At 71.4% G+C, this 56,925-nt stretch carries 49 protein-coding genes (2 of these 49 running past the window's edge); 25 read left to right on the top strand and 24 right to left on the bottom strand.

Annotation, left to right across the window (positions count from 1 at the left end):
- A protein-coding gene (locus AB0I81_RS39080) for a hypothetical protein (RefSeq protein WP_360667937.1) crosses the window boundary here: on the bottom strand, positions 1 to 125 show its beginning. Its footprint begins 886 nt before the window's first position; only the first 125 of its 1,011 coding nucleotides appear in the window; it begins with the start codon at positions 123 to 125; its stop codon lies beyond the left edge, outside the window.
- Positions 126 to 259: 134 nt separating this feature from the next.
- On the opposite strand from AB0I81_RS39080, the gene AB0I81_RS39085 reads away from it, so the two are divergent.
- Together AB0I81_RS39085 and AB0I81_RS39090 are read left to right on the top strand one after the other, a co-directional pair.
- Positions 260 to 883, top strand: a complete 624-nt coding sequence (locus AB0I81_RS39085) for a TetR/AcrR family transcriptional regulator (protein WP_360667940.1) — start codon at positions 260 to 262, stop codon at positions 881 to 883.
- A 342-nt stretch (positions 884 to 1,225) separates the two neighbouring features.
- Positions 1,226 to 1,804 (top strand): erythromycin esterase family protein, encoded by a 579-nt coding sequence (locus AB0I81_RS39090; protein ID WP_360667942.1) that lies wholly within the window; start codon positions 1,226 to 1,228, stop codon positions 1,802 to 1,804.
- A gap of 141 nt (positions 1,805 to 1,945) precedes the next feature.
- Here AB0I81_RS39090 and AB0I81_RS39095 read toward each other — a convergent pair whose 3' ends face one another.
- Positions 1,946 to 2,761 carry an NAD(P)H-binding protein gene (locus tag AB0I81_RS39095; RefSeq protein WP_360667945.1) on the bottom strand — a complete coding sequence of 272 codons (816 nt, stop codon included), beginning with the start codon at positions 2,759 to 2,761 and terminating at the stop codon, positions 1,946 to 1,948.
- Positions 2,762 to 2,994: 233 nt separating this feature from the next.
- On the opposite strand from AB0I81_RS39095, the gene AB0I81_RS39100 reads away from it, so the two are divergent.
- Positions 2,995 to 5,601: a LuxR family transcriptional regulator gene (locus tag AB0I81_RS39100; protein WP_360667948.1), complete on the top strand. Its 2,607-nt coding sequence runs from the start codon at positions 2,995 to 2,997 to the stop codon at positions 5,599 to 5,601.
- A gap of 9 nt (positions 5,602 to 5,610) precedes the next feature.
- On the opposite strand, the gene AB0I81_RS39105 is transcribed toward AB0I81_RS39100, so the two are convergent.
- On the bottom strand, positions 5,611 to 6,594 hold the full coding sequence (locus tag AB0I81_RS39105) for an NAD(P)-dependent alcohol dehydrogenase (RefSeq protein WP_360667950.1): 984 nt from the start codon (positions 6,592 to 6,594) through the stop codon (positions 5,611 to 5,613).
- A gap of 101 nt (positions 6,595 to 6,695) precedes the next feature.
- Here AB0I81_RS39105 and AB0I81_RS39110 point away from each other — a divergent pair, with 101 nt between their 5' ends.
- The 6 genes from AB0I81_RS39110 (at position 6,696) to AB0I81_RS39135 (ending at position 14,086) form a co-directional block, all read left to right on the top strand.
- The gene (locus AB0I81_RS39110; protein WP_360667952.1) at positions 6,696 to 9,116 is read left to right on the top strand and encodes a LuxR C-terminal-related transcriptional regulator; all 2,421 of its coding nucleotides are present in this window, start codon (positions 6,696 to 6,698) and stop codon (positions 9,114 to 9,116) included.
- Between the two features lie 63 nt (positions 9,117 to 9,179).
- The gene (locus AB0I81_RS39115; RefSeq protein ID WP_360667955.1) at positions 9,180 to 9,584 is read left to right on the top strand and encodes a GntR family transcriptional regulator; all 405 of its coding nucleotides are present in this window, start codon (positions 9,180 to 9,182) and stop codon (positions 9,582 to 9,584) included.
- The gene (locus tag AB0I81_RS39120) at positions 9,581 to 10,471 is read left to right on the top strand and encodes an ABC transporter ATP-binding protein (RefSeq protein ID WP_360667957.1); all 891 of its coding nucleotides are present in this window, start codon (positions 9,581 to 9,583) and stop codon (positions 10,469 to 10,471) included. Before AB0I81_RS39115 ends, AB0I81_RS39120 begins: the two co-directional genes overlap by 4 nt.
- The gene (locus AB0I81_RS39125) at positions 10,468 to 11,514 is read left to right on the top strand and encodes an ABC transporter permease (protein WP_360667960.1); all 1,047 of its coding nucleotides are present in this window, start codon (positions 10,468 to 10,470) and stop codon (positions 11,512 to 11,514) included. Before AB0I81_RS39120 ends, AB0I81_RS39125 begins: the two co-directional genes overlap by 4 nt.
- A complete protein-coding gene (locus tag AB0I81_RS39130) occupies positions 11,511 to 12,938 on the top strand; it encodes a S41 family peptidase (RefSeq protein ID WP_360667963.1) in 1,428 nt (475 codons plus the stop codon). The genes AB0I81_RS39125 and AB0I81_RS39130 overlap by 4 nt, the downstream gene beginning before the upstream one ends.
- Positions 12,935 to 14,086: an alpha/beta hydrolase gene (locus AB0I81_RS39135; protein WP_360667966.1), complete on the top strand. Its 1,152-nt coding sequence runs from the start codon at positions 12,935 to 12,937 to the stop codon at positions 14,084 to 14,086. Before AB0I81_RS39130 ends, AB0I81_RS39135 begins: the two co-directional genes overlap by 4 nt.
- Here the strand turns inward: AB0I81_RS39135 and AB0I81_RS39140 are convergent.
- Together AB0I81_RS39140 and AB0I81_RS39145 are read right to left on the bottom strand one after the other, a co-directional pair.
- Positions 14,044 to 15,300, bottom strand: a complete 1,257-nt coding sequence (locus AB0I81_RS39140; RefSeq protein WP_360667969.1) for an MFS transporter — start codon at positions 15,298 to 15,300, stop codon at positions 14,044 to 14,046. The genes AB0I81_RS39135 and AB0I81_RS39140 overlap by 43 nt on opposite strands.
- A gap of 27 nt (positions 15,301 to 15,327) precedes the next feature.
- On the bottom strand, positions 15,328 to 16,305 hold the full coding sequence (locus tag AB0I81_RS39145) for a threo-3-hydroxy-L-aspartate ammonia-lyase (RefSeq protein ID WP_360667972.1): 978 nt from the start codon (positions 16,303 to 16,305) through the stop codon (positions 15,328 to 15,330).
- 167 nt (positions 16,306 to 16,472) lie between these two features.
- On the opposite strand from AB0I81_RS39145, the gene AB0I81_RS39150 reads away from it, so the two are divergent.
- The 3 genes from AB0I81_RS39150 to AB0I81_RS39160 all read left to right on the top strand — a co-directional run bounded on the left by AB0I81_RS39150 (position 16,473) and on the right by AB0I81_RS39160 (position 19,697).
- Positions 16,473 to 17,291, top strand: a complete 819-nt coding sequence (locus tag AB0I81_RS39150) for an SAM-dependent methyltransferase (protein WP_360667975.1) — start codon at positions 16,473 to 16,475, stop codon at positions 17,289 to 17,291.
- A gap of 166 nt (positions 17,292 to 17,457) precedes the next feature.
- A complete protein-coding gene (locus AB0I81_RS39155) occupies positions 17,458 to 18,426 on the top strand; it encodes an alpha/beta hydrolase (RefSeq protein WP_360667978.1) in 969 nt (322 codons plus the stop codon).
- 176 nt (positions 18,427 to 18,602) lie between these two features.
- Positions 18,603 to 19,697 carry a serine hydrolase domain-containing protein gene (locus AB0I81_RS39160; RefSeq protein ID WP_360667980.1) on the top strand — a complete coding sequence of 365 codons (1,095 nt, stop codon included), beginning with the start codon at positions 18,603 to 18,605 and terminating at the stop codon, positions 19,695 to 19,697.
- A 378-nt stretch (positions 19,698 to 20,075) separates the two neighbouring features.
- Here AB0I81_RS39160 and AB0I81_RS39165 read toward each other — a convergent pair whose 3' ends face one another.
- The 7 genes from AB0I81_RS39165 to AB0I81_RS39195 form a co-directional block, all read right to left on the bottom strand.
- Positions 20,076 to 20,870, bottom strand: coding sequence for a hypothetical protein (locus AB0I81_RS39165; RefSeq protein ID WP_360667983.1), 795 nt, complete (start codon positions 20,868 to 20,870; stop codon positions 20,076 to 20,078).
- 637 nt (positions 20,871 to 21,507) lie between these two features.
- Positions 21,508 to 22,368, bottom strand: coding sequence for a hypothetical protein (locus AB0I81_RS39170; RefSeq protein WP_360667986.1), 861 nt, complete (start codon positions 22,366 to 22,368; stop codon positions 21,508 to 21,510).
- Between the two features lie 307 nt (positions 22,369 to 22,675).
- Positions 22,676 to 23,659: a hypothetical protein gene (locus tag AB0I81_RS39175; RefSeq protein WP_360667989.1), complete on the bottom strand. Its 984-nt coding sequence runs from the start codon at positions 23,657 to 23,659 to the stop codon at positions 22,676 to 22,678.
- A 558-nt stretch (positions 23,660 to 24,217) separates the two neighbouring features.
- Positions 24,218 to 25,354, bottom strand: a complete 1,137-nt coding sequence (locus AB0I81_RS39180; RefSeq protein ID WP_360667991.1) for a hypothetical protein — start codon at positions 25,352 to 25,354, stop codon at positions 24,218 to 24,220.
- 222 nt (positions 25,355 to 25,576) lie between these two features.
- Positions 25,577 to 25,924, bottom strand: coding sequence for a hypothetical protein (locus AB0I81_RS39185; protein ID WP_360667994.1), 348 nt, complete (start codon positions 25,922 to 25,924; stop codon positions 25,577 to 25,579).
- Positions 25,925 to 25,945: 21 nt separating this feature from the next.
- Positions 25,946 to 28,084 (bottom strand): hypothetical protein, encoded by a 2,139-nt coding sequence (locus AB0I81_RS39190; RefSeq protein WP_360667997.1) that lies wholly within the window; start codon positions 28,082 to 28,084, stop codon positions 25,946 to 25,948.
- A 69-nt stretch (positions 28,085 to 28,153) separates the two neighbouring features.
- Positions 28,154 to 28,705: an NAD(P)H-dependent oxidoreductase gene (locus AB0I81_RS39195; RefSeq protein ID WP_360668000.1), complete on the bottom strand. Its 552-nt coding sequence runs from the start codon at positions 28,703 to 28,705 to the stop codon at positions 28,154 to 28,156.
- A gap of 114 nt (positions 28,706 to 28,819) precedes the next feature.
- On the opposite strand from AB0I81_RS39195, the gene AB0I81_RS39200 reads away from it, so the two are divergent.
- Entirely contained in the window at positions 28,820 to 29,746 is a 927-nt protein-coding gene (locus AB0I81_RS39200) for an AraC family transcriptional regulator (protein WP_360668002.1), read from the top strand.
- Here AB0I81_RS39200 and AB0I81_RS39205 read toward each other — a convergent pair.
- Entirely contained in the window at positions 29,743 to 30,891 is a 1,149-nt protein-coding gene (locus AB0I81_RS39205; protein ID WP_360668005.1) for a DUF418 domain-containing protein, read from the bottom strand. The two genes, AB0I81_RS39200 and AB0I81_RS39205, sit on opposite strands and share 4 nt — an antisense overlap.
- Before the next feature lie 573 nt (positions 30,892 to 31,464).
- On the opposite strand from AB0I81_RS39205, the gene AB0I81_RS39210 reads away from it, so the two are divergent.
- Positions 31,465 to 32,154 (top strand): hypothetical protein, encoded by a 690-nt coding sequence (locus AB0I81_RS39210; protein WP_360668008.1) that lies wholly within the window; start codon positions 31,465 to 31,467, stop codon positions 32,152 to 32,154.
- A gap of 142 nt (positions 32,155 to 32,296) precedes the next feature.
- Here the strand turns inward: AB0I81_RS39210 and AB0I81_RS39215 are convergent, their stop codons facing one another.
- The gene (locus AB0I81_RS39215; protein WP_360668010.1) at positions 32,297 to 35,089 is read right to left on the bottom strand and encodes an AAA family ATPase; all 2,793 of its coding nucleotides are present in this window, start codon (positions 35,087 to 35,089) and stop codon (positions 32,297 to 32,299) included.
- 135 nt (positions 35,090 to 35,224) lie between these two features.
- On the opposite strand from AB0I81_RS39215, the gene AB0I81_RS39220 reads away from it, so the two are divergent.
- The gene (locus AB0I81_RS39220; RefSeq protein ID WP_360668013.1) at positions 35,225 to 35,812 is read left to right on the top strand and encodes a LysE family translocator; all 588 of its coding nucleotides are present in this window, start codon (positions 35,225 to 35,227) and stop codon (positions 35,810 to 35,812) included.
- Between the two features lie 116 nt (positions 35,813 to 35,928).
- Positions 35,929 to 36,774, top strand: a complete 846-nt coding sequence (locus AB0I81_RS39225) for an alpha/beta hydrolase (RefSeq protein WP_360668016.1) — start codon at positions 35,929 to 35,931, stop codon at positions 36,772 to 36,774.
- 5 nt (positions 36,775 to 36,779) lie between these two features.
- On the opposite strand, the gene AB0I81_RS39230 is transcribed toward AB0I81_RS39225, so the two are convergent.
- Genes AB0I81_RS39230 through AB0I81_RS39255 form a run of 6 tightly spaced genes read right to left on the bottom strand, consistent with a single transcriptional unit; the run spans position 36,780 to position 44,841 of the window.
- A complete protein-coding gene (locus tag AB0I81_RS39230) occupies positions 36,780 to 37,970 on the bottom strand; it encodes a hypothetical protein (RefSeq protein WP_360668019.1) in 1,191 nt (396 codons plus the stop codon).
- Between the two features lie 9 nt (positions 37,971 to 37,979).
- Positions 37,980 to 38,360, bottom strand: coding sequence for a Rid family detoxifying hydrolase (locus AB0I81_RS39235; RefSeq protein WP_360668022.1), 381 nt, complete (start codon positions 38,358 to 38,360; stop codon positions 37,980 to 37,982).
- A 9-nt stretch (positions 38,361 to 38,369) separates the two neighbouring features.
- The gene (locus tag AB0I81_RS39240) at positions 38,370 to 39,446 is read right to left on the bottom strand and encodes an alanine racemase (protein WP_360668025.1); all 1,077 of its coding nucleotides are present in this window, start codon (positions 39,444 to 39,446) and stop codon (positions 38,370 to 38,372) included.
- Positions 39,447 to 39,478: 32 nt separating this feature from the next.
- Positions 39,479 to 41,008, bottom strand: a complete 1,530-nt coding sequence (locus tag AB0I81_RS39245; protein WP_360668028.1) for an amidohydrolase family protein — start codon at positions 41,006 to 41,008, stop codon at positions 39,479 to 39,481.
- Between the two features lie 9 nt (positions 41,009 to 41,017).
- A complete protein-coding gene (locus tag AB0I81_RS39250) occupies positions 41,018 to 44,161 on the bottom strand; it encodes a DUF4153 domain-containing protein (protein WP_360668031.1) in 3,144 nt (1,047 codons plus the stop codon).
- Positions 44,158 to 44,841 (bottom strand): response regulator transcription factor, encoded by a 684-nt coding sequence (locus tag AB0I81_RS39255; RefSeq protein ID WP_360668034.1) that lies wholly within the window; start codon positions 44,839 to 44,841, stop codon positions 44,158 to 44,160. Before AB0I81_RS39255 ends, AB0I81_RS39250 begins: the two co-directional genes overlap by 4 nt.
- A 72-nt stretch (positions 44,842 to 44,913) precedes the next feature.
- Here AB0I81_RS39255 and AB0I81_RS39260 point away from each other — a divergent pair, with 72 nt between their 5' ends.
- From AB0I81_RS39260 to AB0I81_RS39270, 3 genes are all read left to right on the top strand, one after another.
- Complete coding sequence (locus AB0I81_RS39260; RefSeq protein ID WP_360668037.1) at positions 44,914 to 45,768, top strand: arylamine N-acetyltransferase; 855 nt, start codon at positions 44,914 to 44,916, stop codon at positions 45,766 to 45,768.
- Between the two features lie 39 nt (positions 45,769 to 45,807).
- Positions 45,808 to 46,869 carry a protein kinase gene (locus AB0I81_RS39265; protein ID WP_360668040.1) on the top strand — a complete coding sequence of 354 codons (1,062 nt, stop codon included), beginning with the start codon at positions 45,808 to 45,810 and terminating at the stop codon, positions 46,867 to 46,869.
- A gap of 121 nt (positions 46,870 to 46,990) precedes the next feature.
- Positions 46,991 to 47,185 carry a hypothetical protein gene (locus AB0I81_RS39270; protein ID WP_360668043.1) on the top strand — a complete coding sequence of 65 codons (195 nt, stop codon included), beginning with the start codon at positions 46,991 to 46,993 and terminating at the stop codon, positions 47,183 to 47,185.
- A gap of 30 nt (positions 47,186 to 47,215) precedes the next feature.
- Here the strand turns inward: AB0I81_RS39270 and AB0I81_RS39275 are convergent, their stop codons facing one another.
- Both AB0I81_RS39275 and AB0I81_RS39280 read right to left on the bottom strand, forming a co-directional pair.
- Positions 47,216 to 47,527 carry a DUF3817 domain-containing protein gene (locus AB0I81_RS39275; protein ID WP_360668045.1) on the bottom strand — a complete coding sequence of 104 codons (312 nt, stop codon included), beginning with the start codon at positions 47,525 to 47,527 and terminating at the stop codon, positions 47,216 to 47,218.
- 2 nt (positions 47,528 to 47,529) lie between these two features.
- A complete protein-coding gene (locus tag AB0I81_RS39280) occupies positions 47,530 to 48,318 on the bottom strand; it encodes an SURF1 family protein (protein WP_360668048.1) in 789 nt (262 codons plus the stop codon).
- A 105-nt stretch (positions 48,319 to 48,423) separates the two neighbouring features.
- Here AB0I81_RS39280 and AB0I81_RS39285 point away from each other — a divergent pair, with 105 nt between their 5' ends.
- Together AB0I81_RS39285 and AB0I81_RS39290 are read left to right on the top strand one after the other, a co-directional pair.
- Positions 48,424 to 48,603 (top strand): hypothetical protein, encoded by a 180-nt coding sequence (locus AB0I81_RS39285; protein ID WP_360668051.1) that lies wholly within the window; start codon positions 48,424 to 48,426, stop codon positions 48,601 to 48,603.
- A gap of 129 nt (positions 48,604 to 48,732) precedes the next feature.
- Positions 48,733 to 50,187, top strand: coding sequence for an NAD(P)/FAD-dependent oxidoreductase (locus AB0I81_RS39290; protein WP_360668054.1), 1,455 nt, complete (start codon positions 48,733 to 48,735; stop codon positions 50,185 to 50,187).
- Here AB0I81_RS39290 and ggt read toward each other — a convergent pair.
- Positions 50,177 to 51,904 carry a gamma-glutamyltransferase gene (ggt, locus tag AB0I81_RS39295; protein WP_360668057.1) on the bottom strand — a complete coding sequence of 576 codons (1,728 nt, stop codon included), beginning with the start codon at positions 51,902 to 51,904 and terminating at the stop codon, positions 50,177 to 50,179. The two genes, AB0I81_RS39290 and ggt, sit on opposite strands and share 11 nt — an antisense overlap.
- Before the next feature lie 95 nt (positions 51,905 to 51,999).
- Between ggt and AB0I81_RS39300 the strand changes: the two genes are divergently transcribed.
- Genes AB0I81_RS39300 through AB0I81_RS39310 form a run of 3 tightly spaced genes read left to right on the top strand, consistent with a single transcriptional unit; the run spans position 52,000 to position 55,280 of the window.
- Positions 52,000 to 53,106 (top strand): histidine kinase, encoded by a 1,107-nt coding sequence (locus tag AB0I81_RS39300; RefSeq protein ID WP_360668060.1) that lies wholly within the window; start codon positions 52,000 to 52,002, stop codon positions 53,104 to 53,106.
- Complete coding sequence (locus AB0I81_RS39305; RefSeq protein WP_360668063.1) at positions 53,103 to 53,750, top strand: response regulator transcription factor; 648 nt, start codon at positions 53,103 to 53,105, stop codon at positions 53,748 to 53,750. The genes AB0I81_RS39300 and AB0I81_RS39305 overlap by 4 nt, the downstream gene beginning before the upstream one ends.
- 51 nt (positions 53,751 to 53,801) lie before the next feature.
- Positions 53,802 to 55,280 carry an AAA family ATPase gene (locus AB0I81_RS39310; protein WP_360668066.1) on the top strand — a complete coding sequence of 493 codons (1,479 nt, stop codon included), beginning with the start codon at positions 53,802 to 53,804 and terminating at the stop codon, positions 55,278 to 55,280.
- Between the two features lie 8 nt (positions 55,281 to 55,288).
- Here the strand turns inward: AB0I81_RS39310 and AB0I81_RS39315 are convergent, their stop codons facing one another.
- Complete coding sequence (locus AB0I81_RS39315) at positions 55,289 to 56,803, bottom strand: FAD-dependent monooxygenase (RefSeq protein WP_360668069.1); 1,515 nt, start codon at positions 56,801 to 56,803, stop codon at positions 55,289 to 55,291.
- Between the two features lie 99 nt (positions 56,804 to 56,902).
- Between AB0I81_RS39315 and AB0I81_RS39320 the strand changes: the two genes are divergently transcribed.
- Positions 56,903 to 56,925, top strand: partial view of a helix-turn-helix domain-containing protein gene (locus AB0I81_RS39320; RefSeq protein WP_091081925.1) — the 5' end (the start) only. It continues 133 nt past the right edge of the window; only the first 23 of its 156 coding nucleotides appear in the window; its start codon is at positions 56,903 to 56,905; its stop codon lies off the right edge, out of view.

Raw genomic sequence — 56,925 nt, forward strand, 5'->3', positions numbered from 1 at the left:
AGCACGAACCACGCCATGTGCAGCGGTATCGCGCCGAAACTCAGCTCGGCGCACGCGGGCACCACCAGGGCCAGGGTCAGCGCGGCACGCCGCCGGCCTTTCAGCGGTGTCGTGGTGTCGATCATGCGGGTCCCCCTTGAGTCTTACTTAGCGAAGTAAAAATTACCTAGAGCAAGTAAAAAGCGCAACGTCACGACGGGGTGACCGACCGCCATTGACGGTGATTGCGTGTCCCCGACCAGCCTCGATACGATTACCTGTGCGAGTAAATCCAGAGGTTCAGCACACCTTCACGGCGAACGCCCGGCGCGCGCAGATCATCGCCGCCACCATCGACACGATCGTCGACCTCGGCTACGGTCAGGCCACGTTCGCCCGGATCGCCGAGCGCGCCGGCCTGAGCAGCACCCGCCTGATCTCCTACCATTTCGCGGGCAAGGCCGAGTTGATGCGGGCCGTCGTGGGCGAGGTCTACGGGCTGCTCGGCCGGTTCGCCGCCGAACGGCTGACCGACCGGCCTGACGCGCGCAGCGAGCTCAGGGCGTACATCACGGGTGTGGTCGAGTTCATCGCGGAGCACCGCGTCCAGATGCAGGCGCTGATGTCGATCTTCCTGAACTTCCGTGACGCCGACGCCGAGGCCGGCAGCACCTACGGCCCCGGCGACGACCGCGCCGCCCTCGGCCCCGTCGAGGTCATCCTGCGCAAGGGCCAGGCCAGCGGGGAGTTCCGCGACTTCGACACCTTCGTGATGGCCGCGACCATCCAGCGCAGCGTCGATGGCCTGCCCTTCCTGCTGCAGACCGCGCCCGACCTCGACCTGGACGGCTACGCCCGCGAGCTGACGACCCTGTTCGACCTGGCCACCCGCGCCCGGGGGTAGCCGCGCCAGGTGATGACGAGGTGAGAGCGATCTGGGAGCGGCCTCTGGTGTGCTCTGTGATGACACGCCACAGAATGTGCGCATCCGAGAGGAGAAAGATCGTGCTGCAGACATCCGGGGAACAGCTCAGCTGCGGAACCCGCGTGACGGCACCGACTGCCGGCACCCGCGTGACGTGACCACGGTAGCGCCCCACCCCGCCTGACAGTTGTGGCGGCGGCAGTGCTTGGACGGCCCGCGTGGCGACAGGAGAGCCGCCGGCGCGGAGTCGGGAGGGGCATCGAGTGGTCACTTGACCGTGCGAGCATGGGCAGGTGACCACTCGATGGCGGGGACGCGCCGATGCCGGATGAGGTGGCCGAGTGGCTGCAGCACGCCGATCTCGGGCAGACCATGATCGCCGCCCGGGACCGCCACATGGCCGAGAACACCGGCCTGCTCGCGGCGGAGCCCGGTGCGCGGATCGTCCTGTGGGCGCACAACGGCCATGTCATGAAAAGTCACTACACCGGCAGTACGGTCCCCGCGACGGGCCGCCACCTGGCCGACACGTACGGGGACGCCTACTACGCGATGGGGCTGCTGTTCGGGGCGGGCGAGTTCCGCGCCCGCCCGTCACGGTTCGGCAGGATCCTGCGAGGACGGTCACCCGTGCGCATCCGCGTCCCGGCCGCCTCCGCGCCGCGCATCGTGGAGGCGCGCCTGGCCGCCGCCCACCCCGGGGACTACGTGGTGGACCTCCGGGGCGGCGGGCGGCCCGAGGCCGTGGCCGCCTGGCTGGGCGAGCGCACCTTCACCCGCGGCTTCGGGGCGGTGGCCGGGCGGTTCATCGCGAAGACCGCCTTCTCGCCCGCGGTGCTCGGGGAGATGTACGACGGGCTCACGTTCGTGCCCCGCACAACCTGCTCCACACCGCTATAGCACCGCCCCTCCACAGCACCCCTTCGACAGCACCGCCCTTCCACAGCACCGCCCTTCCACAGCACCGCGCCTTCACAGCGCCGCCTTCACAGCGCCGCCCTTTAGCCCTTCATGGCGGCGCCCTTCTTGTCCGGTGCGGGCTCAGGACCACGCTCCGGTCGCGGCGACCCGGGCCGCGTAGTCCGCGAAGGCGATCGGGTCGCGTCCCAGGGCCCGGCGCACCCCATCGGCCGGATCGGCGCTGATCCCGGCCCGATGCAGCTCGAACTGGGCGTTCAACGCCTCCACGGCGGCCTCCGGATAACCCTCCGCGAGCAGTTCGTCCCGATACTGCTCAGGAGTCAGCTCCACGTACTCGATCGAGCGGCCCGCCGCCCTGGCCATGACCTCGACGGCCGAGGCGAAGGTCAGCCGGTCGGGACCGGCCAGGTCGTACACGTGGCCCGCGTGCCCGTCCCGCGCCAGCGCGGCGGCGGCGACCGCGGCCACGTCGTCGGCGTCCACGAACGGCTCGGGCACCTGCCCGATCGGCAGGGCCAGCCGTCCCGCCCGCAGGGGCGCGTGCCACAGGCCCTCGTCGAAGTTCTGGTTGAAGTTGTTCGGCCGCAGAATCGTCCACTCCGCGCCAGAATCGCGTACGGCCTTTTCCGCGGACGCCATTCCGGCCCCGAAGCCGTTGTCGACCAGGTCCATGCCCCTCCCGGACAACACCACGAAACGCCGCACACCGGTCGCGTCCTGGACGAACTTCCGCACGGGGGCGGGGTCGTCGGGCGCCACGAGGTAGACGGCTTCGGCGGCGCCCACCGCCTCCCGCCAGGTCTCCGGGGCCGTCCAGTCGAAGCGCAGGCGGCTGGAGCGGGAAGCGGGCCGTACCCGCTCGCCCTGGGCCTGCAGCAGACTCACCACACGGCGGCCGGTCTTGCCGGTCGCGCCCAAAACAAGGATCTCGTTCATGTGGTCCAGCCAACCGTGACAACAGCGGGACGGACATGGGTGAGCGTACGCGGCACCTGTGCGATCGTCCGCCGGGATGGCCGTGCACTGTCCGAGCCGGAGAGGAGCACGCCATGAGACCCTTGCCGATCACCCAGATCAGCCGGACCATCTGCCCGAAGGCGTGGCAAGCCCCCGTCATCCGCCCGCCGATGAGCGGCGAAGGACACATGAGGCGAGCGAAGGGGGCTGCCATGGGAGGGTGGCCGTTCGTCGGACGGGAAGCCGAGCTGGATCGCGTCCGTTCAGGTCTGTCCGCGGGAGAGGCGATCGGGGTGGTCATCTCGGGGGAGGCCGGGCTCGGCAAGACCCGGCTGGCCCGCGAGATCCTGGCCGAACAGGCGGCCGGCGGGTGCGCGACGGGCTGGGTCGCCTCGACCAGGGCGCTGGCCTCCGTGCCGTTCGGCGCGGTCGCGGCGCTGCTGCCCGCAGAACGGATCCCGCACGAGCCTGGCCTGTCGATGTTGCCGCTGGTCGCCGCACGAGTACGCGAGCAGGGCGGCGGCCGGCGCCTGGTGCTCGGGTTCGACGACGCCCACCTGCTCGACGAGGGCTCGGCCGCCGTGCTCGGGCACCTGGTCGCGCAGGGGCTCATCGTGCCGGTGGTGACCGTACGCGGCGGTGAGCCGGTGCCCGACGCGGTCGTCGCCCTGTGGAAGGACGGTCCCGCCGTGTGGCTGGACCTCGACCCGCTGCCGCCGACGGCCGTCGATCGGCTGCTCGGGCACGAACTGCCCGGCGACATCGAGGGCGCGACGCGTACCCGGCTGCACGGCCTGGCCGCGGGCAACCCGCTGGCGCTGCGCGAACTGCTGTCGGGCGCGCTCGCGGACGGGACGTTGCGCAGGGCGTACGGGGTGTGGCACTTCAGCGGCGGAGCCCGGCTGCGCGGCGGCGTGCGGCGGCTGCTGCTCAACCGGCTGCGCCCGCTGGACCGGCCCACCAGGCTCGTGCTCGAACTCCTGGCCTGCGGGGAGCCGCTGCAGCCCGCGCTCCTGGAGGGGCTGGCCGGCGCGGCGGCGGTCGAGGCGGCCGAGGACTGCGGGCTGGCGGTGTCGGAGCGGGCGGGCGCCCGCGTACAACTCCGGCTCGCCCATCCGCTCTACGGCGAGTTGTTGCGCGCGGAGTTGCCGGCCGCGCGGGCCAGGCTGCTGGCGGGCCGCCTGGCCGGCGCCGCGCTGGCCGCGCCGCTGCGCCGCCGCGACGACGCGCTGCGCGCCGGGATCTGGCAGCTCGAAGGCGGCCGCGTGACCAGGCCCGACATCGTACGCCTCGGCGCGCGGCAGGCCGTCGAACGCGCGGACCTGGCGCTGGCGGAACGGCTGGCGCGGGCGGCGCGCGACGCGGAGCCTGGCACCACGGGCGACGCCCTGCTGTCGGAGATCCTCGAATACCGCGGCTTCAGCTCGGAGGCCGTCGCCGTGTTGTCCGACGTGCCCCCGGCGGGCCCGGAACGTACGCGGTGGGCGCTGGCCCGCTCCGACACCCTCTACTTCGGCGCCGGAGACGTCCCCGCCGCCCTGCGCGTGCTGGACCTGGCCGACGAGGACCCGGGCAGGGACATGATCGAGGGCAACAGGTCGTGGATCTACCTGTTCGACGGGCGGTGCGCCGCCGCGATCGAGTCGGCCAGGCGGCTGCTGGCGTGGCGGTCGGCGAACCCCCAGGCGGTCATGTGGTCAACGGTGGCGGGCACGCTGGCGTCCGGGTTCCTGGGCAAGCCCGCGGAGTCGGCCTACTTCCACGACCGGGGGCAGGCGCTGATCGCCGAGCATGGGGAGACGTACCCGTGGAGCGTGGTGCAGCACAGCCTCGCCCGCTGCCTGGCCTACCTGGCCATCGGCGACCTGGTCACGGCCTGGGAGGAGGCCGAGGAGGGCTACCGCGCGATCCTGGCCGGGCCCGCGCCGCTCATGTCGGCGGGCTCGGTGGGCTTCCGCGGGCTCGTCGAGTGCGCCCAGGGGCGGCCCGTCACCGCCACGCGGTCGTTGTGCGAGGCCGTGGCCGCTCTCCAGGACCGCGACACCATGCGGATGACCGGCGCTTTCATGGCCGGGCTCGGCACGGCGAGCGCGTTGTGCGGTGACGCGTCCGGCGCGCGGGAGTGGGTCCAGCGCACCGTGTGGCGGGACAACGGCGCCAACCGGCTGTTCACGCCCTGGGCCGTGCTCGCGGACGCCTGGGCGCACGCCGCCGCCGGGGAGCTGACCGACGCCACCGCCTGCGCGGGCCGCGCCACCGCGCTGGCCAGGGACATCGGCCTGCCCGCCGTGGAGTGCCAGGCCGGCTACGACGTGGCCCGGCTGGGCGGGGCGGCGGACCTGGACCGCATGGACGAACTCGGCGCGGCGCTCGGCACCCCGTTCAGCCGGGCGGTGGCGACGGCCGCGCACGGGCTCGCGGAACCCGACGGCGACGCGCTCTGCGAGGCGGCCACCGTCTTCGCCCGGCTCGGCCACGACCTCCTGGCGGCCGAGGCCACCACCGTCGCGGCCCGCTCGTACCGCGAGGCCGGGCTGCCGGCCAAGGCGTCGCTCGCGGCCGAGCGCGCGGCCCGGCTCCGCGACCGCTGCGAGGGGGCCGTGACGCCGCTGCTGGAACACGAGCACACCGCCGTGCTCACCCGCAGGGAACGCGAGATCGCCGTCATGGCGGCCCGGCACAGCAGCAGGCGCGTCGCCGAACGGCTCGGGCTCACGGTGGCCACCGTGAACAACAACCTGGCCAGGGTGTACGCCAAGCTCGGCATCTCCAGCAGGGGCGAGCTGGCCGCGCTGGTGGATGGCGACGACCGGCCCTGACCCCGGCCGTCACACGGTGACCACGACCTTGCCCCTGGCGTGCCCCCTTTCGAGGTACCGGATGGCCTCGGCGGCCTCGTCCAGCGGGTAGGTGCGGTCGATGACCGGTTTGACCTTGCCTGCCTCGATGAGCCGGCTGACGGCGGCCAGGTCGTCGCCGCTGACGCGGCACAGGAAGAAGGCCACGCGAGGCGTCAGGGCGGTCTTGGCCATGCCGAGCACCGGGCCGAGCCAGTCGCCGGGAGACGGCGCGCACTCCACCATCACGCCACCGGGCGCGAGCACGCGCCGGTTGGCGATGACGCCGTGGTTGGCGACCAGGTCGAGCAGCACGTCGTAGCGCCTGCCGCCGCGCGTGTAGTCCTCCTTGGTGTAGTCGATGACGTGGTCGGCGCCGAGCGAGCGGACCAGCTCCGTGTTGGGCGTGCTGCACACCCCGGTCACCTCGGCGGCGCCCAGGGCCTTGGCGATCTGGATCGCGAACGTGCCCACGCCGCCCGCCGCCCCGTTGACCAGCACCCGGTGCCCGGCCCTGACGCGGCCCTTGTCGCGCAGGGGTTGCAGGGCGCTGAGTGCCGCCACCGGCACGGCCGCGGCCTGCTCGAACGTCAGGCCGGCCGGGATCTTGCGCAGCATGGCGTCCTGGCGCAGGCAGGCGTACTCGGCCAGGCCGGTGGTGCCGAGGGTGAGGTCCGTGCCGCAGCCGCCGTACACCTCATCGCCGGGACGGAAGCGGGTGACGTTGCCGCCCACCGCTTCGACGGTGCCCGCCAGGTCCCCGCCCAGCGCGGACATTTTGGGCCGGAACAGGCCCATGTCGAGGCGGGCGACGTACGGCTTGCCTCTCATGTTGTGCCAGTCCAGCGGGTTGACCGAGGCCGCGCGCACGCGGATCAGCACGTCGTCGTCCCCCACCTCTGGCGTGGGGGTGTCCTCCAGGCGCAGGACCTCCGGAGGCCCGTACGCGTGGTAGCGAATCGCCTTCATCACCATGCGTCCAGCGTGCGATCCGGCGCGGGCACGGCGGAATCACGAGAATTCGTGATTGGCGGGCGGGAACGAACGCCCGGGGCGGTAGTAGTGTCCGAGCCACCATGGCCAGACCCCCGCACCGCTCGGGCAATCTGCCCGAAGAGGTGAGCAGTTTCGTCGGCCGCCGTCGTGAGCTCGCCGCGGTCAGGAGCAGGCTCGCCGAGTCCCGCCTGGTGAGCCTGGTCGGGCCGGGCGGGGTCGGCAAGACGCGCCTGGCGCTGCGGGCGGCGGCCGGGCTCTGGCGCGCGTTTCCCGGCGGCGCGTGGCTGGTCGAGCTGGCGGAGGTACGCGATGCCGCGCTGGTCGGCGACGCCTTCATGGCAGCCCTGGATCTGCGGGCGCAGACGCCGGCCGAGCCGTCCGCGGTGCTGCTGCCGTACTTGCGGGATCGCAGGTTGTTGCTGGTGGTGGACAACTGCGAGCACCTGCTCGCGGCGGTCGCCGGGCTCGTCGCGGACGTGCTGCGGGCCGCGCCGGGCGTGCGGGTGATCGCGACCAGCCGGGAGCCGCTGTCGGCGCCGGGCGAGCACGTGGTGCCGGTGCCGCCGCTCGACCTGCCTGACGACCGCCTCTCGCCGGCGAAGCTGCGGCAGAACGAGGCGGTCGCGCTGTTCACCGAGCGGGCCGCGGCGGCGTCGGGCACGTTCGAGCTGACCGCGGCGAACCAGGCGGCGGTGGCCGGGTTGTGCCGCCGCCTCGACGGGCTGCCGCTGGCGATCGAGCTGGCGGCCGTACGGACGCGGGTGTTGTCCGCCGAACAGCTCCTCGACCGCCTCGACGACCGGTTCGGGCTGCTCACCGAGGGTGTACGGCTCCCCCGCCACCAGACGCTGCGCACCACCATCGACTGGAGCCACGACCTGCTGGACCCCGCGGAGCGCACGTTGCTGCGGCGGTTGTGCGTGTTCGCGGGCAGGTTCACGCTGGAGGACGTCGAGTCGGTCTGCGCGCAGGAGGGCGTCCCCGCGCTGGGCCCGCTGTCGTCGCTGGTCGACAAGTCCCTGGTGACGAAGGAGGAGGCCGGGGGCCTGGCCTGCTACCGCCTGCACGAGACGATGCGCGAGTACGCCGCGCTCAGGCTGCGCGAGGCCGGCGAGGAGGAGGCGCTCGGCCGCCGGTTCACCGGCTACTACACCGCGCGCTGCCTGCGGGTCGCACCGCAGGTCAGGCAGCGGCTGGCCGAGTGGCTCCGGTGGATGGACCTGGAGATCGACAACGTGCGCGCGGTCCTGAGGTCCTGCCTGAACGGCGGGGACGGCGGGGACGGCGGGGACAGCGGGGACAGCGGGGACAGCGGGGACAGCGGGGACAGCGGGGACAGCGGGGACAGCGGGGACAGCGGGGACAGCGGGGACAGCGGGGACGGCGGGGACGGCGGGGACGGCGGGGACGGCGGGGACGTGGCGCGCGGGATGAACCTGATCTACGCCGTCGGCTACTACTGGATCACCCGCGCGCCGAGCGAGGGCGTCCGGTGGATCGACGAGCTGCTCGCCTGCGCGGGCGGCGGGCCGCAGGCGCGGGCCAGGGCCTGCTTCATGCGCGGCTTCCTGGCGGTGTTGCAGTCGGACGCGCCCAGCGCCGGTCCGGTGCTGGCGCAGGCGGTGGACGCGGCGCGGACGGCGGGGCTGCCGGCCGTGCTGGCGCAGTCGCTGGCGCTGGCCTCGATGGCGGCGAGCATGTCGGGTGACCGGCAGGCGGCGCAGCGACTGGGCGAGCGAGCCCGCGCCGTCGCCGAACAGGCCGGGGACGACCAGGCCACGCTCATGGTCCTGCAGTCGCGCGCGCTCAACGGCCTGTCCGAGGGCGACCTGGACGCGGTCGAGGAGGCGGCGGCGCAGGGCGTGCGCCTGGCCAGGGAGACGGGCGACCTCTACAGCCTCGACATGATGCTGCTGAACCTGGGCTCGGCCAGGCTGATCGCCGGGGCGCTCGACGAGGCCGGGCCGCTGCTGGCGGAGGCGCTGCGGGTGGCGTACCGGATCGACGACCGGGTGGGTCAGTACGTGCTGCTCGACGCCCTGGGCTGCCACGCGGCGGGCTCCGGCCGGGCGCGGCAGGCGGCGCGGCTGCTGGGGGCGGCCGAGACGGTACGCGCGCAGGCCGGCGCCCGGATGTTGCCCTTCCTGCCGCCCCTGCTGGCCGGGGCCGGGGAGGCGGCCAGGGCGGAGCTCGGGGCGGCGGCGTTCGAGAGCGAGTTCGCCGACGGCAGGCGCATGGGCAGGGACGAGGCGATCGGGCTGGCGCTCGGCGAGCCGGCCGAGGCCGGGCAGGGACTCCAGGAGGAGGTGGCCGCGCCGCTCGGCAGGCGGGAGGCGCAGGTCGCCGTGCTGGTCGCCGAGGGGCTCAGCAACAGGCAGATCGGGGCGCGGCTGTTCATCTCCGAGCACACCGTGGACAGCCACGTACGCGCGATCATGAACAAGCTCGGCGTCAACTCGCGCGCACAGATCGCCGCCTGGATGGCCGCGCCCAGGCCGTAGCGGGACTCCCGACTTTATCCGCGTCGTATAGTCATACTCCTAAAGTGCTAGGAGACTAGATAAATGGAGGAACCGTTGATCGAGTTCCACCTGGACAGCAGGTCGGGCCTCTCGCCGTACCTGCAGCTGGTCCAGCAAGTACGCCACGCGCTCCGGCTCGGCCTGCTGCGCGAGGGCGACCAGTTGCCCACCGTCAAGGAGGTCGTGGCGCAACTGGCGATCAACGCCAACACCGTTCTCAAGGCGTACCGGGAGCTCGAACACGAGGGCCTGGTCGCCGCCCGGCCGGGCGTGGGCACGTTCGTGACCGCGCGGCTCGCCGACACCTCGCTGGCCGCGCACGGCCCGCTGCGGCTGGAGCTGCGGCGCTGGCTGGCCAAGGCCCGCCGGGCCGGCCTCGACGACGAGAGCATCGAGGCCCTGTTCATCACCACTTTTCGAAGCGCCGCTGAGGAGGACATAGCGTGACCTCTGTCCTGGAAGCCCAGGGACTGGGCAAGCAGTACGGCAGACGCTGGGCTTTACGCGACTGCACCATCGACATCCCGGCCGGCCACGTCGTCGGGCTGGTCGGCCCCAACGGCGCCGGCAAGACCACGCTGCTCAAGCTGGCCTGCGGCCAATCGCGGCCGACCACGGGCGGCATCACCGTACTGGGCGGCCGTCCCGCCGGCGACGCCGTGCAACTCGCCAAAGTCGGCTTCGTCGCCCAGGACACCCCCGTCTACTCGGGGCTGAGCATCGCCGACCACCTGCGGCTGGGCGCCCGGCTCAACCCCCGCTGGGACGCCGCGATGGCGAGCGACCGGATCGCGTCGCTCGGCCTCGATCCCGCACAGCGCGGCGGCAGGCTGTCCGGCGGCGAGCGCGCGCAACTCGCCCTCACCCTCGGTCTGGCCAAGCGGCCGGAGCTGCTGATCCTGGACGAGCCGGTCGCCTCGCTCGACCCGCTGGCCCGCAGGGAGTTCCTGCAAGGGCTGATGGAGGCCACGGTCGAGCACGGGTTCAGCGTCCTGCTCTCCTCCCACCTGGTCTCCGACCTGGAGCGGGTCTGCGACTTCCTGATCGTGCTCGTCGACTCCCGCGTCCAGGTGGCCGGGGAGGTCGACCAGTTGCTGGCCACCCATCACCGGCTCACCGGGCCGCGCCGCGAGCCCGATCGACTGCCCGCCGACCAGCACGTGGTCTCGGGGCGGCACACCGACCGGCAGAGCACGTACGTGGTGTGTACCGACGCCCCCATCCACGACCCCGCCTGGATGGTCTCCCAGCTCAGCATGGAGGACCTCGTGCTGGCCTACATGGACAAACGCACCGAGGACAACCGGCGGGTCGCTCTGGAGGTGCGGCGATGATCTGGCTCACCTGGCGTCAGTTCCGCGGCTCGGCCGCGATGATGGCCGCGTTGCTCGTCGTCCTGGCCGTCACCCTGGCCCTGACCGGCCCTGACCTGGCCGCCGGTTTCTCGGCCGGGCTCGCCGACTGCGTCCCGAACAACACCTGCGACCGCTTCTACGACGTGTTCCTCGACACGTACCAGACCCCGTTCATGGCGCTCAGCCTCGTCGTGCTGCTCCTGCCCGGCCTGGCCGGGCTCTTCTGGGGGGCGCCGCTGGTCACCCGCGAGCTGGAGACGGGCACGCACCTGATGGTGTGGAACCAGAGCATCAGCCGCGGGCGCTGGCTGGCGGTCAAGCTCGCGCTGATCGGCCTGGCCACCGTGGCCGTCGCCGGCCTGTGCGGCCTCATGGTGACCTGGTGGTCCAGTCCCCTGGACAGGTCGGCCGTCGAGGACCTGGCGCTGATGGCTCCCCTGGTGTTCGGCGCGCGCGGCATCGCACCCATGGGGTACGCGGCCTTCGCGTTCGTCCTGGGCGTCACCATGGGCATCCTGGTACGCCGCACGCTGCCCGCCATGGCGCTCACGCTGGCCGTCTTCGCCGCGCTCCAGCTCGCCATGCCGCTGGCGGTCCGCGCCCACCTGATGCCCCCGATCACCGCGACCTTCGAGCTCAGCAGGGCGAACCTGGAAGGCATCAACATCCCGCGCGACGGCGGCCAGTATCCGCAGATCGGGCTGAAAGATGCCGTTCCAGGACACGCCGGCGCCTGGGTCCTGACCAGTAACCTGCTCGATCCTTCCGGACGGGTGGTCTCCGGCAACGACCAGGGATCCTATGTCCGGGTCTCCAGCACGTCGGGGCCCTGCGCGCCATCGAGCGGGGCGGGCGACGGGTGCCTGGTGGAGATCAACCGGCTCGGCTACCGGCAGCAGGCGACGTACCAGCCGCTTGAGCGCTTCTGGCCCTTCCAGTGGATCGAGACCGGCATCTACGCCCTGCTCACCCTCGGCCTCACGGGGCTGGCCTTCTGGGCCATGCGCAGGCGGCTGTCATGAGCGCCGCCAGGAGCGCGGCCGCCGGGATGGCCCTTCTCCTGGCGGCGGCCTGCACGGCGCCGGCGCCGCCGCGCGGCGGGACGGGCCCGGAGTCCGGTGCGGTCTGCGCGGCGCCGCAGGGAAGGCCGCCGGCGGAGACGCCCACCACGATCGACGTCGTCGAGCAGGGGTACTTCTGCATCCTCGGCAACTACTACAGCGGCGCCACGCTGGATGCCCGCTCGCTGCTGATCGCCGGGTTCGTCGCGCTGACGCAGGAGCTCAACCGCAACGGGCGCGACGTGCCGGAAGCCGTCATGCCGCCGCTGAAAGGTGACCGCAAAGCCGACTGGACCGCCTTCGAGGCCGTCTTCCGCAAGACCACCGCCCGGGTGCCCGACCTGAGCACCAAGCTGGCCATCGTCACGCTGGAGGGCATGGTGGCCGCGCTCAACGACAATCACGCCTCCTGGAGGCACGAGGCCAACAGCTCGAAGCGGCACCCCGACCACTACGACGGCGACGGTTACGGCCTGGGCTTCAAGGCGAACGCCGAGGGTGACCGCAACCTGGACGTCGCCGTCCCTCCGCTGTTCGTCACCACCGTGGAGGGCGGCGCGGCGCGGAAGGCCGGGCTGCGCCCCGGCGACATCATCGAATCGATCAACGGCATGCCGCCCTTCCTCGACGGGAAGGCCACGCCCGCGATCGCCGCCCTCGACCCGGAGTACCCGGAGGCGCGCCCGGTCCGCCTGCGGCTGTTGCGGCAGAGCACCGGCCGCCGCTGGAACGTGTCGCTCAAACCCGGCCTCTACCCGCGGGACCTGGCCTCCCTGCAGGTGGTGCAGTCGAAGCTGCTGGACGACAGCATCGCCTACGTACGGGTGCGCGGGTTCGCTCCCGACGCGGCGGACCGGGCGTTCAAGGCGATCTCCAGGCTGCGTACCGGCCGGACGCTCACCGGCGTCGTGCTGGACCTGCGCGGCAACAACGGCGGCCTCGTCACCGAGTCGACCCGGCTGCTGAGCGCGTTCGTGCACGGCAAGGTCACCCACCACCTGTGCACAGTGGACGACAAGTGCGAGAGCCTGCGGACCGACGACACCGTCGAACTGGTCGGCCTGCCACTGATCGTGCTCACCGACCGCGGCTGCGCCTCGGCCTGCGAGCACGTCAGCTCCACGGTCAAGGACCTGCGCCTCGGCCGGCTGGTCGGCACCAGGACCGCCGGGGTCATGTCGGGCCCGGCCCAGTCGTTCCTGCTCGGCAACAACACCGTCCTGGCCTTCCCGGCGCGGCACGGCCTGGGAACCGATCGGGAGGAGATCAACCTGATCGGGGTGCCGCCCGACCACCACGTGCCCCCGACCCCGCAGGACGCGGCGGCCGGCCGCGACGCCGCCCTGGCCAAGGCGCTCGCCCTGCTGAACGGACCTCCCCGATGAGACAGATCCTGGCGGTGGCCGCCGGACTGGCCGTCCTCGCCGTGTCCGCCTGCTCCGCGCCTACGCCGCCCCGCTCCGCCGTCCCGTCGCCCACCCCGGCCGGACCCGCCACCCTGCCCGCCCCCACCGGCCCTCACCCCGTCGGCAGCACTGTCCTGCACCTGACGGACACCTCCCGCCCCGACCCCTGGAACCTCGACGTGGACGCCAGGGAACTCAGGGTCACCCTGTGGTACCCGACCGAGCAGCGGGACGGGGAACGGGCGCCGTACATGACGCCGAAGGAGTCGGAGTTGTTCCTGCGGGCGAGGTCGATCGGCGGCGTGCCGGGCGACATCCTCAGCAAGACCCGGACGAACGCCGTCAAGGACGCCGAACCCACCGGCCGCAAACTCCCACTGGTCGTGCTCTCCCCCGGCTTCACCCGATCCGTGAACGCGCTCACCTCACTGGCCGAGGACCTGGCCAGCCGCGGGTACGTCGTGGCCGGCATCGACCACACCTACGAGAACTACGCCACGACTCTGGCCGACGGGCGGATCGCGGAGTGCCTGGCCTGCGACAGCGACAGCGACTCGGGCTTCGGTACGGGGGTCGTCGAGGTGCGGGCGGCCGACGTGTCCTTCGTCCTCGACCAGTTGCCGGGCAAATGGGATGGCTCCGACCGGATCGACCCGTCCAGGATCGCGATGGCGGGCCAGTCGATGGGCGGGGCCGGCGCCGTCGCGGCCATGGTGAAGGACTCCCGCGTACGCGCCGGGATCGACATGGACGGCACCACCTACGCCCGGATCCCCAAGGGCGGGTTCTCCCGGCCGTTCATGTTCATCGGCTCGGCGCAGCACGTCCCCGGCGCCGGCACCGCCGAGTGGGCGCGCGACTGGAAGTTGCTGACCGGGTACAAGCGCTGGCTCGTGATGTCCGGCATGGAACACCACTCCTTCACCGACGTCCCGCTGCTGGCGGACACCCTCGGCATCACGCCCACCCACGGCACGGTGCCCGCGGCGCGCGCCGCCGAGCTCACCCGCACGTACGTGGCCGCCTTCCTCGACCGGCACCTGCGGTCCGGGCGCAGCCCGCTCCTGGACGAGCCGTCCTCGCGCTACCCCGAGGTCAAGCTCTGCGCGCCGCCCGGCTGCGCCTGAGCCCGGTCCCGCCGCGGCAACAGGGGCGCCGCGGCGCACATCAGGGCCGCCGCCGCGTACAGCGTGACGCGGCTGTCGGCCCAGGTGGCGACGAGGCCACCGAGCAGGATGAACAGCGGCTGGGTGACCGTCGTCGCGAACGACCACAACGCGCCCACCCTGGCCATCAGCTCGTCGGGGGTCTGCTGCTGGCGGTAGGAGGTCATGGTGGAGTTGGCCGCGCCGGCGAACAGCAGCACCATGCCGAAGCCGAACCCGCACATCAGCAGGCCGGGCGTGCCGGGCACGGCCAGGGGAATCAGGAAGTACCACGGGCCGCGCAACATGCTCGCCCACCACAGGGCGCGTACGGAGCCCAGCCTGGCCACCAGCCGTGGTGCCAGGTGGGCCCCGGCGAAGCCGCCCAGCGACGGGACGCCCATGATCAGCCCGTACTGCCAGGCGTCGAAACCGAGGTCGCGCAGGTAGAAGACGGCCGACACCGAGGCCGCCATGGAGCTCGCCCCCGCGAACATCACCCAGCTCACCAGCATCGGGCGCAGCGCCGGATGCCGCCAGGCGAACCCCAGCCCGGCGAACAGCTCCGCGCGCCGCGACGCCTTCGGCTCGCGTACCGGCGGCTCGGGCTCCGGGGTGCGCAGGGCCCGCACGGCCAGCCCACTGAACACGAAGGACACCGCGTCGATCACCAGCGCTCCCACCGGCCCGAGCACGCCGATCAGCCCACCGGCGGCCGACGGGCCGACCGAGATGCCGAGCCAGCGGGTCGACTCCAGGCGGCTGTTGGCCTCGACCAGGCCGGGGCCGGAGACCAGCGCCTTGAGGTGGGACTGGGCGGCGGCGTTGTAGGCGATCTGGCAGGAGGCGTTCACGACGGCGATCACGCACAGCTGCGCGAAGGTCAGCACGCTCAGGGCCGCCGCCATCGGTACGCTCGCCAGGCTCACGCACCTGACGACGTCCGTCGTGATCATGATGGGTCGTTTGCGCCTGAACTCGACGTGCGTGCCCAGCGGGAAGGCCAGCAGGGCGGTGGTGACCGCGGTGAGCGCGGCCAGCAGGGCGACCTGGAAGGCGGAGGCGTCGATGACGGTGACGGCGACCACGGGCAGGGCCACCATGCCTACGGCGGAGCCGAGCTGACTGACGGTCGTACCCGTCCACAACAACCGGAAGTCCCGCCGCTCGTGGGCGTTGGCTCGGGGGGAGATCACCATGCCCATTGTGCCGCCGCGCCACGATCAACCAGGCGCGTCCGCGCACAGCTCGGCGAAACGGTCGGCGTCGATGTTGCCGCCGGAGACGATCATGCCGACCCGGGGCGGCAGGTCGGGGATCCGCCCGGACAGCAGCGCGGCCAGCGGACTGGCCCCGCTGGGCTCGATGACGATCTTCATGCGCTCGAACGCCCACCGCATCGCCACCCGCAGGTCGTCGTCGCTCACCAGGGCGATGTCGTCCACCAGACGCCGGTTGACGGAGAACGTCAGCTCCCCGGGGATCTCGGCGGCCTGGCCGTCGGCGATCGTACGGGGGATGGGGATCCGTACCCGCTCACCCGCCGCCAGCGACCGCTTGGTGTCGTCGCCCGCCTCGGGCTCCACGCCGATCACCCGGATCCCGGGAAGCAGCCCCTTGGCCGCCGTGGCACAACCCGCGATGAGCCCGCCGCCGCCGACCGGCACCAGCAACGCCCCGAGGTCCTTCACCTCCTCGATGAGCTCCAGTGCGGCGGTGCCCTGACCGGCGATGATGTGCGGGTGCTCGTACGGCGGGATCAACGTCAGCCCCCGCTCCGCGGCCAGCGCCTCGCCGATGGCCACCCGGTCGCCGGTGTAGCGGTCGTAGGTGACGATCTCCGCGCCGTAGCCGGCGGTGGCCTCCTTCTTGGAGCGCGGGGCGTCCTCGGGCATGACGATCACCGCCGTGCTGCCCAGCTCGCGCGCGGCCAGGGCGGTGGCCTGGGCATGGTTGCCGGAGGAGTACGAGGCGATGCCCCTGGCCAGTTGCTCGGGGGTGAGGCGGGAGACGGCGTTGTAGGCTCCGCGGAACTTGAACGCCCCGATGCGCTGGAAGTTCTCGCACTTGACGAAGACCTCTGTGCCGGCCAGGGCGTTGAGGGTGCGCGAGCGCAGGACGGGCGTACGGTGGGCGACGCCCTTGATCCGCGCGGCGGCGTCGTGGACGTCGTCGAGGGTTACCGGCAGTGCGTTCGTCATGCTTACTGCTCCTCCGAATTGCGTGCCTGGGAGCAATGGTGTCAAACCGCACGCACCGAGGGGCATCAGCGTCCCATGGGCGGATTGCCCGCAACCCCGCAGATCGGGAATCATTGGTCCATAGGCTCACAACAGACTTATGAGGCGATATGAGCGAGAATGACCATGTGGAACGAGTTGTACCGCACGGAATCGACCCCACCAAACCCAGCATCGCCCGCGTGTACGACTATTTTCTCGGCGGCAAGGACAATTACGAAGTCGACCGCAGGGTGGCCGAGGAAGCCCTGAGGATCGCCCCTGACGCCCGCGAGGCGGGCCGGGCCAACCGTACCTTTCTTCGCCGGGCCGTGCGTCACATGGCGGCCGAGGGAGGCATCCGGCAGTTTCTCGATCTCGGCTCCGGGCTGCCCACGCGGGGCAACGTCCATGAGGTCGCGCAGGCGGTGGCGCCCGAGGCGCGCGTGGTCTACGTGGACAACGACCCGGTCGTTCTGGCCCACGGCCGCGCGCTGCTGGCCACCGACGACGTCACCACGGTCGTACCGGGCGACGTCCGCCGCCCCGCGGAGATCCTGGAGCACCCCGAAGTCCTGAAATTTCTTGACTTCAGCCAGCCGCTGGGGCTGCTGTTCGTCTCGGTCCTGCACCACGTCAATGACGACGAGGACCCCGACGGCGTGATGGAACGGTTCCGTTCGGTCCTCGCCCCCGGCAGTCACCTGGCCATCGTGCATTTCCACAATCCCGGCGACGAGCATCCGGAGGCGTCGAAGATCGCCGTGGAGGCGGAGCGGAACTTCAACCAGAACCTGGGGACCGGGCGCTGGCGTACGCGAGCGGAGATCGGGTCCTACTTCGGCGACCTGGAGCTCATCGAGCCGGGCCTGGTGCCGCTGGCCGAGTGGCGCGCCGAACCGGAAGACCTCATCCGCCAGAACCTGACCCACTACAACGTACTGGCCGGCGTCGCCCGCAAACCCTGAGATAATCCAACTTTTCCCGCCATTCCCACTATATTCCCCCCTTTCCGCGCTGCGCGAACAATGGCCGCCATTGGCCAGCCGGTGGATTACCACACGACCATCTCGGCAAAATACCGTTTGGCGTTCCTTGCCTGCCCGGCCGTCGAAACGAGGAGATGGTGTAGAGATGAGCGAGGAGAAGGCGCTCAATGTCGGCCCGTGCAAAATCGAGATGGCGTACGAGCGCTTCGGCGACCCCGAGGCGCCGCCCGTGCTGCTCGTGATGGGCGGCGGCGGCCAGCTCATCCACTGGCCCGAGGGCTTCTGCGCCGAACTCGTGGCCAGGGGCTGCCACGTGATCCGCTTCGACAACCGCGACGCCGGCCTGTCCACGCACTTCCACGACGCACCCCCGCCCGACCTGCGGGCGGCGATGGCCGGCGACACCTCCTCGGCCTCCTACACGCTGTCCGACATGGCATCCGACACCGTCGGGCTCCTCGACGTACTCGGCCTGGACAGCGTCCACTGCATCGGCGCGTCGATGGGCGGCATGATCGCCCAACTCCTGGCCATCGAACACCCCTCCCGGGTCCGCTCCCTGACCTCAATGATGTCCACCACGGGCGCCCCCGACGTCGGCCGACCAGACCCCGCAGCCCTATCCCTGGTCACAGAACCACCACCCACCACCAACCGGGAGCACGCAACCGAGCGGGTGGCGGGGTCGTCGCCCACCGACCGGGAGGAGGTCATCGAGCGCTGGGTCAGGGCCTTTCAGGTCGTCGGGTCGCCCGGATATCCCGTGGAGGAGGCCGAGATCCGCGAGAACGCGCGGATCGCCTACGACCGGGCCTACGATCCCGTCGGCGCGTCACGGCAGGGGGTCGCCGCCCTCGCCTCGGGCGACCGTACCGCCGGGCTGCGCTCGATCACCGTGCCGACGCTGGTGATCCACGGCGCCGACGACCCGATCTGCGACCGCAGCGGAGGCGAGGCGACGGCCGAGGTCATCCCGGGGGCCGAGCTCGTGATCATCGACGGCATGGGCCACAACCTCCCCAGAGGGCTGTGGCCCCAACTAGCCTCCCTCATCGCCACCTTCGTCCAACGCACCGAGTCCGCCATGGTCACCGGCCGGAGTCATCCGCGATGACTCGGGAACACCGCACGACCTGACCACCGGACGACCCCGCAAGCGGGCCTTGCGAACGACCCGGCCGTGCGAGCGCCGACCCCGCGATCGGCCAGCACTCGCTAGCGTGCACGTACGGCCATGCCCCCGCGTCGGCGTGCGGGACCGACCGTCGGACGGCTCAGGAGGAGTGCCTCGTGAACGACTTGCAAGAGCGACTGCAGAAGGCGGCTGATGAGCTTGTGGGCAACGGTGCCGAGCGCGGGCTGCAGATCGCCGTCTATCGGAACGGCGAGCAGGCCGTCGATGTCGTGGCCGGGGTCGCCGACGCCGACACTGGTCGGCCGGTTACACCGGACACGCCGTTTCATGTCTTCTCGGCGGGCAAGGGTATGGCGGCTGCCCTCGTACACGTGCTCGCCGAACGCGGCATGCTCGACTACGGGACCCCGATCGCGGACATCTGGCCGGAGTTCGGCGCGCACGGCAAGGAGTCCGCCACGATCAGGGACGCCCTGACGCATGCCACGGGCGTACCGGGGCTGCCTGAGGATCTCACTCCTGAAGATCTGTGCGACCGGGACAGGATGTGCGCGGTGATCGCGGATGCCCGGCCGTGGTGGGAACCGGGCACGGGCACCGGCTACCACTCCTACACCTTCGGCCCGATCATCGGCGAGATCGTCCGGCGGGTCACTGGCGCGCCCGTCTCCCAGGTCTTCAGGGAGGAGGTCGCCGCTCCGATCGGGATGGCCGATGAGCTGTTCCTCGGCGTGCCACAGAGCGAGTTGGGCCGGCTCGCCCGCCTGGAGGAGGTTCCGGGGCAGGCCGATGCGCCCGATGGCTCGCCTTCGCTCGCGGTCGCTCCTCGGGGTGTGCGGCCGACGGCTGCGTTCGGCAACCGCGCCGACGTGCTGACGACGGCCTTCCCTGCGGCGGGCCAGTTCACCGCCCGCGCCGCTGCCCGCATGTACGCCGCACTCCTCGGCCCGGTGGACGGTGTCCGGCTGATCTCCGCCGAACGGCTCCGCGCGGTGACCCGACCGGTGGTGGACGACGTGGACAGGGTCTTCGGCAATCGCGCGGTGTTGTCGAACGGCTACGCCCTCGGCCGCCTCGGCGCCGATCCCGACGACACGCCGACGGTATTCGGCTGGCCGGGCAGCGGCGGCTCCTGCGCCTTCGCCGACACCGCGACCGGCGTGGCTTTCGCGGTGGCCAAGAACCGACTCGCCGCCAACTTCACCACCGCACAAACGCTCGCCACCATCGTCGCGGAATCCGGCATCTAGCCAGCCACCCAGCCACGACCTCCCAACCGAAGGCCCTCCATGGCGGCAACCCCTCAGAGCGGCAGCCCCTCAGGGTGGCAGACCCTCAGCGCAGGGCAGACCCTCAGCGCAGGGCAGACCCTCAGCGTGGCAGCGTCCTTCAGGGTGGCGGTCCCCAGGGCAGCGGGGCTTCGAAGCCTCGCCTGTGCGGGCGCGTGGCTCTGCACGCGCCCGATCGAACTGGCTGTCCGGGAGTGCGGCGCCCGGGTCGGTCGGGTCGCCGCCTCAGTCTCGCTCCCGCTGGGGTCGGTCCTCCGTCTCGGTCGCGCTGGGGTCGGTCCTCCGTCTCGCTCCCGCTGGGGTTGGTCGGGTCGTCGCCTCTTCCGTTTCGGTCCCGGGTTAGAGGCAGGCGAGCCGTAGCGGGCCGGCCACCATGGCCAGGTCACCTGTCGTGTTGCCTCTGCCTGTGTCGGTGATCTCCACCATCGCCAATCCGCTGCTGATGGTGGCGGTGACCGGGGCGAGAACCCATTTGCCCTGGCGCATGCGCTGGTCGAGGGTGAACTCCGCGACCGTGCGTGCGTCCTTGTCGAAGCCGTCGGTGACGGTGTACCAGACTCGCTGGCCCGCGAATCCGGTCTTGGGCACGTACACGCCCACGTAGCACTGATGCCTTCCGTCCAGACCCGTCGTGAAGCGCCACTGGAAGCTGTTGCGCAGTTGGGTGTCTCTGCTCGGGTCGTTGGTCAGCTCGGAGAACAGGAATCCGTCGCCGCAGCCCGCGCCCTTCCAGCCGGGGGCGCTGGCGTCCTTCCAGCCGTTGCGGCCCGGCAGGCCGTTGATGCGCACGCTCCTCCTATCGTCCCGAGGGCAGCCGGGGCCGGCCACCGCCACGAAAGCGGGCGTGTCGGAGGCGGCTGTCGTTCCTCCTGGAGCTGGGCGCTCGGACGGCGCCGAACGCCCGGACGGCGCGTTGTCGGCCGACGGTGTGTTGTCGGCGGGTGGCGCGGTGTTGGCGGACGGCGCGGTGTTGGCGGACGTCTCCTGGCGATCCGCGGCAGGCACGGCCGCCGGAAGCAGATTCTGATAGATCAGCACCGCCGTGAGCACCGCGATCTGCGCGAGCACCCCGACGATCACCCACGTCCTGATGGAGGCGCGCTTCCCGGCGACCGGCTGCGGCACCGGGGCCACGGCCGGAGCTGGGGCGAGGGCGGAGGCCGGGGCCAGAGCTGCGGCCGGAGCCGAGGCCGGGGCCAGAGCTGGCGCTGGGGCCGGAGCCAAGGCTGAGGTCGGAGTCCGGGTCGGAGCCGAAGCTGCGGTCGGGGCCGGGGCCGGAGCCAGGGCTGAGGCCGGTGTCCGGGTCGGAGCCGGGCCTGAGGCCGGGGCCAGGGCTGAGCCCGGAGTCGGTGTCCGGGTCGGAGTCGGGGTTAGGGCTGGGGCGACGCGTGGGTACTCGATTGTCTCGTATGCCCGGTCGCTGTCACGTACCCGCAACAGGGTGTTGAGTACGTGCCATCTCCGCGTCCACTCCCGCTGGTCGCCGCCGCACGCCGCCACGAACGCCTGCGTGACCTCCAGGCTCGGCAGGGTGTCCCCCGACACCGCCGCCGACAGGTCGGCCGTCGAGCGTCCCGTCCTACGCCTCATAGTGCGGCGGCCGGGATTCCCGGCGGCCGCCCGCAGATCGCGGAGACCGCGGGCGAACTCCGCCAGCGGATCGGGTGCCGCGGGCCGCGCGTGTCGTCCCCGCCGCCTGCTGCCGCGCGGTAATTCCCGGATCGTGTCTCTGCTCGTCATCGTGCCCCCTAGCGCTTGTCCGTCCGTCTGATCACGGGCATGAGAGCCGGACCGGCCCGGCTGCCATGGCCTGGTTTCCTGTGGTGTTGTCGCGGCCGGTGTCGGTGATCTCCACCGTGACCAGGCCGCTGGTGACGATCAGGGGAACCGGGGCCGAAACCCACCTGCCCTGCCATACGCGCTGATCGAGGGTGAACTCCCCGACCGTACGCGCCTCTTCGTCGAAGCCGTCGCGCACCGTGTACCAGACGCGCTGTCCCGCCAGTCCCGACTTCGGGACGTAGACCATCAGCGTGCACTGGCGAGGCCCGCGCAGCCCCGTGGTGAATCGCCACTGGAAGGCGTTGCGCGCCTGCGTCTCGGCCCGCGCGTCGTAGGCCAGCTCCGAGAACAGGAAGCTGTCCTTGCACCCCGCGCCGGTCCAGCCGGAGGAACGGGCGTCCTTCCAGCCGTTCCGGCCCGACATGCCCTCGATGCGTACACTCCGCGTCGTGTCGCGCGGGCAACTCGGCCCGGCGACCGCGTTGAAGGCGGCCCCCGGCGGGCGCCCCCGCTTCGTCTCGCCGGCCGTGCTCGCGGCGGGCTGGAACAGCACACCCTCGCGGAACAAGCCGAGCGTTGCGGCCCCCGTCACGCCGAGTGCGACGAGGAGCGCGGAGAACCTGAGAACGCGGCGGTTCAGCCGCACCCGGGGCGGGCGGCGCCCGGGTGCCTGGCCGTCGTGGGTTTTGTTGTCCAGGTCCGCTCTCAGCGCGTTCCACGTGATGGTCCACGCCTCCTGGTCACCACCGCACGCCCCCACGTACGCCTTCGTGAGCGCCAGACTCGGCAGCCGGTCCCCCGACGCGGCCGCGGACAGCGCCGACGACGAATATCCCGCCTTTCTTTCCATGGCCCGGTAACTTGGATTTCCGGCGCTCGACCGCAGGTCACGGAGCCCTTGCGCGAACTCCTGGAGCGGGCCGGGCGCGACAGGTCGTTCCCGTCTGCCCCGGGTGGTGGTGCCTTGGTTGTTCATCGTGCCCCCTGGCATTCAACTGTCGGCCCACTCGTATTCGTCATCACCCGCCCAGACGGACTGATCATTTAGGCTCCGATATCGACGATGACCGGAGAGATCTTGCCCTCTGGTCAACATGACGGCGGGTGGCCCCCGGTGGGGAGCCACCCGCGCGCACGGCGAGCCGGAAAGTTCTCGGCTATCGCCTCCTGACCTTGCCAAGGACGTCCACGACCGGCTCGTTGCAGGTGTTGACGTACCGGGCGATCACGGTGTACTTGACGCCCCTCTTCAGGAAGTCCGTGGAGTACCTGCGGTCGTCCAGGGTCAGGTTCCTGTTGACCCGGGGCTGCGGGCGGAGGACCTCGGCGTCCTTCTTCGACAGGAACACGAAGTTGACCGCGCTGAACCTCTTCAGCTTCTTGCCAGACGGGACCAGGAACGAGTTCCGGCCGACGACGAGCGTCCTGCCCAGGTTGTCGTCGCCGATGAAGCTCCGCGGCGTGAACCGGCCCCTGCCGACCGTCGTACCGAACAGGCGGACGCTGCCGGGGGTACGGCAGAACTGCCGCTGCAGCTCCGCCCGGAAGTACCGGTCCGGCTCCCTGAACGAGCCGAATCCCTTGCGCTTGTCTCCCGGCTGCCGCTTGACCAGCCAGTCCACGAAGCTGATCCCGGCCTCACGCAGCACCCTGTCGATCGTTTCCGGGATGCGCTTGCCCGCGCTGGTGGTGCTGGGCAACTGCTGGGTCAGACCCAGGTCGTCGGACCCTACGGTGCCGTCTCCCGGTGAGGTGCCGGGCAGGGTCTGGTTCGGCAGGGTCGTGTTGGGCTGGGTGTTGCCGCCGTTGTCCCGGTTGCGGTTGCGGTTGAGCAGCTCGTCAATGGCCCGGTTGCCGAGCTGCTTGCCCAGGTCCTTGCCCAGGTCCTTGAAGAAGTCGCCGAGCCCGCCGGAGCCGGAGCTGCCGGGGGTGGTCGGCTGCGGCTGGGTGAGCCCGAAGTCGAACGAGCCCCCCGACGAACCGCCGCCGAAGTCGAACGAACCGCCCGGCGAACCGCCGCCGAAGCCGAACGGGTCGGCTGCTTGCGCCTGCGCCGTCCCCGCGATGAGGCCGCCGCCGGCCAGCACACCGCCGACCGTCAGCCCGGCCACCGCGAGACGAAGCTTGGAAGGTGCTCTCATGCTGTTTCCCCTTCTCGTGAAGACGCGATCGGCGGGCGGCGCTCTCCTTCGGGAGCGGCCCGGGTGCCGAAGCGCGTCCGGATGTTCCAGCCATTCCTGAGTACGGGCCCCGTCGATGACCAGCCAGGTGAGGACGATGTCCACGGCCACCAACCTTTGGCCATCAAGGGACTCTGCGCGGTCGGGGATGGCTCGCGCTTGCGTCTGTGTGTCCGCCGCCGCCTCAGGTCCGGGACGACGCTTCCGGAACCCCCGCCTCGGGTACGGGACGACGCTTCCGAAGCCCGCAGCCTCGGGTACGGGACGACGCCTCCGGAGCCCGCCCCCTGATGTTCCGGCCCCCACTCGTGAGGTTCACGCCCCGGCGGCCCGGGAAGCCGACCGTGACTCTTCTCCACCGTGGCGAGGCGGGGCACTGGCACGGGGCAGAGGCCACAGGGCACAAGCGGAAGGTGGTGGCGGCGGGCAACGAAGGCTGCGGGCACAAAAATAGTGCCCGGGTTTCGGTGGAAACCCGGGCACTGGACAGCCCCTGCGACAGGGCTCAGTGGAGGAACCTCAGCACTTGTTACGCAGCATCGCGGCATCCTGATCGAACCGGATCTTGTTGCCGCCCTGCCCGCGCTTGGCGGCGACCCTGCCGAACGTCTCCAGCCGCTTGGCCGCCGCCTCATAGTTCGCGCTGCTGAGGGACTGCTTCTTGGCCGTGGCCGCCTGGCTCGCCAGGTTGACCTCGTCGGCGATGTCGTTGATGTTGCCCGGCCGCATGTACGCCACGTCGATCAAGGCAGCCTGCACGGCCCGCGGCATCTTGTCGAAGCTCTCGATGCCCCGGCGCGTGACCAGGTCCTTGGCCTCCTCGTAGGAGACCTCGAACAACATCGACACCTGCTCTTCCGTCAGCTCCGTCACCCCGGCCTTGAGGTCGTCGAACGCCTTGCCGGACTTGATGTCGGCCTGCTCGGACTGCGGGCTGGTCTCGCTGAGGATGCGGTTGACGATGGTTCGCGCGTCACCGCGGCTCATGTTGAAGCCGATGCCGATGGTGACGATCTTCCGGTCCTTGCCCCTCTTCGTCTTCTCACCGGCGTTGTACGCCTTCGTCCGCGCGCCACCTTCCCGCTTGGTCAGCATCTGCTTGACGCTGCCCTGGTAGATCGTGGTGAACGGGCAGCGGGCCTGCTCCGCGGTGAGCTCGGCGGTGGCCTGCTCCTCCTCGGCATCCGTCGTGTCGGTGACCTCCTCACCCTCGACGGCCTCGAGGTCGGCCTCCTCCGAGGGCTCGGCCTCCTCGGCGCCCTCCGACTCGGACTCGTCCGACTCTTCGCCGTCCTCGGGCTCGGACTCGGACTCGGTCTCGGAGTCGGACTCGGACTCGGTACCGGTCTCCTCCTCGCCGGTCTCCTCCTCGCCGGTCTCCGAGGAGGACTCCTCGGTTCCTTCCGCGTCGTCCGCCTCGTCCGCGACGCTGATCTCCTCCGACTCGCCATCCTCCGCCGGGTCGGCCTTCTTCGGGGTGGCGGCGGCCGGCATCGAGCCGTCCTTCTCCGCGGCGGCCTCCTCGACCATGGTCAGGCCCGGGTCCTCCTTGTCGGGCTGCGCCGTCGCGACTCCTATGGTGAGCCCCGTTCCGCCGAGCGCGAGCACGCCGGCCAGAGCGGCGTACGTGATTCGTCGCCTTGAGCGAATATCCATGAGTGCCTCCGTGTGGGACTTGGGTCCGATGGACCTTCCTGGAGGACTGCTTATTGCGCCGGAAAATGTCTAGCCAGGGGTGTTTTGTCCGAGATCATCCACTGGCCGCCCACCCCACGCCGGAGGATGGCAACAAAGATCGTCCGGCCTCACCGCGAGCAGGGCGGACACCCCTTCGCAAGGCAGGACAAACCACCGCCATACAAAGGGCGGCCGCCGGGTTCAGCCGATGGTCAGGCTGCTGTCGCCGTCGATGAAGTAGAAGAAGTCGCCGTCCCCGCCGACCGAGGCGTCCGTGTAGTCCCCACTGTGCGACCATGCGCCGCCGTCGTCCGCGACCGGTTCACTATCGGGTACGGCCCCCGCGTCCCAGCCCTGGTCCCAGCCCTCTCCCCAGCCGGCCGCCGCATCCTCGGCACCGACCTCAACGCCTTCGGAGGTGGCGGCCAGGGCGGCGGCGGCGCCAAGAGCGACGACGGCCGGAACCCAGAAGCGGGTCTCCGACGCCTCCCCCGTGTAGGCGCGCGACTCCGCACGCACCCGATCGAACTGGCTGCTGAACAGGGTCATGATCGACCTCCGCAAAAGGGGTCAGAAGTCCACGAAGCGCGGCGTCCGTACGGCCTCACGGGCGGCACGCAGGTGATCGGCGATCTCGCCGCGCCGCAGCCGTACCCCGGAACCGCCCGGATAACGGCGCATCACGTCCAGCACGGCCAGGCGGCGCGCCACGGCCCGCAACACCGGCGGGCGCGCGGCCGGCGGGGCGGCGGCGAGCTCCTGGCCGATGCGCCGCGCGCTCTCCCACCGCAGGCCGAACACGTTCTCGGTCAGCACGTACGCCAGCACCGGCAACGACGTGCCGACCAGCGCGTTCCACCGCTCCAGCACGACCACCCAGCCGCGCTCGGCCGCGGCGGTCACCTGTGCCTTGCGCTGCTCGCCCTGGGCGTGCGACGAGTACGCCTGCGAGATGCCCGACACCGCGAACACCGGATTCAGCAGCGCGGCGGCACCCAGCGACAACGCCGCCCCCGCGTAGCTGACCTTCGGCAGCGCCTCGGGGTCGAGGTCCATCACGCGGGAGAGCTGCGCGGCCAGTTGCCCGGTCTCGGCGGCGGCGCGCTGCGCGGGGGCGAGCGCGGCCCGCAGCCGCGACTCACCGGCCTTCAGCCAGTCCGGCTCGGCGCCGCCCGTGACGGCCGACAGCAGCTGGGCGTCGCGGTGCCGCAGGAAGGCGGGCAGGACGGAGGAGACCTGGTCGAGGTGGGTCTGCAGCTCGTTGAGCCCGACCTGCAGGACGGTGGCCACGCGGGAGCGTTCGTCGCCGGTCTCGGGCAGCGTGAGCGGGGCGCCGAGCCCGTCCGCGCCGACGTCGCCGAGCAGCGCCGCGTGCAGCTCGTAGAAGGGGCCGAACACGGTGTAGAGAAGGTAGTCCTCCTCCAGCCCGACGGCCGCGCGCAACATGCCGGGCACCTGCGCCGCGCTCGCCCGCGCGTTGCTCCACGCCCTGACCTCGGTGTGCAGCGCCTGCACCAGCTCGGGCTGGGCGACGACCCGCAGGTCGGTGCGCTCGGTCTGCAGCCGCAGCTCGGCTCGCGGCAGTGCCGGCCGCCCCTCGACCGTCTTGATCGCCTCGTACGGGATCCGCACGTTGACCCCGCCGCCCTTGACGCGCATGCCGTCGGGCGCGAACGCGCACGCGACCGGCCGCCCGTCGGCCAGCTCGGCCGGCAGCACCCCGGAGCCCAGCGTGCGCTCGGCGGCGGCCCTGACCTCGGTGTTGCCGTGCAGCCGCCGCCCGAAGGGCTCGGAGTCGCACTCCACCGCCACCGGCCCGTGGGCGGGGCTGAAGACGACGAACCGCTCGGCCGTACCGGCGATGCGCAGTTGGCGGTCGCCCAGGTCGAAGTGCGCGAGCACCCGTTGTGTGTCGGCTGCCTGGAACTCCAGCGCGTGCTCGCTCAGCACGCAGTCGGCCTTGGCCGTCCCCGCGCCGCCCAGCCCGCGCAGCGACACCGGCGCGGAGGTGCCCACAGTGCGCGCCTGCGGCCCCGCCGACCTCATGACGGCCAGGAACGCCTTCCTGACCTGGGCGGTCACGAGGTGCAGGGTCACCCCGGTGAGGAAGTGCCCGCCGAGCAGGGCGCCGCCCCGCAGCTCGACCGCGCTCGGCCCGGCGGGGGTAACGGTGACCCGGTTCACGGGCCATTCCAGCGGGATGCGGCCGCGGCTGCGCAACTGCAGGCGGCCACCCGCGACCACGACGTACGCGGCCAGCTCGGCGGGGGCGCTCTCGTCGTCCGCGCCGGGCTCGGCCTCGTACCGTGGGGTGATGGAGACCGCGCACGGGCTGATGAAGTCCGTCGCGTCGGCGCCCGGCATGAGCCTGCCGCGCAGGCCGGTCAGTGCGGCCAGCGCGGGCGGGAGCAGTACGCCGGAGGTGAGCTCGACGGTCCGGCCCTGGGGCAGCCGGAGGTCGGCCACGAGCCTGGTGCTGGCGTCGACCAGCTCGATCGTGGCGTCGGGGTCGGCCGCCGGGTCCAGCTTGGTGACGACCGGGTTACCGAGCCCGCCGGTGTCGTGCACGTACACGGCGGGCTGGTCGGTCAGCAGCAGCGAGCGGGTGCCCGTCCAGGAGAATCCGGACGACTGCCGCTCCATGAACATCTGCTGCTGGGTGCTGTCGAAGACGACCTTTCCTCGTACCGCTCCCCATGCCACCGCCATCTCGGCTCACCTCCCCCTCAGGATGGTGCTCTCCAAGAGGGCGAGCGAACAGGGAGAAATACATACGGTTCAGACGCGCAGCGGCTGCAGCGCGGTGCCCCAGGCGTGGACCTGGTCGAGGACGAGGTTCAGCCGGTCCTCGTGGTGGTCGGCGGGCTTGAAGCCGTCCGCGAAGTCGGTGTGGATCGACAACCCGACCTGGTTCGACACGGTGGCCACGCTGAGCAGGCCCAGGACGTGGCGCAGGTGCGAGATCGCCCGGGGCGCGCCGTCCACGCCGTAGCCCACGAAGCCGGCCACCTTGTTGTTCCACTCCGTGTACAGGAAGTCCAGGGCGTTCTTGAGCCCGCCGGGGTAGGAGTTGTTGTACTCCGGGGTCACGATCAGGAACGCGTCCAGCGACGAGATCTTGGCCGACCACCGCTTGGTGCGCTCGTGCTCGTAGATGCCCGTGGCGGGGTGCTGGGGCTCGTCCAGGTTGCCCAGCTCGAAGTCCTTCAGGTCGACGATCTCGTACTCGGCGTCGCCCCGCTTGACCGCCAGGTCCCGGACCCAGTTCGCCACGACCTCGCCGTTGCGGCCGGGACGGGTGCTGCCCAGGATGATGCCTATCTTCAGCATGTCAATGCTCCCTCAATCGGTTACTGGAACCAACCGTAGGGAGACTGGATGAGATATTGAATGCGCTACTGTCCAACATTTATAAGCCAGCGTCTCAGGGCATAGACTCGTCGCATGGACTTGCTGAGCGACGTGGTGGCCTTCATGCGGTGCGGGCGTCCCACCTCCGCCCGCGTCTCCTGGCGGGCGCCCTGGGGGGTGTCGTTCCCCGTGGCGCCCGGGTCCGCCGGTTTCCAGATGGTGCTGCGCGGGTCCTGCTGGCTCCTGCCCCCGGAGGGCGAGCCCGTGGCGCTCAGCGTGGGCGACCTGGTGTTCCTGCCGCACGGCGACGCGTTCGGGCTGGCCGACGATCCCACGCGGACGCTGGTCGAGTCCGACTGCGACGCGCACTCCGAGTTGTTCACCTCGGCCGGTTCCGGCGGCGACGGCGCCGAGACCGTGATCCTGTCCTGCGGCTACCGGCTCGACCTCGACAGGACGCACCCGATCCTGGACTCGCTGCCCGGCGTGATCCACCTGCCCGCGACGCTCGGCCGCCATCCTGAGTTGCGGGCCGCCGTCGAACTGCTGGCCGCCGAGATCGACACCCCGCGTCCCGGCACGGACACCGTCGTGTCGTCCCTGCTCGACATGTTGCAGCTGTACGTGCTGCGCGCCTACTTCGACACCCAGGAAGAGCCCTGCACGCTGTCCGGCTGGGCCGCCGCGCTGGCCGATCCCGGCATCGGCCGCGCGCTCGACGCCATCCACCGCGAGCCGGCCCGCCGCTGGACGGTCGAGTCGCTCGGCTCTCACGCGGGCATGTCGCGCGCCGGCTTCGCCCGCCGCTTCACGGGGCTGGTCGGGCAGCCGCCGCTGGCGTACCTGACCTGGTGGCGGCTGATGGCGGGGGCCCGCATGTTGCGCGAGTCCGACGTGTCGGTGGCGCAGGTGGCCGAGCGGGTGGGGTACGGGTCGGAGTTCGCCTTCGGCAACGCCTTCAAGCGGCAGTTCGGGCTGGCGCCGGGCCGGTGGCGGCGCCGGTACGTCGCGGTCGCCTAAGCCCAGTTGGTCACGCGGCGCAGGACGTACTCGATCGGGCCATAGCGGTGGGTACGCAGCCAGCGTGCGCTCAGCCAGAGCAGGAGCGTGTAGATCGCCAGGGCCACGCCCATCACGGCGATCGGCGCGAGTTTGCCCGCCAGCGCCAGGCCGTATCCGGTGAAGATCAGGCAGGCCAGCAGCGACTGCCCGACGTAGTTGGAGGCCGCCACCCGGCCGGCCGGGGCCAGGGCGCGCCCGGCGGCCGGGAAGCGCCTGACCACCCGCAGCAGGGTCACCACGTACGCGGCGGCCAGCAACACCGAGGTGGCCGTGCTCACCGCCAGTCCCACCAGCTCCCACACCCCGGGGACATTGGCCGTCATCGTGAGCAGGATGCCGCCGGGCAGGCCCAGGCCGAAGCCGATCCACTGGATCCGCGGCGCGAGACGCCACCACCGCCCGGTCTCCTCCAGCAGCCTGGACTTGCCCGCCGCCAGCCCGAACAGGAACATCGCCAGCGCTATCGGCCCCTGGAAGGCCCAGATCATCGCCATGAGCGACGGATAGGTCTCCACCTGCAGGGTCAGGAAGTCCAGCGGCCCGCCGGTGGCCAGGGCCAGGGCGCGAGTTGCCGCCGCGGTGTCGGCGGGAGGGGGCTGGGCGAGCGACGGGTCGAGGGTGGACAACCACGCCAGCGCGGCCATCAGCAGGCTCAGCACGCCGATGATGGTCGAGCCGATGATGACGGCGGTTCTCGGGCGGATGTTGCGCATGGCGAGCAGGATCAGGCCGAGCACGGCGTACAGGGTGAGGATGTCTCCTATCCACAGCAGGAGGCCGTGCACCACGCCGATCACGAACAGCCCCAGGCACCTGCGCAGGGTCCTGGCGGTCACGCTCGCGCCCGCCCGTTCGGCCGAGCGCATCTGCAGCGTGAAGGAGTAGCCGAACAGGAACGAGAAGATGACGTAGAACTTGGTCAGCACGAGGGCGGTGATGGCCGTGGCCACCGGGCCTTCCGGGAGGGTCATGGTGCCGTTGACGGCGTATCCGGGATCGGCGAAGTAGCCGATGTTCGCGACCAGGATTCCCGCCAGGGCGAAGCCGCGTACCACGTCTATCTCGTGGACTCGGGTGGCGGGCGGCGTGAGCAGTTCCGTCATGTGGCCGAACGTACGGCTCCGCGTACGGGGGCGGCATCAGACCTTGGTAGCTGTTGGGCTTACCTTCGTCGATGACCTTATGTGGGGGTATTTGAGGCAGAAGGTAATGGCCTACACCACAATGGGGGAATGGCATACCCTCCGCAGCCGACGCAACCCCAGCCCCACGAGCCAGGGCCGTGGGACGGCGGCGCACAGGGGCGGGGGTACGGACCCGGACAGGGTTACGGACCGCCGCCGGGTCAGGGGGCGCCGCCACAGCAGGGGTACGGGCCCGCACAGGGGTACGGCCCACCCCAGAATCACGGCCAGCCCCAGGGCTACGGCCCGCCTCAAGGCCCACACCAAAGCCCGCACCAGACCCCGCCTCAAGGCCCACTTCAGAGCCCGCCCCAGGGCCCCCGCCAGAGCCCGCCTCAGGGTTACGGCGGCCAGCCCCAGAATTACGGTCCGCCTCAGGGCCAGGGGCCTACGCAGCCCGGGCAAGGGCCGTTCGCACCGACGGGCTACCCACCCAAACCTCCCGCCAAGAAGAACACCGGGCTGATCGTCGGCCTGGCCGCTGGGCTGACCGTGCTCGTCGTGGGCGGCGGCGCGGCGGCCTACGCCTATCTGAGCGCCCCGGGCCCCGCCCCAACAGTCGCCCTGCCCAGCACCTCCCCCAGCACCTCGTCCCCCAGCGAGTCGGCCTCACCGCCGCAGGCCCCTACGACGGCCCCACCCCAGTCCACCCCGCCCGAGTCCACCTCGCCCACCAACACCCAGCCCACCTCGACACCGGCCCAGTCCGGCACTCCGATCACCCACAACGAGTTCGACGACTGGACCTTCACCCAGGGCGGCGTCAAGTTCGAGGCCGATAAGGTCGCCGGCTGGACCTACAGCTCCTGCAAGGGTTTGGACAGCCAGGGCGTGCTGGTCAAGAACAGGTGCCAGCGGGCCGTGCAGCTCGCCTACTCCGCCTACGGCGGCCATCTCAAGGCGGTCCAGCTCGTCATGTCCTTCCCCAACGACCAGGCCGCCAAGATCACGGCCGACCGCCTGGCCACGCTGTCGTCGAACGCCGTCAAGTGGCGCCAGGACAAGGCGCTGCCCAGCTACGCCTACGGCAAGATCCTCTCGGGCTCCGCCAAGCGGTACGTGGTCATGACGATCGTCACCGCGGACAAGTCGGCTCGTACAAAGGCCCCGAACTTCCACGCCTACCTGCAGACCGACCGCGCCACCTCCATCCTCTCGCGCGGCCAGACCCTGACAAGCTGACCCACCGAGGCCCTGGCGGCGGCCTGGGTGCGGAAGGTCAGGGCAGCAGCCCTCACCGACCGGTGGCGGTGGTCAAGGCAGCAGCCCTCACCGACCGGTGGCGGTGGTCAAGGCAGCAGCCCTCACCGACCGGTGGCGGTGGTCAGGGCAGTAGGCCCTGGCGGCGGGCTGTGGCGGCGGCCTGGGTGCGGGTGGAGACTTCGAGTTTGCCCAGGATGTTGGAGACGTGCACGCTCACCGTCTTCTGCGCGATGAACAGCCGCTCAGCGATCTCCCGGTTGGTCAGCCCCTCGGCGACCAGCCGCAACACCTCGACCTCTCTGGCCGTCAGCCCACCGCCACCCGCTGACCCGGCCCCACCACCGGAACCGGCGTCGGCGCGGGCGGTGCCCGCAGGGCCGCTGCCGAAGCGGGCGCGGCGGCCGAAGTCCAGCAGGGCGTTCTCCAGCGGCACGGCGCGCAGCTTGCCCGCCGTCTCCCTGGCCAGCTCCCACTCCGCCTGCGCCGCCCCCCGGTCCCCGGCCGCCAGCAGCGCCTCGGCCAGACGCCATCGGGCCCGCGCCGCCTCGTACACGAACCCGAAGTCGAACGCCTCGACCACCCGCCGCCACGACGGCACGTCCAGCCGCCCGTGCACGCGTTGCCACTCGGCCTCCACCCGCAGCGCCCAGCCCAGCCCTTCGGGGCCCAGATGCCCGCCGTCGCCAGTGACACCGGCCTCGACGGCCAGGCGGGCGCGGGCGAGCAGGTCGTCGGCGCCCTCGGTGGTGCCCAGGTCGGCCAGCGCCCACAGCCCGACGGCGGCCATGCGCACGTTGCCGGGGTCGCCGTCGAGTTGCTCGGCGATGACCGCCCGCACGTGGTCGAGCGCGGTCGCCGGGTCGCCGTGCCACAACGCGTGCTCGGCCGCCAGACCCCTGGACATGTAGGAGACCAGCTCGTCGGACCAGAAGGGCCGCAACCAGCCCAGCCTGCCCTCGACCGCGGGCAACCCCCGCGCCACCTCGATGAACAGCGCGAACGACGACAGCGTGGCCTCCGGCACCGTGCCCACCCGCGCGCCGAAACCCGCCGCCACCGCCTCGGCCTGGTCCCACTCACCGGCCACGTAGTGGACGAGGAAGCGCAGGAAGCGCAGGTCGGTGCCGTAGGTGCTCCACTTGAGCCCGGTCTCCGACGCCACCCGGATGCCCTCGTCGGCCGCCTCGGCGGCCGGCGCAAGCAGCCCCTGCTCGTACTGGATGCGGGCGTGCTGGAAGCGGGCCCGCAGGTCCATCGCCAGGTTGCCGCTGGGCAGCGACTTGGCGGCGGTCTCGATCAGCTCGCGGGCCCTGTCCAGCTCGCCGCGCCGCTCGACGAACGTGCCCAGCGTGAGCAGCGCGCCCACTTCGGCGTCCCTGGCCCCGGCCGCGCGGGCGGTCTCCAGTGCCCTGGCGCACATGGACTCGACCTCCTGGTGGCGCGGGCTCCACAGCAGCGCGCGGCCGTAGCTGGCCAGCGCGCGGGCCAGCATGGCCGGCTCTTCCGCGCTGTCGACCGCCTGCTGGGCGGCGGCGATCGCGCCTTCCCTGTCGTCGAGCTCGTAGAGGTAGTACGCCAGCCGCTCACTCACCTCGGACGTCTGCGGCAACACGCGTAGCTGGGCGGCGGCCCGGTGGTTGTCGCCGCTGTCGGCGGCCATGACGGCACTGCGGAAGGCCAGCTCCGCGCGGCTCTCCCCGGCCAGCCCTGCGGCGTCGTCCACCCGCTCCCACAGGCTGAGCGCGCGGTCGTAGTGGCTGTGCGCCTCGGCGGGCGCCCCGACCCGCTCGGCCGCCCGGCCCGCCTCGGCGGAGGCGGCGAGCGCCCCCGGCAGGTCGTGGCCCGCCAGGTGGTGGTGGGCCAGCTCGGCCGGGGAGGTCAGCAGGCGGGCGAAGGCGGCGTGCAGCCTGGTGCGTTCGCCGGGCAGCAGGTCGGTGTAGACGGCCTCCTGGAGCAGGGCGTGGCGGAAGGCGTAGCCGTGACCCCTGACCTTGAGCAGCCCGCGCGAGACGATCTCCCTGACCGCCTCCTCGAACTCGGCCAGCGGCAGCCCCGCCACCTCCCGCAGCAGCTCGTCCTCCACCCTGCGCCCGGCCACGGCGGCGGCCCGCAGCACCCGCTGCCCGGCCTCCGACAACACCTCGACCCTGGACAGCAGCAGGCTGGCCAGCCCGTCGGGCAGGCTGTCGCCCTCGGCCATGGCCGCGAACAGCTCTTCGGCGTAGAAGGGGTTGCCGTCGGCGCGGGAGACGATGAGGCCGAGCCCCTGGGCGTCGACGTCGCCCAGACTGGCGATGTAGTCGGACATCGCGCCCGAGGCCAGCGGCCCCAGCTCGACGTTGGTCACGGTGGGCAGGCGCTTCAGCTCGGCCAGCACGGACCGCAGCGGATGGCGGCGGTGCAGGTCGTCGGTGCGGTAGGTGCCGACGACGCAGACCCGCTCGCTCTGCACCATGCGGCTGAGGAAGACCAGCAGGTCGCGGGTGGATCGGTCGGCCCAGTGCAGGTCCTCGATCACGAACAGCACCGGCTGCACGTCGGCGAGCAGCCCGAGCAGCGAGCCGAACAGCCGCTGCTGGGTGAGCCCGGTGGAGGGCGCGCTCTCCGTGCCCGGCAGGAGCTGGCCCAGCATGGGGTGGGCGGCGGCGGCCTCGCGCACGGCGGGCTCCGCGCCGCGCAGCGCGTCGGCCAGCGGCAGGTAGGGCAGCGCGTCGCCGAGCTCGGCGCACTGGCCGACCAGCACGTTGAAGCCGCGCTCGCGGGCCTCGCCGACCAGCTCGGTGATCAGCCGGGTCTTGCCGATCCCGGCGTCCCCGCCGACGAGCGCCACCCCGGCCAGGCCCCCGGCGGCGGAGGCGAGCGCCCGCACCAGCCCGGCCAGCTCCGCGGAGCGCCCGACGAGAAGACCGTTCACGCTGGAAACTATGCCATGCTCCGCTGACAGAAAATTGGACCGGAAACCGGGCCCTGGATTGGCTCTCTTCGACATACCAAAACCATTCTACGCTGCTGGTTTGTGATACCTCCCACGACTTTCGCCCTCTTTGTGATGGCCTCGCTCACGCTCGTGCTGATTCCTGGCCCGAACCACCTCTACATCGCCGCCAGGGGCCTGGCCCAGGGCCGGGCGGCGGGCCTGGCCAGCGCGTTCGGGGTGGAGACCGGCACACTCGTGCACATCGCCGCGGCCGCCGCGGGCCTGTCGTACGTGATCGCGCAGTCGGCCACGCTGTTCGCCATCATCAAGTGGGCCGGCGTCGCCTACCTCGTCTACCTGGGCATCCGCGCCTTCACCGGCAAGGACGCGGAGGCGGGCAGCCCGATCCCGCAACCACTGGGCAAGGTGTACCTCGAAGGTGTGCTGGTCAACCTGCTCAACCCCAAGATGGCGCTGTTCTTCCTGGCGTTCCTGCCGCACTTCGTGGACCCGGACGCGGGCTCGCCCGCGCTGCAGGTGACGCTGTTCGGCCTCACACTGCTGGTCCTGGGCCTGATCTCTGACCTCGTGTACGCCTTCACCGCCGGCGCCCTGGCCGGCCGCCTGAGCCGCGGGGCCACCACGCTCCGGTACGTCAGCGGCGTCGTCTACCTCGGCCTGGGTGTGGCCACGGCGTTCGCGGGATCCGGCAGAAGGTGACCGTTTTTATGACGGTCGGCATCGGTACTATCACCAGTCATTCCCGCAGAGCATTGATGGCCCTTACCGCCTGTGCGAAGGTCGCGGCACCGAGTCGACCCACCCCAGGAGGATCCATGCAGCTCGGGCAGCTCATCCGACGCCTCACCGCCGTGGGGGCCGGGATCGTGACGGCCGCCGCACTCCTGACCGTGCCGGCCGCTCCCGCGTACGCGGCCCCAGGAGGCTCAGGCCCCTATCCCGCCGACTACGAGACCACCCTGCGCCTGCCCCGCCACACGATCTACCGGCCGGCCACCCTGCCCACCGGCTTACAACTGCCCATCGTGGCCTGGGGCAACGGCGCCTGCCGGGCCGACGGCACCTGGTTCGAGCTCTTCCTGAAGGAGCTGGCCTCGCACGGCTTCCTGGTCATCGCCAACGGCCGCCCCGGCGGCACCGGCAGCACCGACTCGGACATGCTGATCGACGCCATCGACTGGGCCATCGCCGAGAACGGCCGCACGACCAGCAGGTTGCGCGGCCGGATCGACACCACGAAGGTCGCGGTCATGGGACAGTCGTGCGGCGGCATCGAGGCGTACGAAGTGTCGGACGACCCCCGCGTCGACACCACCGGCATCTGGAACAGCGGCTTCATGAGCGCACGGGACAAGGCGCAGCTCGCCCGCCTGCGCGCGCCGATCGGCTACTTCATCGGCGGCCCGAGCGACATCGCCTACGAGAACGCGATCGACGACTGGAACCGCCTGCCCGCAGCGCTGCCCGCGTTCATGGGCAACCTGGACGTGGGCCACTACGGCACCTACGCCCAGCCCAACGGCGGCGAGTTCGGCCGGGTCGGCGCGGCCTGGCTGAAGTGGCAGCTCAAGGACGACGCCGCGGCCAAGGCCATGTTCGTCGGCCCGGGTTGCGGGCTGTGCGCGGGCCCGTGGCAGGTCAGGCAGAAGAACCTGAATTAGATCGGCTACGACGAGAGTGCGGCCGGGATGCGGTCGAGGACCGGGTGCGGCACCAGCCCGTACGCGTAGAAGTCCACCGCCAGCGCCCCGGCCGCCTTCGCCCCGCGAGCCTTGGCCACCAGCCGGTCGGCGGAGTCGCTGTCGGGATGACCGGGCCGCAGCACGGCCCGCACCTCGCGGTCCTTGCCGACCGACCGCAGGTAGGCCCCCACGTCGTCGGCCACCCGCGCCGCGTCACGCGCGTAGGCCAGCACCCCGAACGCGGGCACGAGGTCTCCCAGCGCCACCAGGTCCACCCCGAGCTGCCAGGCGTCGTGCGCGGCCAGGCCCGGCGTCGGCAGCCCGTCGGTGTAGCCCTTGACCGCGCCGGTCGAGTCGACGAACACCAGCTTGGAGCCCTCATCGGCGACCGCGGACGCCACCTCCGACACCAGCGTGGTGACGGTCTCGGAGCGGGCTCGGGCGTAGGCCACCACGTCGGGCCCCGCGTACGCGGTCAGCGCCGCCCTGGTCACCTCGCCCTGCGCCGGAGGATCGCCGTCGAAGACCCCGCCCACGATCCGTGCGCACTCCTCCCGCGCCACCTCGGCGTTGACCCCCAGGTCGGTGGCCCGGCGCAGGCAGTAGTCGCAGAAGCAGAGCCCGAACAGGTAGTGGTCCATCGGTCCGAGCGGCACGAACGAGCGCTGCGGCTTGAGCGGCCTGAAGTGCAGCGACTCGGCCACCACGCTGTCCACGCCGAGCCTGGCCACCGCCCTGGCCAGCGCGACCGCGTACTCGCGGGCGTCGGGGTGGGCGGGGCACAGGTCGGTGAGCGAGCCGCGGTCGCCGAAGCAGTCGCGCACGGTCACGTCCGGGTGCCGGGTGCCGAGCGTGGCGTTGCGCAGGAAGACCGTCCAGCCGTGCAGCTTCATGGACCGCTTCGCGCACTCCTCGGCGAGCCCGTCGAAGGCGTCGGGGAAGCCGGGCACGGGCGTCAGCCTGAGCCCGTCGAACAGGCCGGGTGACGGGGTGAAGTGCGCCCCGTCGTGGCGCAGGGTCAGCCTGGACAGCCCGTGCGGGGTGACGTCGCGGGAGGCGTGGTGCACGGCGCCGACGGTGATGCCGGAGACGCCGTACCCGCTGATCCTGTCGAGCACCCGCTCGACGCCCTCGCCGCGCAGGTCCTCGACGAAGACGTACACCGAACTGTCCACAGCACGACCTTAAGCGCTCTTGTGCGCGACGAAGTCGATCTCCACCAGGATGTCCATCAGCTCCGACCCCACGGTCGTGCGCACCGGGAAGGGCTGGTTGAAGTACGACTTGTACACCTCGTTGTACGCGGCGAAGTCCCGCTTGAGGTGCTGCAGGTGGACCGTGGCCTTGACCACGTCGTCGAAACCGAGGCCGTGGGCGGCCAGGATGGCGCCGAGGTTGCGCATGACCTGGTGCGTCTGGGTGGCGACGTCGTCACCGACGACCTCGCCGGTCTGCGGGTCGAGCGGCCCCGCGCCGGAGGTGTAGACGAAGTCGCCCACGACGAGCCCCTGCGAGTAGGCGCCGATGGGCGCCGCGCCCTCCGAAGTCCTGAGCTCCTTTTTCACGAAATCTCCCTAAAAATCGGTGCGTATCGTGCCAACGACACGGTAGTCCCGGTCCACCAGCGGCAGAGAGCGCCACTTGTCGAACGCCGTGCACGGATGGGAGATGCCGAAGGCCAGCAGGTCGCCGGGCTTGAGCCCGGTCGCGCGGACCACGGTGTGCTGATCCTGCATCTTCATGATCGTGACGCCGCCGCGGCGCGGGATCGGCAACCCCTCGTCGTAGGGGGCGTCCCGCTTGCCCATGCCCACGATGGCCAGGCCCGGCTCGGGCACGGACAACACGTGCGCCCACACCTCCAGCGCCGGGCGCAGCTCCCCGTCGATGCGGTTGAACGGCGTGCGCTCACGGTAGTAGCCGTCGTCGTGGGTGACGTAGGCGCCGCTCCGCAGCAGGATCCTGGCCTGGGTCGCGACCAGTTCGCGGCCGATCACGTCGAACCACTGGCTGCCGCCCACGGTCAGGATGGGGTTCCTGACCCGGACGTACTCGACGGCCTCCCGCAACGAGTCCAGATATTTCCGGACCTCTTCGGCCGTACGGAGCCCGCCCTCGTAACCCGCGACCCCGGCCAGCTCGACGCCCGGCGTCCCCTGCGCGTGCGCGGCCACCCTCATCAGCCCGTCGAGGGTCCTGCACCCGGCCCGCCCGCCCTCGTGCCCCAGCTCCACCAGCACCCGGAACGGCCGGGAGCCGGCGTGCGCGGCGAGGATGTCCACCCCGGCGACGGAGTCGGCGAAGCTCAGGAACTCGAACGCGGGGTCGGCCTCCAGCTCGTGCGCGGCCCAGGTGAGCCCGGCTGGATCGACGACCTGGTTGGCCACCAAGATCCGGCGGGCCCCGAAGCCCCTGGCCGCCTCCGCCTGCCGGGGTGTCGCCGCGGTGAGCCCCCAGGCGCCCGCCGCGAGCTGCATCGCCGCGATCTCGGGGGACATGTGCGTCTTGGCGTGGGGCGCGAGCTCCATGCCGTGGTCGCGGACGAAGGCCGCCATCGTCGCGACGTTGTGCTGCAGCGCGTCCCTGTGCACGACCATCGCGGGAAATTCGAGGCCGCCGTCGAAGACCGACTGACCGAGAATCGCCGGCACAACACCCCCTTCGTCCGGTCCGACCCTATCGCTCACGACGGTCGCAGCGCGCGTCCCGGAGTGGCGCCGGTCAGCTCACCGCCGGCCAGCACCCGCACGCCGGAGACCAGCACCTCGTCGATGCCCTCCGCGAGCGCGCGCGGAGCCGCGTACGTGGCCGCGTCCGCCACCACGGCCGGGTCGATCACCACCACGTCGGCGGCGAACCCGCGCCGCAGCAGCCCCCGGTCCGCCAGCCCGAACCGCCTGGCGGGATGCGCGGCCAGGTGTGTCACGGCCTGCTCCCACGTCCAGTCGCCCAGCTCCCTGACGTGCCTGCCGAGATACCTGGCGAACGCCCCGAACCCGCGCGGGTGCGGATGCCCGCCCACGTAGATGCCGTCGGAGCCGCCGGTCTGCGAGGGGTGGCGGAGCATCGCGCGTACGGACTCCTCGCCCCGCGGTCCCTCGTCGGGACGGGCGATGACGACCCCCGCCTCCAGCCGCGTCCGCGTCAGCAGGTCGCGGCAGAACGCGGCCGGCTCGGCGCCCGCCCGCTCGGCCGCCGCCACCATGCTCAGCCCCTCGGCCCATTCCAGGCCGGGCGCGTGCGAGACGGTCAGCCTGGGCCAGACCTGGGCCTGCGTCGGCCACCAGTCGTCCAGCGCGTCGGAGGCGATCATCTCCAGCGCGGCCTCCGTGTCCGCGCCCGGCACGGACGGCGGCAGCACCACCATCGCCAGAATCGTGTTGCCGCGCAGGTAGGGATAGGTGTCGAAGGTGAGGTCCACGCCCTTGCCGAGCGCCTCCTCGACCAGCGGCAGCAACACGCCCGCCGGCCCGTGCAGGTGCGAGACGTGCACGGCCGCGCCTGAACGCTGCGCGATCTCCACCACCTCGGCCATGCCCACGCCGGCCCGCTCGCCGTAGGCGCGCATGTGGGTGACGTACGGCAGGCCGCCGAGCGGCGCGCACAGGGCGGCCAGCTCCTCGGCGTCGGCGTAACGGCCCGGCAGGTACTCCAGCCCGCTCGACAACCCGGCCGCGCCCTCCGACAGGCCCCGCTCGACGCGGCGCAACATCCCGGCCACCTCGCCCGGCTCGGCCCGGTCGGGCGAGGGACCCATGACGTCGTAGCGGATGGTGCCGTGGGGCAGCAGGTACGCGGTGTTCAGCGCGACCGCGCCGTCGTACCCGTCGAGCAGTTCCGCCACCGTCAGCGGCCCGTCGGTCAGTGCCCCGTTGACGGCCGCGAAGTACCGGGAGGCGTAGGCGACGGTCGCGGCGGAGCCCGGCGCGAAGGACAGCCCGTCCTGCCCGAGCACGAACGTCGTGACCCCCTGCCGCAACGCCGCCCGCTGCACGCCGGGGTCGAACACGGCGGCGTCGCCGTGGGCGTGGCAGTCCACGAAGCCCGGCGCGACGAACCGCCCGCCCGCGTCGATCACCGTGCCCGCCCCGGCGCCGTCCAGCCTGCCGACCGCCGCGACCCGATCGCCGGAGATCCCCACGTCCGCCCGGTACGGCGGGGCGCCCGTACCGTCGAGCACCCGGCCGCCGCTGATCACTATGTCGAAGGTCACGCCTGCGATTTAATCAGGGACCGGCGTGGCCCTCTCCGAACACTCGAGCCCCTCTCGCACGGGTCGCTCGGCCAGCACGTCGCGGGCCAGGGAGCGGGCCAGGTTCCAGCCGTTCCACGGGTCTGGCCGGTCCAGCCCGTTCGCCCTGACCACGCCCGAGAGCACGCAACTGCGCTGCGGCTCGGGCAGCCGGTCGAGGGCCGGCACCGCCTCCGCGCCGAGGTCGCCGAGGTAGTCGGAGTCCATGTTGGTGACGCCGCGCACCTGCACCTGCGTCTCGGCGACCCGCAGGTCGGGGTTGACGAACGCGAACAGGCTCAGGCTCAGCCCGGTGACCAGCACGATCGTACGGGGCAACCATCCGGAGCCGCGCCCGGTCAGCCGCGCCGCGCCCGCCAGCAGCACCAGCGCGAACAGCGCGCCCAGCCACCAGACCGTGGCCTGCACCGACAGGCGCAGCCGGGACAGTCCGTAGGCGTCGGTGTAGAGGTTCATCCGGTGCAGCGCGGAGGCCAGGATCACCATGGTCAGCCCGCACAACACGCCGAGCAGCGCGGCCAGCAGCCAGCGCTCGCCCCGCTCCACCCTGAGCACCCCGGCCACGATCGCCACGATGGCCAGCACGAACACGCTGACCACCACGAGCTGGAAGAAGCCCTGCCTGGCGTACTCGGCGTAGGTCAGCCCCGCCGTCTTCAGCACCAGCGTGTTGCCGCCGAACAGCGCCGTGATCTGCACCGCCACGAACGAGGCGAACAGCAGGTTCACCGCCGTGAGCGGCACCAGCCAGATGCTCCTGTTCACCCGGAACTTCGTGTCGGGGCCCACCGGGTCCACGACCGGCCGCAACGCGACCAGCACCGTCGCCACCAGCAGCACGCCGAACAGCGCGAACAGGAAGATCCGTCCCGGGATCGACTCCGCCCAGTCCGGCGTGGTGGTCAGCCGCTCCACGTACGTGGCGAACACCGCGTCCGCCGAGGCGAACAGCAGCCCGAACACCAGCAGCAGCACCGCCGTGATGCCCAGCGCGGCCACCATCGGCAACACGCTGCGCCGCGCCGTCAGCCGCTTGACCGGCCTGGCCAGGAACCACGGCGCCGGCCCGAGCGCGAGCAGCACGGACGCGCCACCCCTGATCACGCCCAGCCAACCGGCGCCCGCCCCGGAGACGGCCAGCGCGCCCAGTCCGGCCCCCGCCACGAGCAGGATCGCGACCAGCCAGTCGGCGTCGCGCACCGCCGCCATGGAGACCAGCAGGTACGCCGTCGCCCCGAACGCCACCGTCCACGGCGTCATCCGCCGCATCACGGCGGGCAGGGCCGCCGCGCCCAGCACCATCGCGACCAGCACGATGCCCAGCCCGATCTGCGCCTCGGGCAGCGCGACCGCCGCGAACACGCCCGCCCCGGCGGCGGCCGGCAGCAGCCAGCGGGGCGGCTCGGGCAGGTCCGGCCTGGGGAAGAGCGGCGGCGGCACGTAGGGCGGCGGCGGACCCGCCTGGTTCCTGGTCGGCGCCCCCGCCTGGTACGCCGCGGCCGCCGCCCGCCGTCCCGAACCCGCGCCCAGGGCGGCGCCGACCGCTCCCATGAGCGCGGTACAGCCGATGAGCGTGACCAGGGCCATCTCGTCGCCGATGGTCACGCTGGCGATGACGGCGGCGAACATGCCCGTCATGAACCCGATCAGCACCCCGATGACCCCGCCGGCGATCATCTTGGCCAGGCTGCCGGCCGGGGACGGCGCCCGCGGCACGTAAGGACCGGTCGGGACGGCGGGCGGAGCAATTCCGCCCGGACCGACACCAGGCGGGACAACACCGGCACCGGGCGCAACAGGACCGCCCACACCAACGCCGGTCGCAGCTTGCGCGCCCACACCCACACCGGCACCGGCACCGGCACCGGCACCGGGCGGGGCAACACCGGTCGCGGCGGGAGCGCTCGCGCCGACGCCGTTCAGCTCGGGACCGCTACCACTACCGGCGGCGTCCGCGCCGGTCGCGGCGGCTGCCACGTCCGCCGGGGCGCCGCCCGAGGCGGTGCCGACCGCGACAGGGGCGCTCGCCGCGAGGTCCGCGGCCTTCTCACCCCGTACGTCCTGCGGCTCGGGCCGCTCGTCATTCCCCGTGCCAAGCTCTGGCGTCAATGGCACGTCAGCCATCGTCGTCCTCCCAGGTAATTCGACGACCATCCGGCACCCGGCACAGTCGTCGATGTGAATGGATCCCCCGTGCAGTTCGACGATCTCCTTCACGATGGCCAGCCCAAGCCCGGCGCCCCCGGAGTCGGCCGCCCGCCCCGCGTCCAGCCGGGAGAAACGCTCGAACACGCGCCCCCTGGCCGAGGCGGGAATCCCGGGCCCCTGGTCGGCGACCGCGAGCCGTACCCCGTCGCCGTCGGCCACGCAGCCGACGCTCACCACCCCGCCGGGCGGGCTGTGGCGTACCGCGTTGTCCAGGAGGTTCGCCAGGATCTGGGACAGCAGGTCGGGGTCGGCGCGCACCCCCAGGTCGTCGGGGATGGACGGCCGGATCGCCACGTCCTCGCGGGCCAGCGCCGCCTCCCTGACCGCCTGCTCGATGAGCGGCGCCAGCTCCACCGGCTCGGCCTCGATCAGGCGGGTGCCCGAGTCCAGCCGCGACAGGTCCAGGAGCTGGGCGACGAGGCGGCCGAGGCGTTCCGTCTGGGCCAGCGCGGTGCGCATGGTGACCGGGTCGGGGGCGGAGACGCCGTCCACGACGTTCTCCAGGACCGCGCGCAGGCCGGTGATGGGGGTGCGCAGCTCGTGGCTGACGTTCGCGACGAGTTCGCGGCGCTGCCGGTCCACCTCGCCGAGGTCGGCCGCCATCGCGTTGAACGCCCTGGCCAGCTCGCCCACCTCGTCCCGCGAGGTGGCGCCGACGCGCAGGGTGTAGCTGCCCTTGGCGATGGTCTGGGCGGCGCTGGCCATCTGGCGCAGCGGCTTGGTCATGCCCATGGCCAGCACCTGCACCATGATCAGCGCCAGGATCACCGCGACCGCGATGCGCACCTCGCGCGACCAGCCGGAGTTGATGCCGACCTCGTTCACCACGAACGCCGTGCCCACGGCCAGCACGATCACGATGCCGAGCTTGACCTTGATCCGGCCGAGGAAGTCGAGCGGGTTCATCGCCGTACCAGGGCGTAGCCCACGCCGTGCACCGTGCGTACGACGTCGGAGCCCAGCTTGCGGCGCAGCGCGCGCACGTGGCTGTCCACGGTCCTGGTGGCCGCCGCCTCGGAGAAGCCCCAGACGTCGGACAGCAGCCGGTCGCGCTCGAAGACCTGTCCTGGGCGTTCGGCCAGGCGGCGCAGCAGGTCGAACTCGGTCCTGGTGAGCTGCGCCTCCGCGCCGCGCACGAACACTCGGCGGGCGGCGGTGTCGATCTCGACCTCGCCGACCCTGATCACCGTGTCCTCGGCCGCGAGCTGGGCCGCCCGCTCCACGCGCCGCAGCAGCGCGTGGATCCTGGCCACCAGCTCCCGCATGCTGAACGGCTTGGCCAGGTAGTCGTCGGCCCCGACCCCCAGCCCGACCAGCACGTCGGTCTCCTCGCCGAGCGCGGTCAGCATGAGGACCGGCACCGGCCTGGCCGCCTGCATCCTGCGGCACACCTCCAGCCCGTCGAGACCGGGCAACAACCGGTCGAGGATCACCAGGTCCGGTTCCGCGTTGCCGTACTGGACGAGGGCGTCGTGCCCGTCGCCCGCCACTCTGACGTCGAAGCCCTCGGCCGCCAGCCTGTTCCGTACGGCAAGCGCGATCGTCACGTCGTCCTCGACCACGAGGATGCGTCGCTGCTCTGCCACGTACGAAAGACTAGAAGCGGGCTGTGCAGACGACACTCCCAAATTCGTGCATATACGGTGCAGACTTGGCGGGTGAACACCGCCGCATACCTCCGCCGTCTCGGCCTGCCCGCTTCAGGGGACGCTCCCATCAGCGCGGAAGCGCTGCACGCGCTGCACTCCGCGCATGTCGAGAAGGTCTCGTACGAGGCGCTGGAGATCTGGCTCGGCCGCCCGACCACCGTCGATCCCGTGGAGTCGGCCGGGCGCATCATCGGGGGCCGTGGCGGCTACTGCTACCACCTCAACGGCGCGTTCTCGCAGCTCCTGCTCTCGCTGGGCTATGAGGTGACCCGGCACGTCGGCGGGGTGCAGAGCCGCGGCAAGGAGCCGGGCATCAGCGGCAACCACCTGGTGCTGACCGTGCGCGGCCTGCCATCGGAGGCCAACCCGGGCGGCGAGTGGCTGGTGGACGTCGGCCTCGGCGACGCCCTGCACCTGCCATTGCCCCTGGTCGCGGGCTCCTACCGGCAGGGCCCTTTCGGGTACGCGCTGCGCCCGTCGGAGGTCGCGCGCGGCGGGTGGCGATTCGATCACGATCCTGGCGGTTCGTTCGACGGCATGGATTTCGGCCCCGAGCCGACGGAAATGTCAGCTTTTGCCGAGATGCATCGCCATCTGACCACGTCCCCCGAGTCCGGGTTCGTACGCGTGTGCGCGGTGCAGCGGCGCGACGCGTACGGGACGGACAGCCTGCGCGGGCTGGTGCTCTCCCGGCTGGGGAACGGCGCGCACTCGGTGACATTGGACACGGCGCGGGACTACTACGCGGCGCTGGCCGACGTCTTCCTGCTGCCGCTGGACGACGTCAGCGCCGATGAGAAGGACAAGCTCTGGCGCAAGGTGTACCGGGCCCACGAAAGCTGGCTGGCTGGTGGGTCCGCGTGATGGCCCTCTGCCTGGTCCCGGCTATATCTTGCCCTCGACATGGGTGAGATCAGGAAGCTGAACGGTCGCTACCGGCTGCTGAACCCCCTGGGCGCCGGATCCGTACGCCTGGCCTTCGACGAGACGGAGCACCGTGACGTCGCGGTCAGGCGCCTGCGCGTGCCTCCGGAGTTGCGCGACGCCGCCCTGTTCGAGGCGCGCAGGGCCGCCGCGCTGCACCATCCCTCCGTGGCACGGGTGCTCGACGTGCTGATCGAGGGCGGCGCGCCGTGGCTGGTCATGGAGTTCGTCTCCGGGGCCTCGCTGGAGCAGACCGTGCGCTCGCGCGGCCCGCTGCCGATCCCGCAGGCGGCCAGGGCGGGCGTCTGCGTCCTGTCGGCGCTGAGCGCGGCGCACGAGGCGGGGATCGTGCACGGGCGGGTCGATCCAGGCAACGTGCTGCTCACCGAGACCGGGCGGGCGGTGCTCACCGGGTTCGGCTCCCCCAGTCTCAGCACGTTGCCGTCGGCGGACCTGTGGTCGCTGGCCGCCACGCTGCACTTCGCGGTCGAGGGCCGGCCGCCCGGCCAGGTTCCCGCCGGAGGGCCCGATCCGTTCAGGTCGCTGATCAGGGCGGTGCTGCATCCGGCGGGGCCGCCGGCGCTGGAGGTCGTGCGCGAGACGCTCGACCTGCTGGCCGTGGACCGGCCGCTGGACGCGGTGGTCTCGGCCTCCGGGCCGCTGCCGCCCGGCCAGGTGGCCGCGATCGGGCTGGCCGTGCTCGACCGGCTGGAGGCGCTGGGCGAGTTCCACGGCGGGGTGCAGCCGGGCAACGTGCTCATCGACGACTCGGGGCGGGCGCGGCTGACGCCGCTGGCGAGGTCGGGGACGTTGCCCGCGTACACGGCCCCGGAGGGCGCCCCGACCAGGGCCGCCGATCTGTGGTCGCTGGGCGCCACGCTCTTCGCCGCCGTCGAGGGCCGGCCGCCCGCGCCCGGCGCGGCGCTGAGCAGGGCGGGCGCGCTGGCTCCCGTGTTGTTCCTGCTGCTGTCGGGCGACCCGTTGGAACGTCCCACGATGGACCGGCTGCGCCGGGATCTGCTCGCCATCGCGCGGCCCTGACCACCGCCTGGTTTGCGATACATCGCGAATGGAACCATGGCGGTGGGTTCACACGTTGGTCAGGAGAAGCAGAATGTGGGAGAGGCGGGGCGCGCGCTCCGCGTTCGGAGGAATACTCAGGATGTCGCCAATACAGAAGTACGCCATCGGCGCAGGCGCCGCGGTTCTGCTCTCGCTGATCATCTTCGGATGGGGCTGGATCACCACGCTGGTGGTGCTCGGCGTGATCGCCGCCCCGGTGGTCGGCTACCTGATGCTCGACCCGTCGCAGCGCGAGCGGCTCAAGAGGTCCCGCAGGCGCGGGATCGGCCACTGAACCACCACTGACCTCCCGGCGGCGGGGGCCTCAGGCCTCCGCCGCGGCCGGCGCGCCCTGCACGCGCCGGGTCACCCGTCGTTCGACGTAGAAGGACAGGAAGGGCACCGTGCCGCCGAGCATGACGCCCAGCATGTACGGCCACGCCCAGCGTGCCCTCATGCCCAGATTCATGACCGCGACCAGGTAGAGCATGTAGAGCCCGCCGTGGATGGGCGCGATGATCTTCGACAGCTCGGGCTGCCCGAAGCCGTAACGCAGCACCATGCCCACGCAGAGCACGAGGAGCATGACGCCGACCACGTAGGCCAGCGCCCGGAAGGGCTTGAGAGCCGACTGCACGGTTAACCTTCCAGAACCATCTCGGGGGACGACGACTTTTCGCGGTCCCGGTCGCTCCGTACGGCGTCGCGTACGAAGTGGAACCACATGAAGACGGCGAATCCAGCAAAAATCCACCAGTTGGCGGCATATGCCAGATTACGCCAGGTCAGCGTGCCGCCTACCACCGGCGGAGCCACCTTCACCTGCGTCAGCGAGCCCGAGGGCGGCTGCGCCACGACGTAACCGGTACGCACCTGCTGCCCGGTCCACAGGTTGATCAGCTCACCCGTGGAGATCGTCTGCACCTGCCCGGCGGGCAGGCCCTCCGCGCGCCGCTGGACGCTGTCGGTGCCCTGCTGCGGCCGTAGCCGCCCGGCCACCGTGACCCGGCCCTGCGGCACGGCCGCCACGGCGGGATCGTCGGCCTTGGCCACCCAGCCGCGCACGATCGGGACGAGCGTGCCGTCGTCGAGCCTGATCGGCGTGAGCACCCAGTAGCCGTGGTCGCGCGAGACGTTGCCGCCGGGGGCGTCCACGTCGGCGCGCCGGTCGGCGACCAGGAGCTGGCGGCCGGCCTCGTACACGCCCTCGGCCGTGACCTGGCGGCCCACCGCCTCACCGCTCATCTGGGCGCCCGTCCTGGCGAGCGTGGCGACCGGGACCGGCGCGGGGTCGGTGGCGGAGTGCGGCTTTCCCGAATCCTGGAAAACGCCGAGCTGCCAGCGGCCCAGCAGGATGAACGCGACCAGGACCCCGATCGTGAGCAGGTGCAGCCCCAAGAGGCGAGGCGAGAACAGGGTCCTGAGCATGCACCAAAGCTATCCGCCGGGTGGGGTGGTCCCCTAATCACCCCATCCCTATAGATCCCACCAAACAACCCAAACGGCACACGGGATCACGCTAGGCTGCTGCCCATGTCTGACCAGCCTCATATCGACCCGGCGGGCAACACCCAGGCTTTCCGCGCGTTCGCCAACGCGCGGGAGCAGGAGTCCGCTGCGGCCAAGCCCAAGAAGTCGCCCCTCCTGCCCATCCTCGCGGTCGTCCTCGCCGTCGTGATCATCGGCGTCGCCGCCTTCCTGCTGCTCCAGTAGAGCGCCGGCAGATCACCCGCCGCGGAGGCCGTGGCGGGTCTTCGTCGTTCCCGGGGGCGCTCTGGATTCAGTGCGGGACACTGACTACATTGGACCAAATGTCCAATAAGCGCCACCCCGGGAGGTACGGTGAGCGAGCCAGGGATAGTGATCGTCGGGTCCGGGTTCGCCGGGATCTGCATGGGCATCAAGCTCAAACAGGCCGGATACCACGACTTCGTCATCTTGGAGAAGGCCGCCGAACCGGGCGGCACGTGGCGGGACAACACCTACCCGGGCTGCTCGTGCGACGTGCCCTCGCACATGTACTCCTACTCCTTCGAGTTGAACCCCGGCTGGTCGCGGATGTTCGCGCCGCGCCGGGAGATCCAGGACTACCTGCGCGCCTGCGTCGCCAAATACGGCCTGACCCCCCACATCCGGTACGGCAGGCACGTCGTGGCCCTGGAGTACGACGACACCGCCCGCACCTGGACCCTGACCACGCAGAACGGCGACACCCTGCGCCCCAAGGCGGTGATCTCGGCCATCGGCGCCCTCCATATACCGAAATTTCCTGAAATAGCGGGGCGCGAATCGTTCGCCGGCCCCGCCTTCCACACCGCCGAGTGGGACCATTCGGCCGACCTGACCGGCAAGCGCGTCGCCGTCATCGGCACCGGCGCCTCCGCCGCCCAGTTCGTCCCCCGGCTCGCCCCCAAGGCGCGCCACCTGACGGTCTTCCAGCGCACCGCCCCCTGGCTGCACCCCAAGCCGGACTTCGCCTTCTCCCCCGCCGCGCGACGGCTCCTGCGCCTGCCCGGCACGGCCAGGGCCCTGCGCGGCGCCATCTACGGCGCCCTGGAGAGCCGCGCCCTGGGCTTCGCCGTGGACCCGCGGCTGATGAAGGCCCACGAACGGCTCGCGCTGCGGCACCTGCGCGCCCAGGTCCCCGACCCGGACCTGCGCCGCGCCCTGACCCCCGACTACGTGATCGGCTGCAAGCGCGTCATCATCTCCAGCGACTACTACCCGGCCCTGACCAGGGAGAATGTCTCACTGGTCACCGACGGGATCACCGAGATCCGGGAGCGCTCGCTCGTGGACGCCACCGGGGCCGAGCACGAGGCCGACGCGATCGTCTACGGCACCGGCTTCCGGGTCACCGAGGCCCTGACCGACCTGCGGATCTCCGGCAGGGACGGCCTGAAGCTCCAGGACGCCTGGCGGGACGGCGTCGAGGCGTACCACGGCATCGCCACCGCCGGCTTCCCGAACCTGTTCTTCCTGCTCGGCCCCAACACCGGGCTCGGGCACAACTCGGTCGTCTTCATGATCGAGTCGCAGGTGCACTACATCATCGAGTGCCTGCGCCTGCTCTCCAGGACCCAGGCCAGGGCCGTGGACGTGCGGCCCGGGGCGCAGCGGGCCTTCAACGAACGGCTGCACGCACGGCTCGACCCCCTGGTCTGGAACGCGGGCGGCTGCCGGTCCTGGTACCTGGACGAGCACGGCGTGAACCGGACGATCTGGCCGGGCTTCAGCTTCGAGTACTGGGCGCGTACCCGGAGGGTGAAGCCCGGCGCGTACGAGCTCATCTACTAGTCGAGACCACCATCGCGCTGCCGCCACCGCGCCTGGACGGCTCGGCCACGGCCTGGATCCGGCCCCTGCCCAGGAACTCCAGCGCCGTGGCCGCGCCGATCTCCGGGTTGGGCGCGAAGCTGTGCCCCTTGGCCGCCAGTTCGGCCTGGTGCGCGGCCAGGAACGCCGGCTCGGCCTGCGTCTGCGCGGTGTTGCGCTGGGTGGCGCGCGGCGCGGCTAGCGCCTCGGGCAGGCCCATGCCGAACTCGTACCGGTTGAGCAGGATCTGCAGCACGGTCGTGATGATCGTGGAGCCGCCGGGCGAGCCGGCCGCCAGCACCGGCCTGCCGTCGTCGAACACCAGCGTCGGCGCCATCGACGAGCGCGGCCGCTTGCCGGGGCCCGGCAGGTTCGGGTCGCCGGGGGCCGGGCCGAAGGTGAAGTCGGTCAACTCGTTGTTGAGCAGCACGCCACGGCCCGGCACCACGATGCCGTTGCCGCCGGTGGACTCGATGGTCAGGTTGTAGGCGATCACGTTGCCCCAGCGGTCGGCCACCACCAGGTGAGTGGTCTCCGGGCCTTCCTGGGCCACCGGGGTGGAGGCGCCGGTGGGCGGGGCGCACGGCCCGTAGGAGCCGTCGGGTTCGCCCGGCGCGGCCGGGTGCGGCATGGCCGTCTCACCGATCTGGCAGGCCCGCTCCTTGGCGAAGCCGTCGGACAACAACTGCCTGAGCGGCACGCCGGGCAGGTCGCCGACGTACGCGCCGCGGTCGGCGAAGGCCAGCCTGGACGCCTCCAGGTACTCGTGCAGGCCCACCTGCGGCAACGACTCCAGGATGTTGAGCGCCTCGCCGACCGTTGAGCCGCCGGAGGAGGGCGGTGCCATGCCGTACACGTCCAGGCCGTTGTAGGAGATCTTGGTGGGCTCGCGCATGATGGCGCGGTAGGCGCGCAGGTCGGACTGCTCCATCAGGCCGGGGCGGACGTTGCGGGTGCTGCCCGGGGTCACCGGCGGGTTCTTGACCGTGGCCACGATCTCCCTGCCGAGCCGACCCTCGTACAGCCAGCTGGGGCCGCGTTTGCCCAGCTCACGGTAGGTGTCGGCGAGCTCGGGGTTCCTGAAGACCGAGCCGACGGGCGGTGGGGCGCCGTTCGGCAGGTAGAGCTTGGCGGTGGTGGCGATGTCCTTGAAGCGGGCGGCGTTGGCGGCGGTCTGGTCGTGGAAGGTCTGGTCCACCACGAAGCCCTTGGACGCCACCTCGATCGCCGGCTGGAGCGCCTGCCTGAGCGAGATCGTGCCGAACCTGCGCAGGGCCAGGTCCCAGTTCGCGACCGTGCCCGGCACGCCCGCGGACAGGCCGCTGGTGACGCCCTCCTCGAACGGGATGCCCTCCAGCGAGGTGGCGGTCATGGCCCGGGGGGCGGTCTCGCGGCCGTCGATCGTGAAGACCTTCCGCTTCTTGGCGTCGTAGTAGACCATGAAGCCGCCACCGGCCAGACCCGACGAGTACGGCTCCGTGACCCCCAGCACCGCCCCCGCGGCGACGGCCGCGTCCATGGCGTTGCCGCCCTTCCTGAGCACGGCGATGGCGGCCTTGCTGGCATCGAGGTCGACGGTGGCCACGGCGCCGCCGTATCCTTCGGCGACGGGGACCTTCTGTTGTGGCTGGGCCAGCGCGGCGGGCGCGGGCACGAGCGCGACGAGGACTGCTGCTGCGGGAATGATCGCACGGCGCATGGTTCCCACGATGGCCCAGGTACGCCCCTCGTGGTAGGCCCTCCTCACACATAGGGGTGATGCGCTGGTCAGAGGGGTGATCTAGCGTGGGTGTCGTGCGCAGGAAGTATGGTTTCGACCCGTACCTCGCCCTGATCGTGGCGGTCGCCCAACTGGTGATCGCCAAGGGCGCCACGTACGGGCAGCAGGAATTCCGGGCGGCCCTCTCCCTCTACGCGTATGTCCTGCTGCTCCTCGGGCCGCTGCTCATCCTGCTGCACCGGCGCTTCCCCCTGCTCACGACCGCCGGCGCGCTGGCCACGTCCGAACTGTTCCTGATCGGCGGGTACGCCTACGGCCCCACCTTCATCAGCCCCGCCGTCATGCTGGTCCTCCTGGTGCTGCGCGGCAGGAGGCTGCTGGCCTGGTCGATGGCCGGGGTGACGCTGCTGTCGTTCCTGGCCTACGCCTGGATGGTCGGCAACCGCAACATCTTCCACAGCGTGTGGATCCTGACCTCCATCATGCTGCTGATGGTGGTGGCCGAGCTGGTCAGGGTGGTCAAGGAGCGCAGGGCCGAGCGGGAGCGGATCGCCGAGGAGGAGGCCAGGCGGCAGGCCAGCGAGGAGCGCCTGACCATGGCGCAGGAACTGCACGACGTGCTGGCGCACAACATCTCGCTCATCCACGTACAGGCCTCGACCGCGCTGCATCTCATCGACGCCAACCCCGAGCAGGCCAGGACCGCGCTGGCCACGATCAAGTCGGCCTCCAAGGAGGTGCTCGGCGAGATGCGCTCGGTCCTGAACGTGCTGCGCGAGGGCGCGCCGCGCTCCCCCACCGCCGGGCTCGACCGCCTCGACGACCTGATCGAGCGCTCCGGGCTGCGGGTGACGCTCAAACGTGTCGGCAGCCGGCCGCTGCCGTCACCCGTGGAGCGGGCCGCGTACCGGATCGTGCAGGAGTCACTCACCAACGCCGCCCGGCACGCGCCGGGCGCGGAGGTGCGCGTGCGCCTGGAATACGGCGAGAGCGAGCTGGCCGTACGGGTGAGCGACACGGGCGCCACCACCCCCGCCGTGATGTCCGAGTCGGGCAGCGGCAACGGCATTCCCGGCATGCGCGAACGGGCTTCCGCGCTTGGCGGCACGCTGGTCGCCGGCCCCTGCGACACCGGCTTCCGAGTCGAGGCCCGGCTGCCCCTACCCGAGGAGACTTCATGATCAACGTTCTGCTGGCGGACGACCAGGCGCTGGTCCGTGCGGGCTTCAAGGCGCTGCTCGACGCCCAGCCGGACATGACCGTGGTGGCCGAGGCGTCCGACGGCGCGGAAGCGGTCCGGCTGGCCGGCGAGCACCGGCCGGACGTCGTGCTCATGGACATCCGCATGCCGGGCACCGACGGCCTGACCGCCACCCGCGAGATGCCGCCGGGACCGCACATCATCATCCTGACGACGTTCGAGCTGGACGAGTACGTCTTCGAGGCGCTGCGCGGCGGGGCCAGCGGCTTCCTGGTCAAGGACACCGAGCCGGCCGAGCTGATCCAGGCGGTGCGGGTGGTGGCGGCCGGCGAGGCGCTGCTGTCGCCCAGCGTGACCCGCCGGCTGATCGCCGAGTACGCCTCCCGCGCCAAGGAGCCCGTCGCCGCCGAGGGCCTCGACCAGCTCACCGAACGCGAACGCGAGGTCCTGGCCCTGGTCGGAACCGGAATGACGAACGACGAGATCGCGGCCAAGCTGTTCATGTCGCCGGCCACGGCCAAGACTCATGTGAGCCGCGCCATGATGAAACTACACGCCCGCGACCGGGCTCAGCTCGTGGTGATCGCGTACGAGTCGGGGCTGGTCAAGCCGGGCTGGCTCTGATCCTTAGCCAAAATCCAGTTAGCCTAACTGGATTTTGGCTAATCTTACGAGGTGGACGTCATCAAGCCCGGCGAGGTGTTCGATCGCACCTACGAATGGGACGACCTGGTGCGCTTCGCCAATGATCGCGGCCCCGGGGTGCGCATCGGCATCGTTCGCGGACGCCGCAGACATGGCAAGTCCTTCCTTCTCGAACACCTGTGTGCGGCGATGGACGGGATCTACACCGTGGCCCTCAGGCAGAGCAGGGCCACGGCACTGGCGCGATTCTCCGATTCCCTGTCGCAAGCCCTGGGCTACCGACTGGGCAGCTTTCCCGACTGGGTGACGGCGCTGGACTCAGCGGTGGAGGCGCTGTCCCACAGATCCGGCGGCCATCCTCCGTTGCTGGTCCTGGACGAGTTCCCGTACCTGACCGACCACTCTCCGGAGCTTCCTTCAGTTATTCAGGCGCTCTACGACCGGCGGGGTCCACGTAAGGGGTATCCGCCTTTCAAGCTTATTCTGTGCGGCTCGGCGATCTCCATCATGTCGTCCCTCCTGGCCGGCGACCAGGCGCTGCGCGGACGCGCGGTACTCGACCTGCGGATAGGGCCTTTTCGCTTCCGCGACGCGGCCGACTACTGGGAAGCACCGCCAGAAACCGCCTTCCTGGTCGACTCTGTGCTGGGCGGCGCTCCCGGCTACCGCGACATCGTGGGTGACGCGCCGAAGCCGGGCACGGAGGGATTGTTCCGGTGGCTGGAACGCGGCATCCTCAACCCCTCCCACATCCTGTTCACCGAACCCGACTACCTCCTCGCCGAGGACCCTCGCATCCACGACCGCGCCATCTACAACGCGATCTGGTGGGCGGTCGCCATGGGAGCGACGTCGCCCACCCAGATCGGCGGCCTGGTCGGCATGGACGCAAAGGCGCTCACCTATCATCTGAACATCATGAGAGACGGCGGCTTCATTCGCCACGAGCAGGATCTCCTCCGGCAACGCCGTCCCACGATCACCATCGCCGACCCCGCGGTGCGTTTTCACAACTTGATCGTCCAGCCGAATGTCAGCGCCCTGGAACTGCGTCATGCGCGAGAGGTGTGGGACCGCTCACGTAAAACCTTCTCCGACAAGATCCTGGGACCGCACTTCGAAGAGGCCGCCCGCGCCTGGGTCCGTTGGCACGGCTCCGAGGCCGGGTTCGACGACGTCGGTCACGTGGGCACGACCGAGGTCGCCTGCCGCGAACACCGTGGTCACGAGGTGGACATCGTGGCCATCAGCCGGACCGCTCAGGCCAGGTCGAAAGGCGCGCGCATCACCGTTCTCGGCGAGGCCAAATGCACCAACAAGGCCCGTACGATGGCCGACCTCCAGCGGCTGGAGCACATCCGAGCTCTTCTTACGGATCTCGGCTGGGACGCCGAGCACGCCTCGCCGGCCCTGTTCTCCAGAACGCCATTCCCGGCCGAACTGACGGCGGCTGCCGCCGATGGACGGGTCCATCTCGTCGATCTCGAATCCATGTACGCGCCTCACTGAGGCTTGTTTCAGGGCCGGTCAGGCGTGAACCAGGTGGACACGGCTTCGGGCATGCCCGGCGTGCCCGCCCAGGCCACGTAGCCGTCGGGGCGGATCAGCAGGGCGTCGGCGGGTGGGGCGTCGCAGTGGGCGCGGACCACCTCGACCCAGCCGCCGGTCAGGTCGTCAGGTCCTTCATTGGCATCGGTCAGGTGGAGGAGGACGGGGCGGGCGGCGTGCATCAGGTCGGCCACCCGGCCTCCGCCTGTCAGTGCCAGGTCGGGCACGAACCTGCCGACCAGCGGGTGGCCGGGGAGGCCGTCCGGACTGCCGTACGGGGTGGGCGGGTCGGCCGGGGTGCCGTGCGAGGTGGTCGGTGGGTGGCCGGGTGGGCCGTAGCGGAGGGCGGAGTCGTGCAGGAGGGTGGCCAGGTGGCGGGCCGGGTCCGGGAAGGCGAACACCTCGGCGAGCAGTTCGCGCAGTGCGGTACCGTGCTCGCCCTCCACCCCGTCGATGGCCGCCTGGGCGCGGCTGTGCATGAGTGTGCGCTCGCCGATGGGCCGGCGTTCGGACTCGTAGGTGTTGAGCAGGGACTCTGAGGCCCGCCCCCGCAGGACCCCGGCCAGCTTCCACGCGAGGTTGACCGCGTCCGTCATGCCCACGTTGAGTGCCGAGCCGCCCGCGGGGAACAGGTGGGCCGCGTCGCCCGCCACGAACACCCGCCCGGCCCGGTAGCGGGCGGCCAGCCGGGCCTGGGCGACCGTACTGGACAACCAGATCGGCTCGCCGAGTGGCAGGTCCTCGTCCCTGTCCAGCACGCGGCGCACCGCCGCGTGGAAGTCGGCGAGGGTGACCTCGCCCTCCGGGGTCTGGGACCGCTCCGTCACGCCGGCGATGAGCACGCCGTCCTGCAGCGAGGTGAGCAGCACGCGGCCGTTCGGGGTGCGGTTCCAGCCCGGTTGCAGGCCGTCGCCCTCCAGGGACTCGAACACCTTGATCTCTGCCTTGAAGTGGCCGATGAGCAGCCTTTCCTCGTCGGTGGTGCCGGGGAAGGCGATCCCGGCCCACTCGCGTACGCCGCTGCGCGGGCCGTCGCAGCCGACCACGTACCTGACCCGGAGGTGGGAGTCACCGGCCTCCAGGGTCACCCCTTCCTCGTCCTGGGTGAGCGAGCGCGCCTCGTACCCGCGCCTGATCTCGACGCCGAGTTCCAGCGCCCGTTCGGTGAGCAGTCGCTCCAGCCGGGGCTGCTGGATGAGCAGCAGCCGCAGCGGGATGTCGTCGATGCCCTCGAAGCTCAGCGGCACCCCGGCGAACGGGAAGCCGGCCGCCCGGCCCGAGAACGGGCTGCCGGCGCTGAAGCGCTCCAGCAGCCCCCGGTGGTCGAGTAATTCGACGATCTGGCCGCCCAGCCCGTTGGCCTTGGGCAGGTCGCTGGGCTCGGCCCTCTTCTCCAGCACGATCGGGCGGATTCCGGCCAGGCTCAGCTCGCACGCGAGCATCAGCCCGACGGGGCCCGCCCCCACGATCAGCACATCTTCCATGCCTGTCAGGCTAGATTGACAAAATCGGCGTTGTCAAGCTAGCCTGACAACGTGGACGTTACAGAGCTGAGCGAGCGGATCCGGTCGGGCGACCCGGCGATGGGCCTGCGGGCGGTCGGGGC

The organism is Nonomuraea sp. NPDC050404 (genome assembly GCF_040655495.1).
Taxonomy (GTDB): domain Bacteria; phylum Actinomycetota; class Actinomycetes; order Streptosporangiales; family Streptosporangiaceae; genus Nonomuraea.

Excerpts from the sequence above, each read along its gene's own strand:
- AB0I81_RS39175 (WP_360667989.1), bottom strand. The coding sequence starts at position 23,659 with ATGAGAGCACCTTCCAAGCTTCGTCTCGCGGTGGCCGGGCTGACGGTC.
- AB0I81_RS39180 (WP_360667991.1), bottom strand. The coding sequence starts at position 25,354 with ATGGATATTCGCTCAAGGCGACGAATCACGTACGCCGCTCTGGCCGGC.
- AB0I81_RS39250 (WP_360668031.1), bottom strand. The coding sequence starts at position 44,161 with ATGAACCCGCTCGACTTCCTCGGCCGGATCAAGGTCAAGCTCGGCATC.
- AB0I81_RS39125 (WP_360667960.1), top strand. The coding sequence starts at position 10,468 with ATGATCTGGCTCACCTGGCGTCAGTTCCGCGGCTCGGCCGCGATGATG.
- AB0I81_RS39225 (WP_360668016.1), top strand. The coding sequence starts at position 35,929 with ATGCAGCTCGGGCAGCTCATCCGACGCCTCACCGCCGTGGGGGCCGGG.
- AB0I81_RS39105 (WP_360667950.1), bottom strand. The coding sequence starts at position 6,594 with ATGGTGATGAAGGCGATTCGCTACCACGCGTACGGGCCTCCGGAGGTC.
- AB0I81_RS39285 (WP_360668051.1), top strand. The coding sequence starts at position 48,424 with ATGTCTGACCAGCCTCATATCGACCCGGCGGGCAACACCCAGGCTTTC.
- AB0I81_RS39280 (WP_360668048.1), bottom strand. The coding sequence starts at position 48,318 with ATGCTCAGGACCCTGTTCTCGCCTCGCCTCTTGGGGCTGCACCTGCTC.
- AB0I81_RS39315 (WP_360668069.1), bottom strand. The coding sequence starts at position 56,803 with ATGGAAGATGTGCTGATCGTGGGGGCGGGCCCCGTCGGGCTGATGCTC.
- AB0I81_RS39135 (WP_360667966.1), top strand. The coding sequence starts at position 12,935 with ATGAGACAGATCCTGGCGGTGGCCGCCGGACTGGCCGTCCTCGCCGTG.
- AB0I81_RS39305 (WP_360668063.1), top strand. The coding sequence starts at position 53,103 with ATGATCAACGTTCTGCTGGCGGACGACCAGGCGCTGGTCCGTGCGGGC.
- AB0I81_RS39090 (WP_360667942.1), top strand. The coding sequence starts at position 1,226 with ATGCCGGATGAGGTGGCCGAGTGGCTGCAGCACGCCGATCTCGGGCAG.
- AB0I81_RS39100 (WP_360667948.1), top strand. The coding sequence starts at position 2,995 with ATGGGAGGGTGGCCGTTCGTCGGACGGGAAGCCGAGCTGGATCGCGTC.
- AB0I81_RS39265 (WP_360668040.1), top strand. The coding sequence starts at position 45,808 with ATGGGTGAGATCAGGAAGCTGAACGGTCGCTACCGGCTGCTGAACCCC.
- ggt (WP_360668057.1), bottom strand. The coding sequence starts at position 51,904 with ATGCGCCGTGCGATCATTCCCGCAGCAGCAGTCCTCGTCGCGCTCGTG.
- AB0I81_RS39205 (WP_360668005.1), bottom strand. The coding sequence starts at position 30,891 with ATGACGGAACTGCTCACGCCGCCCGCCACCCGAGTCCACGAGATAGAC.
- AB0I81_RS39195 (WP_360668000.1), bottom strand. The coding sequence starts at position 28,705 with ATGCTGAAGATAGGCATCATCCTGGGCAGCACCCGTCCCGGCCGCAAC.
- AB0I81_RS39115 (WP_360667955.1), top strand. The coding sequence starts at position 9,180 with ATGGAGGAACCGTTGATCGAGTTCCACCTGGACAGCAGGTCGGGCCTC.
- AB0I81_RS39110 (WP_360667952.1), top strand. The coding sequence starts at position 6,696 with ATGGCCAGACCCCCGCACCGCTCGGGCAATCTGCCCGAAGAGGTGAGC.
- AB0I81_RS39145 (WP_360667972.1), bottom strand. The coding sequence starts at position 16,305 with ATGACGAACGCACTGCCGGTAACCCTCGACGACGTCCACGACGCCGCC.
- AB0I81_RS39095 (WP_360667945.1), bottom strand. The coding sequence starts at position 2,761 with ATGAACGAGATCCTTGTTTTGGGCGCGACCGGCAAGACCGGCCGCCGT.
- AB0I81_RS39190 (WP_360667997.1), bottom strand. The coding sequence starts at position 28,084 with ATGGCGGTGGCATGGGGAGCGGTACGAGGAAAGGTCGTCTTCGACAGC.
- AB0I81_RS39155 (WP_360667978.1), top strand. The coding sequence starts at position 17,458 with ATGAGCGAGGAGAAGGCGCTCAATGTCGGCCCGTGCAAAATCGAGATG.
- AB0I81_RS39170 (WP_360667986.1), bottom strand. The coding sequence starts at position 22,368 with ATGGAAAGAAAGGCGGGATATTCGTCGTCGGCGCTGTCCGCGGCCGCG.
- AB0I81_RS39200 (WP_360668002.1), top strand. The coding sequence starts at position 28,820 with ATGGACTTGCTGAGCGACGTGGTGGCCTTCATGCGGTGCGGGCGTCCC.
- AB0I81_RS39220 (WP_360668013.1), top strand. The coding sequence starts at position 35,225 with ATGGCCTCGCTCACGCTCGTGCTGATTCCTGGCCCGAACCACCTCTAC.
- AB0I81_RS39270 (WP_360668043.1), top strand. The coding sequence starts at position 46,991 with ATGTCGCCAATACAGAAGTACGCCATCGGCGCAGGCGCCGCGGTTCTG.
- AB0I81_RS39185 (WP_360667994.1), bottom strand. The coding sequence starts at position 25,924 with ATGACCCTGTTCAGCAGCCAGTTCGATCGGGTGCGTGCGGAGTCGCGC.
- AB0I81_RS39130 (WP_360667963.1), top strand. The coding sequence starts at position 11,511 with ATGAGCGCCGCCAGGAGCGCGGCCGCCGGGATGGCCCTTCTCCTGGCG.